Source organism: Xylanibacter caecicola (assembly GCF_013166515.1).
GTDB lineage: Bacteria > Bacteroidota > Bacteroidia > Bacteroidales > Bacteroidaceae > Prevotella > Prevotella caecicola.
Genome location: NZ_JABKKJ010000004.1, coordinates 115,344 through 173,014 on the forward strand (window position 1 = coordinate 115,344; position 57,671 = coordinate 173,014).

Genomic DNA, 57,671 nt, shown 5'->3' on the forward strand with positions numbered 1-57,671 from the left:
CCTGAAACGTCATCTCTTGCAAAGTGGCGGCATTGCAAGCCACTTTTTGTGTGCCTCAGACATGTGTCTTTTTGATTTTTGTCATGTTTTATTTGGCTATCATTTTTAAATATATTAATTTTGGCATTGCTATGAAAAGGTATATAAACAGATTTTTATTGCGTGCCCTGTTGCCGGCGTTTCTTATTGCGGCAACCTCGACCGGTGTTTACGGAAAGGGGCATAAGCGCGAGTTCAGAGGAGCATGGATACAGTGTGTTAATGGACAGTTTCTGGGATTAGGTACAGAAAAAATGCAGAAAACACTGGAATATCAGTTGGACGAACTTCAAAAAGACGGGCTTAATGCCATCATATTTCAGGTGCGTCCGGAGTGCGATGCCCTTTATAAAAGCGACATAGAGCCGTGGAGCCGTTTTCTTACAGGCAAGCAAGGACAGGCGCCGACACCTTATTGGGACCCGCTGCAGTGGATGATAGAACAGTGTCATAAGCGCGGCATGGAGTTGCACGCATGGATAAATCCGTATCGTGCAAAGACCAAAACCACGCATGAACTGGCAGGAAACCATATAGCCATACGTCATCCGGAACTGGCTTTTGCATACGACGGACAACTTATTCTTAATCCCGGAAAGCCCGAAAGCAGAGAGTATATATGCCGTGTCGTTTCGGATATTGTGCGTCGTTATGATATAGACGGATTGCATATCGATGACTATTTCTATCCTTATCCGGCAGCAGGACAGACAATTCCGGACGAGGAGGAGTTTGCAAAATACAGCAACGGCATACGAGACCGTGGCGATTGGAGACGCGACAACGTCAACGTATTCATAAAGCAGTTGTGCGATACGATACACAGCGTCAAGCCTTGGGTGAAGTTCGGCATATCGCCGTTTGGCATCTATCGCAACAAGAAGAGTGCGCTGGAAATAGGCAGTGATACGAACGGACTGCAGAACTACGACGACCTGTATGCCGATGTGCTGATGTGGGTCAACAATGGTTGGGTGGACTACTGTGTTCCGCAGCTGTATTGGGAGATAGGACACAAGGCTGCCGATTATGAGACTTTGATAAAGTGGTGGAACCGATATGCCGGAAACCGACCTCTTTATATAGGTGAGGATGTTGAGCGCACGGTAAAGAAAGCTGATGTGAATAATCCCAAGATAAACCAGATGTCTGCCAAACGGCAACTTCATGACAGGCTGAACAATGTCAATGGCACAGTCCTTTGGTATGCCAAGGCTGTAACGGACAATGTGGGTAACTATGGTTCGGCACTTCGGAATGTTTATTGGCGTACACCGGCGTTGCAGCCCTTGATGCCGTTCATAGACGGCAAGGCTCCCGGCAAAGTGCGCAAGATGAAGATTGTTACCATGCAGAACGGTGACAATGTGCTGTTCTGGACTGCTCCTAAAGGAAAACGTTGGGATGACGTTGCTGCGAAATATGTAGTCTACAGGTTTGCCGGAAATGAAAAAGCGGATATTGAAAATCCTGAAAATATAGTGGCTGTTACGACGGATACGTTTTATAAGCTGCCCCGGACCGATGTTTCCGTGGGTAAAACGGTATATGTGGTGACGGCTCTTGACAGGATGAGTAACGAGAGTAAACCAAAGAAAAAAACATTGAAGAAGTAAATATATGGAAGAGAGAATGTCTATAGCCAGGCAGATCGAACGTTTTGTGAACAAACTGGCACAGAAGTATCCTGCACAGGATGAATGTAGTCTGATGTCCGACATACATTTGTTTGTATCGCCGGAAACAGGCGAACTTGTTGCCTATGATGATGATGACAACGAGATAACGCGTTGTGTGATAGAACAGTGGATAGAAACAAAGAACGAAAACTTCTATGATGCTGCCACCAAAATATTGCGTGAGGAGCTGGAACGTCTTGACGATGTGGTTTCAACTCTTGGCATATTGAAACCTTACAGCTTTGTCCTTGAAGGGGAGGAGCACAGGCATATAGCCGAACTTTATCTCGTCGATGACGAGTTTAACATCATTGGTGGAGATTTGTTGGAAGATTGGGACAAGGATCTGGATGCGTTTTTCGATAAACTTATGAGCGACAAAGCCTGAACGGCTTTGTCGTAAATGTTTGTATGTTGAACGATAGGCAGACGTGTGGTGAATAAAAAGCAGATTTTTATTTGCTGTTTTAAAACAAAGTGTTACTTTTGCATTTGCAAACTCGAGATTGCAAATATGCAATGAAAAACATGAATACAACAATTAAGCATTCAGGTGTGGTAGAGTCGGTTACGGGTGATTGTATTAAGGTGCGTATCGTCCAAACGTCTGCATGTGTGTCGTGCAAGGTTGCCGGACACTGTCATGCTTCGGATAAAAAGGATAAGACAGTGGACGTGTATGGCACCGATACTTCCGGACTGAATATAGGCGACGAGGTAATGGTGGTTGCTTCAGAAAGCATGGGCTGGTTTGCCGTGGTTCTTGGTTTTGTATTGCCTTTTATTATAGTGGTGGCGTTGCTTTTTGCCGTTCTTGGCGTTTCAGGAAACGAACTGACGGCCGCGTTGGCAAGCCTTTTTTCACTTATTCCTTATTTTGTGTTGCTTTATCTGTGCAAAGATAAAATACGCAAGAGAATATCTTTTACCATAGAGAGAAATGTATGACATATAAAAACAATAACTAAAACAAATACAAATTATGGATTTTATTTTAAGTGCAGTAATCGTATTGGGAGGTATAGCGCTGGTGGCAGCAGTGATACTATACGTATGCTCAAAGAAGTTTGCTGTTTATGAAGACCCGCGTCTTGGCACGGTTCTTGAGGCTTTGCCGGGTGCAAATTGTGGTGGTTGTGGCTATCCCGGCTGTTCCGGTATGGCTGATGCTTTGGTAAAAGCTGCCGATAAAGGATCTCTTGAAGGTCTTAATTGTCCGGTTGGTGGTGCGGAGACCATGGGTAAGGTGGCTGATTTGTTGGGCATGGCAATGGCTAACACCGAACCGATGGTTGCTGTCGTGCGTTGTAACGGAACGTGTGAGTTGCGTCCGAAAACCACGGAATATGGCGGACTGCGTACATGTACGGCAATGAATGCTTGTGGTGCAGGTGAGACAGCATGCGGTTTCGGATGTCTTGGATGCGGTGACTGTGTAAGTGCATGTAAGTTTGATGCAATACACATGAACGAGGAGACTGGTCTGCCGGAGGTGGACGAGGAGAAATGTACATCGTGTGGTGCTTGTGTAAGTGCTTGTCCGCGTCATATCATCGAGTTGCGCAAAAAGGGACCTAAAAACCGTCGTGTATATGTAAGATGTGTAAACAAAGACAAGGGTGCCGTTGCCATGAAGGCATGTAAGGCTGCTTGTATAGGCTGTGGCAAGTGTGCCAAGGAATGTCCGTTCGAGGCAATCACGATAGTAAATAATGTATCTTATATAGATTACAATAAATGTAAGCTCTGTCGTAAGTGCGAGGCTGTATGTCCCACCAATGCGATAGTTGCCGTTAATTTCCCGCCACGTAAACCGAAAGTTGAAGCTCCGGCTACAGGTGAGGAGGTAAAGGCTGAGCCTGCAAAGGCAAGTGTTGAATCAAATAAAAAGGAGACAGAAGCATGAAACTAAGAACGTTCAGAATAGGTGGTGTGCATCCGGAAGAGAACAAACTTACCGATGATGCCGTAACGCAAGTGGCTGCTTTGCCCAAGCAGGCTATATTCCCGCTTTCGCAACATATCGGTGCTCCGGCAAAACCTGTTGTCAAGAAGGGTGACAAGGTAAAGGTCGGCACGATGATAGCCGAGGCGGGAGGCTTTGTTTCCGCTCCGGTTTATTCTTCTGTTTCGGGAACGGTATTTAAGATAGATACGGTTTTTGATGCAACTGGTTATCGCCAGCCGGTCATTATAATTAATGTAGAAGGTGATGAATGGGAAGAGACGATAGACCGTTCGGATAAGCTTGAGACACTTTCCGCACATCCCGAACTCACCCCGGAGGAGATAGTAGAGCGTATAAAGGTTGCCGGTGTTACCGGTATGGGAGGTGCGGGATTCCCTACATTCATCAAACTTTGCCCGCCGCCAACGGCAAAGGCAGAGTGTGTCATAATCAACGGTGTTGAATGCGAACCTTATATTACATCCGATTACAGACTGATGCTTGAGCATGCCGATGAAATTCTTGTAGGTCTTGAGCTTCTTATGAAAGCCTCTAAGGTTACAAAGGGTTATATCGGTATAGAAGAGAACAAGCCTGCTGCAATAAAACTGCTTACAGAGAAGACAGCCGGAAATCCCAATATAGAGATTGTTCCGCTGGCACAAAAATATCCGCAAGGAGGTGAAAAGCAACTTGTAGACGCAGTTATCAGACGTCAGGTTCCGGCTCCTCCCGCCATACCTGTAAACGTTGGAGCTATTGTTCAGAACGTTGGTACGGCATATGCTGTTTATCAGGCTGTTATGAAACGCAAGCCTTTGTTCGAACGTTATACAACCGTTACAGGTAAAAAGCTGAAGAATCCGGGCAACTATCTTGTACGTATGGGTACTCCGATGCGCGACCTGATAGATGTATGCGGCGGTATGCCCGAGGGCGACAACAAGGTGCTTGCAGGCGGTCCGATGATGGGTAAGGCGCTCAATAATATAGATGTGCCTGTATGCAAGGGAACCAACAGTATCACCGTTCTTACCGACGACGATGCCAAGCGCAAGACGCCGCAGCCGTGTATACGCTGTGCAAAGTGTGTAAGCGCATGTCCTATGGGACTTGAACCGTACCTTTTGGCTACGGCTTCTTCTCTCCACGATTGGGACAGGGTAGAGAAAGAAGACATCACATCATGTATAGAGTGCGGCTCATGCCAGTTTACATGTCCGGCACATCGTCCTATGCTTGACAATATCCGTCTTGGAAAGAGCACGGTTATGGGTATAATAAGGGCACGCAATGCAAAGAAATAAGTGTGTGGCTTTAAAAGAAAATCAATAGATTAAAAGTAAAAAAATGAATAAGTTAATAGTATCATTATCTCCACATGCACATGGAAATGACAGCGTAGAACGCAATATGTACGGCGTTATAATTGCGCTGATACCGGCATTGCTTGTTTCTTTCTGGTATTTCGGACTTGGCTCAGTAGTTGTTTGTGCCTCGAGCATCGCTGCATGTGTATTCTTTGAGTGGGCAATAACAAAGTATCTTATGGGCAAGGAACCTTCCATCACTGACGGTTCGGCTATTCTTACGGGATTGTTGCTCGGCTTCAATCTCCCGTCAAATCTTCCTGTATGGATTATTCTTATCGGTGCATTGGTGGCAATAGGAGTGGGCAAGATGTCGTTTGGCGGTCTCGGCTGCAATCCTTTCAACCCGGCACTGGTAGGTCGTTGCTTCCTCCTGGTGTCTTTCCCGGTGCAGATGACATCGTGGCCCGTTACAGGACAGTTGACAAAATATCTTGATGCAGAGACTGCAGCGACACCTCTTAGCATTATGAAGCATGCTATAAAGAGCGGCGACGCTTCTGTATTGGACAAATTGCCCGACTCAATGTCATTGCTTCTTGGCAATCCCGGAGTAAACAACGGTGCCGGTACAATCGGCGAAATCTGTGCCCTGGCGTTGCTTCTCGGTCTGGCATATATGTTGTGGAAGAAGATTATCACATGGCATATCCCTGTAAGTATTCTGGCTACCGTATTTGTTTTCAGCGGTCTGTTGAATGTCGCAAATCCGGTTTATTCCAATCCTGTATCAGTATTGTTCAGCGGTGGTCTTATGCTGGGTGCCATATTCATGGCTACAGACTATGTAACGTCGCCCATGACAGGAAAGGGACAGATTATATATGGTGTATCGATAGGCGTATTGACCGTTGTCATACGTAACTGGGGCGCATATCCGGAAGGCATGTCGTTTGCAATACTGATAATGAACGCATTTACACCATTGATTAATACTTATGTTAAGCCAAAGCGTTTTGGTGAAGTTAAGAAGGAGGCAAAGAAATGAAAAAGTTAGAATCTACGATAACCAACATGGTGCTTGTTCTTGTTGGTGTGGCTCTTATAACAGGAGGTATCCTTGCTTATGTAAACCATGTAACGGAAGGTCCCGTCAAGGCACAGGCAGAGAAAGCTCTTGCCGACGGAATAAAGACCGTTATGGGCGGGGGCGAGCTCACGGTGACAAAGACTGATACCGTTAAGCAGAATATCAACGGCAAGGAAGTTGTCTTTGTTCTCCACCAGACGGAAGACAGCCGGCACAACTATCTGGGTGCGGCGGTAGAAAGTACGACCGGCGGTTTCGGAGGAGATGTCAAGGTGCTTGTAGGTTTCAATGCAGAAGGCGCAGTGCTCGGATACACAATATTGCAGCATGCGGAGACTCCGGGACTTGGTGCAAAAGCCGACCAGTGGTTCCAGAAAGGCGGCAAGGGTGATATCATAGGCAAAAATCCGGCTACCGACAATCTCACGGTGAGCAAGGACGGCGGCAGTGTAGATGCGATAACAGCTTCTACCATTACGAGCCGTGCATTCCTTCTTGCCATAAATCAGGCATATAACGCCTATAAGAACATGCCTGCCGATGCCGATAGCGGTGCAACAAAGCATGTTGAGAAATAATATAAGTCTTAAAGTCTGAGATATAACATCTAAGATTTAACATCTAAAAATAAGATATCAAATGAATTATATAAAGATATTATTTAACGGCATTGTAAAGGAGAACCCTACATTTGTTCTTCTTTTGGGTATGTGCCCTACGCTGGCAACGACAACCTCCGGTCTGAACGGTATGTCCATGGGACTTGCCACCATGTTCGTTCTTATATGTTCGAACATTGTAATCTCGCTGATTAAGAGCATTACTCCCGATAAAGTGCGTATTCCCGTGTTTATAGTTGTCATCGCATCGTTTGTTACAATATTGCAGATGGTGATGCAGGCATTTGTCCCGGAAGTGTATGCAACATTGGGATTGTTCATTCCGCTTATCGTCGTAAACTGTATTATTCTTGGTCGTGCGGAGGCTTTTGCATGTAAGAACGGTCCTGTGGCAAGCCTTTTCGACGGTGTCGGCATAGGTCTTGGCTTTACTCTCGGTCTTACATTGCTCGGTTCGGTGCGCGAGCTTCTCGGTGCCGGTTCACTCTTTGGAGCAGTCTTGTTGCCCGAAACATGCAACATGTTGCTTTTCGTACTGCCTCCGGGAGCATTTATAACACTGGGTTATCTCATTGCAATAGTAAACAAATTTAAGAAAGCATAATTATGGAATACATACTTATATTTATATCGGCGATATTTGTGAATAACATCGTGTTATCACAATTCCTTGGCATTTGTCCGTTCCTTGGCGTATCGCAGAAGGTTTCAACATCGTTGGGAATGGGAGCGGCAGTGGCTTTTGTGCTTACGCTTGCCACAATCGTTACCTATCTTGTGCAGACATATGTGCTTAATGCTTTCGGTCTCGGATATTTGCAGACCATAACATTTATCCTTGTCATTGCCGCCCTTGTGCAGATGGTTGAGATTGTGATGAAGAAGACATCGCCCGCGTTGTATCAGGCTCTGGGTATTTTCCTTCCGCTTATAACGACAAACTGTGCCGTTCTGGGTGTTGCAATCCTTGTTATACAGAAAGAGTTCTCTTTGGTACAGAGTGTAGTATATGCTTTCTCTACGGCAATAGGCTTTGCGTTGGCACTTACCGTTTTTGCAGGTTTGCGCGAGCAGCTGGCAATGGTAAAGGTTCCGAAGGGAATGAGCGGAGTGGCAATCGTCATGGTGACTGCCGGTCTCTTGAGCCTTGCCTTCATGGGCTTCTCCGGTGTTGACGGCGGACTGAAACTTCTGTTCGGACTCGATTGAAATTAATCAGATAAAAGGATGTTGCAATGCTCTTGATATTGTGACATCCTTCTTTTTTATCCAATGAAGTCATATAAACTTTATGAAATTCAATATTTGCCTTTATTTTTGAGGGTGTTTTTGCACTTGAAGAGGGAGTGTAGCGGGCTACTCGACCGATGAAAGGGTAAAAACAGACCAAAAAGAAAGGTGAAGATTGGATTTAGAAGATATAAAAGTTTAATATTTTATTCGTCATAAAAGTTGAGATAACTTCAAATATTCATTTACTACTAATTTTTATTATGAAGAAAACAATATTGGTGACGGGCGGAACCGGTTTTATCGGTTCTCATACCACGGTAGAACTACAGCAGGCGGGGTATGATGTAGTTATTGTAGACAATCTGTCAAACTCCAACGTGCAGGTGCTTGACGGCATTGAGCAGATTACGGGGCAGCGTCCGGCGTTTGAACAAGTGGACTGCTGCAATCTTCCGGACATGGAAAAGGTGTTTGAAAAGTATCCGGGTATATGCGGAATCATACATTTTGCCGCAAGCAAGGCTGTGGGGGAGAGCGTGGAGAAACCGTTGCTGTATTATCGCAACAATCTTACAAGCCTTCTCAATCTGCTTGAGCTTATGCCAAAGTATAATGTCAAAGGCATCATCTTCTCTTCAAGCTGCACCGTCTACGGACAGCCCACGGCAGAGAACCTGCCCGTTACCGAGAACTCTCCTATACAGAAGGCGCTAAGCCCTTACGGCAACACAAAGCAGATAAACGAGGAGATAATAAGCGATTATATATATAGCGGTGCACCTGTAAAGTCGATTATTCTCCGTTATTTCAATCCTATCGGTGCACACCCCTCCGCACTTATAGGCGAGCTGCCTAACGGTGTGCCGATGAACCTCATACCGTTTGTAACCCAGACGGCAATGGGAATACGCGAGCAGCTGAAGATATTCGGCGACGACTACGACACTCCGGACGGTACTTGCATGCGCGACTACATATATGTTGTAGATTTGGCAAAGGCACATGTCAAGGCAATGGAGCGCATCCTGAACGACAGCAGCTCGGAGGCGTTGGAATACTTCAATATCGGTACGGGCAACGGAGTGAGCACTCTCGAGGTTGTCGAGAGCTTTGAGCGCGTAACAGGCGTAAAACTCAACTGGACGTATGCTCCGCGCCGCGAAGGCGATATCGAAAAGATATGGGCAAACCCCGACCGTGCCAACAACGTGCTTGGCTGGAAAGCCGAAGCCGGCTTGGACGAAACGTTGCTTACGGCATGGAAGTGGCAGCAGAGACTGCGCGAGAAAGGAATACAGTGATTTAAAGCTGTGTAGAGCAAACGAATATGACATTATCCGGCACTCAATGAGAAGTGTGTGATAATGTCATATTCGTTTTATTTAGTGCTTTGTGTATAAAGAAGAGTTGCATACATTAACCTTATTCAGGCGTTTTTATTACCGACGGACTTATATCCGATATGTAGGGATATTTCATTACATACTTAAACCGGTGTTACATGTTTTCATCGCATATGCGTTACGTTTCTATCTCATATGCGTTACATTTCTATCTCATATGCGTTACATTTCTATCGCATATACGATACGTTTCTATCTCATATGCGTTACGTTTCTATCTCATATGCGTTACGTTTCCATCTCATATGCGATAGATTCTTATCTCATATGCCGGAGAAACCCGTACAGCATGTTTTAAGTTCTCAAACACCTTCCGGGAGCGGGCAGTACTATAGCAAGGAAAATAAATCCGTTGAATTTACGTCACTTTATGACACTTAGAAGTTTTGAAGAAACGTCGTGAGGTTATCGCCTTTTTCCATCTGCAGTTTCTTGCGCAAGCGATAACGGGCTGTCTCCACGCTGCGCTCGCTGCAATTCATAAGTGAGGCTATTTCCTTTGAACTAAGGTCCATACGCAGGTAGGCGCATAGTTTGCGGTCGTTCATCTTCAACTCGGGATAATGTTCCGTCAACCGCTGCATGAAATTGTCATATACCAGGTTGAAGTTCTCTTCAAACTTCTGCCAGTTCTTGTCGTCGCCCATGTTCATCTCTATGCTTCGCCTTATGTTCTTTATGCGTCGCTGCAGTGCTGTGGCGGGCTCGTTGTGCTTTACGTCCTCGGAGAGTTCGAACATGGATTGGTCTATCTCCTGCAGCATCTCGTTCTTACGCACTAGGTTGATTGTAGAGTCTGCCAATTGTCCCGCCTTCTGCTTGAGGTTAAGGTTTAGTTGCTCGTTGCGCAGCTCTGCCAGCTGCTTGTCTTTCTGCGCCTGCTCCATTTGGAACTCGCGTTCTTGCTCTCGCAGTTGTCTTTCCTTTTCCTTCCTCATCCGCAGCAATTCACGGTCGGCACGTTTTTTCAGGTAGAGTATCAGCATACGAACGGTTAGTACACCTATTATAATATATATAAGGTATGCCCACCACGTCTCGTACCATGCAGGCAAGATGATGATGGTCTGTCGGAACTCGTCGTTCTGCCCCGTCAATCGGTTGTGAGCCTTTACGTGAAACACATATTCGCCCTTGGGCAGATGAGTGTAGTCTGTATAGTTGGCTGTTTGCGGTGTGCTCCAATGTTTGTCGTAGCCCTCTAAGCGGCAGGAGTAGGTAACGGCATTGGGGTCGCGATACTCGGGCATAACGTATTCTATGCGCAGCGAGTTGTTGTCGTGGTCCACACGCACCGCATCACCGTTATTAGACGGAAAGAAAGCCATCAGCAGCGAGTCGCGCTTGTTGGTGCTATAAATGCGTCGTACAAATACTTTCGATTTGTAGCCGACGAATTGTTCTTGACGCGAAGCAACGAAAAAGCCGTCCTGACTGTTTAGCAGTGTCTGATGAGCGGTAAAGCCCGGTCTGCCCACCGGTTGCAGGCGATTTACCATGCCTTTATACGATATGCTGTCGACCTTATACCTGCCGTTCTTCTGTCTTTGTGCAAGTGCCAGATACTTTTCTGTATAAGCCCACAGGTCGCCGTCGGGTGTTTCGTATATGTTCAGTGGAACGCCAAACTTGTTAAAGATGCGGCTCATGCCATTATCTAACGTGAGTTTCCGCTTCTTGGAATCATAGCTGTACAGTCCGTCGACCGTAGAGATGTACGTTCGCCCCTGTATCTTGCAGACTATGTTCAGTTCGTCCACCAGCAGACCGTTGCCTTTGTGGAAGTGTTCCGTGTGTTTGACGTTCTTCAGTTCGTTGTCCAAGACCAAATGATAGATGCCCTTCTGCCAATGTGAAACCCATATACTGCCGTCTGCATCTTCGATGAATTCGCCACTCACTATGGTTTCCAGCGCGAGGCAACAATGGAGAACTTTGGTGGACAGACTGTCAGTTTGGAATTGCTTGACGGTCTGCAAAATATCATGCCATGCGGAGTGCCCAGTGCGTTGCAGCAAGCATCCAGCAATCTGGTTAACGCCTATAAGCAGACACAGTTGGAACCACATACGGGTATGGGACTGTTCTGTCTGAGTGCCATCATCATAGACCGTGCAGAACCCAGTGAGGCATTGCGCACGAATGTGGCATGGCAGACGGGACTCGACAATCCTATACACCTATTGTCATCAACACAGATATCGGCTTTCCGCAAGGGACAGCCATTGACGGAAGAAACTCTCGTCAAGGGAGAAAGTGGAGCATATCTGTTGGGTACAAACATGACGCTTGCCGCCGGAGAGGAGAAATCGTGGACAATCGTGGCAGATGTCATGAAAGACCAGACCGATATAGTGGCACTGAGAGAAGAGTTGCTCAAAGAGAAAGACATGAAAGCCATCTTGGGCAAAGACCAGGAGGAAGCTACAGTACGACTGGTGCAGCTTGTGGCAAAAGCCGACGGCATTCAGGTGACTGCCGATGAGGCACGCACGGCGCGCCACTTCAGTAACACCATGTTCAACATCATGCGTGGCGGTATTCCTCTTGCCGAAGCCACAACCGACAATCCGCTACCATTGGGCTTCAGCCGTCGTCACGGCGACCCCACACGCCCTTGGAACAAGTTCAACATCAACACTACCGACCCCGTTACGGGTAAGCCCGTGCTTGACTATGAAGGCAACTGGCGTGACATCTTCCAGAACTGGGAGGCGTTGGCTGTATCATACCCGTCTCTGTTGAGTGCCATGATAGACAAGTTCTTGAGCTGTTCGACAGCCGATGGATACAATCCTTATCGTGTTACCAAGGCAGGATTTGACTGGGAAACAGAGGATCCGTCAGACCCGTGGTCGTATATCGGCTATTGGGGCGACCATCAGATTATCTACCTGCTGCGCCTTATGGAAGCAGAAGAGGCACATACACCCGGTTGTCTGGCAAAGCGTCTTGACAAGGCAGAATATCCGTTTGCCAATGTGCCTTATCGCATCAAATCATATAAAGAGATATTGCAGACCCCCAAAGACACTCTTTGTTTCGATGCACCGCTTAGCGACAAACTTAAGAAGGAAATGGCAGTGAATGGGGTAGAGGCTGCCCTGTTGAAGAGAGCCGACGGTACAACGGTGAGAGTATCGCTGTTGGAGAAGATATTGGTGTCGCTATTGGCAAAACTGGCGAACTACATTCCTGACGGCGGTATATGGATGAACACTCAGCGTCCGGAGTGGAACGATGCCAATAACGCTTTGGTTGGTGGCGGTCTGTCGGTTGTGACACTGTGCTACCTGCACCGTGCGTTGAAGTTCTATAGCGACATAGTGGCAGCTGCACCAATAACAGAGTTCGCCATTTCAAACGAAGTGAGTACATGGCTTGCCGATACGCATGTAGCTCTCGGACTTACCGATACGCAGGCAGTGATGGACGCCCTTGGTAAGACTGCAGCGGCTTACAGGCAGAAAGTATATGAACATTCGTTTAGCGAAGGCACGGTGAACGTGCAACGTGCAGACGTGCTTGCTTTCCTTGCAGTTGCCCTTAAAACAGTGGCAAAGAGTATACGCCGCAATCGTCGTAGCGACGGACTGTACCATGCCTATAACATCATGGAACTCTCGCAGGGACGCTTTGCCGGTATACGCCGTCTGCCGGAGATGTTGGAAGGTCAGGTTGCCGTGCTCAGTTCGGGAGTGCTGACAGATGCTGAGGCTTTGGCAGTGCTCGATGCCCTTCGTGCCAGCAAACTGTGGCGAGAAGACCAGCAGAGCTATATGCTATATCCCAATAAAGTGCTGCCGGGCTTCCTTGAGAAGAATTGCCTGCCTGCCGATGCACTGGAACGTTCGCCCCTATTGCAGACGATGGTGGCGGAAGGCGACAAGCGACTGGTGAGCAAGGATGTGTGTGGAGACCTGCACTTCAATGGCACGTTCCGCAATGCGTTCGACCTCTTAACAGCCATGAATGGCGCAGGCGTGCCGGCAGCAGAGCAGGAGAAACTGTTGCAACTCTTTGAAGAGACATTCAACCATAAGGCATTCACCGGACGCAGCGGCACGTTCTATGCCTATGAGGGACTGGGCAGCATCTATTGGCACATGGTGTCTAAGTTGCTGGTAGCTACACAAGAGTGTTATTTCCAGGCATTGGATGCAAACGCCCCGGAGACAGAGGCTTTTGCTAAGCACTATCATGCTATTCTCGAAGGCACGGGTATCCATAAGACTTCCGGCGAGTACGGGGCTTTCGCTACCGATGCCTATTCACACACTCCATGGGAAAAAGGTGCGCGTCAGCCGGGTATGACAGGGCAGGTGAAGGAAGACATCCTCTGTCGTTTCGGTGAACTGGGCGTTCGAGTACGTGATGGCAAGGTCTCGTTCCACCCGACCCTTTTGAAAGACAATGAGTTTTTACCCAATGGCACGTTATCGTTCACCTACTGTGGCGCAAAGATTACATATCATAAAGGTGAGAGCAATGGTATGATGTTGTCTGAAGCAGATAGTGCGCACCTTTTTGCACGTCAACTGAACGAGTTGGATATTATAGTATAGACATTCCGAAACTAAAAAATTAATAATTATGAATACTAAAACATTATTGACAATGGCACTTGCAGCATCTTTTTGTGTGCAGAACGCTTTTTCGCAGACCGGCAACATGAAGGTATGGGAAACCAACTCAGCCGGTGACAAGCTTGCAGAGAAGACAGTATTTGCTCGTGCCAAAAAGAAAGTACTTATCGAAGTGAACAGTAAGGAACAGCGTCAGACGCTTGTCGGTATCGGCGGTTCGTTTACAGAGGCTACGTCATCGCTGCTTGCTCGACTGAGCAAACAGAAGCGGCAGGAAGTAATCGACGCCTACTTCGGTCCCTATGGTTCCCGCTACTCTTTGACTCGCACGCATATTGGTTCGTGCGACTTCTCCAAAGGTCAGTACAGCTATGCCGAGCAGGAGGGCGATACACTGCTCGAACACTTCTCCATAGCCCATGATGAGGCTACGTTGTTGCCCCTTATAAAGGATGCGCAGGCGGTTTCGGCTGACGGCTTCCGCATAGTGGCATCGCCTTGGACAGCCCCACGCTGGATGAAGGACAACAAGAACTACATAGGTGGAGTGCTGTTGCCCGAATATCAAAAGGTGTATGCCAACTATCTGGTGAAATATCTTGAGGCCTACAAGGCTAAGGGGGTTGACATCTGGGCTATGACTCCAGTCAACGAGCCTTATGGTAACAACAACAACAGGGAGAGCATGTACTTCGACCCGGGGTACGAGGCTGCCTTTGTGCGCGACTACATGGGACCTGCCTTTGAGCGCGCCGGTTTTGACAATGTGAAGATTCTGGGATACGACCAGAACCGTCTGGATATTCCGAAATGGGTGGATGCAATGTATGCCGATGAGGCTACGTCCAAGTATTTCGACGGTATTGCAGTTCACTGGTATGAGAGTACGGTGGAGTGGTTTCCCGAGATGTTTGCCTACGCCCACGAGAAAGCACCCAACAAACTGATTATTGAAACAGAGGGATGCTGCGATGCCGAGGTGCCTCATTGGAAAGACGATGCCTGGTACTGGGCATGCGAAGGTACCGACTGGGGTTGGGACTGGGCTCCTGAAGAGCAGAAACATCTGCATCCCAAATATGTACCCGTGTTTCGTTATGCTCGCGACATCATCGGTTGTCTGAACAGCTGGGTTGATGGTTGGATTGACTGGAACATGGTGCTCGACCGGCAGGGTGGTCCTTGCTGGGTGCAGAACTGGTGTCTGGCACCGGTCCTTGCCGATCCCGATACTGATGAGGTGTACTTCACACCCATGTTATGCTATATCCCACTTCAGTCGCTTCCTGCGCCCCGGTGCAAAGGTACTGGGTGTGCAGTGTCAAAGCAAAGAGGTTATGGCTACTGCCGTGCGCAACCCTGACGGCACTATTGCCGTTGTGGTGATGAACCAAGGTAACTGTCCTGCAGCACTCGACCTTGTCATTGACGGCAAACACCATAAGCTGACAATTGCCAAAGAGGCAATTCAAACTGTAGTATTGTTATGAAACCAGTAGCCGTTACCACTACACGCCGCCTGAGCATGGGGCAGAAAATTGCCTATGGCTCGGGCAGCCTTACCAATAACCTGTTGCCCGCAGCACTGGCAATATTCATGTTTTTCCTCGTTACGGGGTTTGGCATGGATCCGTTCCTTGCGGGCTTGTTGGGAGGTATCCCACGTTTCTTCGATGCACTGACTGACCCGATCATGGGATACATCTCCGACAACACCCGCACAGGTTGGGGACGTCGGCGTCCGTACATCTTCGTGGGAGCCATTGTCACCGGAATACTCTTTATCTTGTTGTGGCAGATGAGTCCGGAGAACGGACAGACGTTCAACTTCTGGTACTTCCTTGTCATGTCGCTGCTTTATATCACGGGCAACACTATCTTCAGTACACCGTTCATTGGACTGGGCTATGAAATGTCTGACGACTATAACGAGCGCACACGGCTGATGGGTATCACCAACACCATTGGACAAATAGCCTGGATGATAGTGCCTTGGTTCTGGGCACTTATCTCCAATCCAGACTATATCTTTGCCACACAGGTAGAGGGTGTGCGCAAGTTGTCGATTGTGGTGGCTGCCTTGTGTATCGTTACCGGTATCATGCCGGCTCTCTTCTGTAAGGAACCGCCATTGCCCGCAGACATAAAAGAACGTCCGGGCATTACAGCTGCCGGTATATGGAATGTGGGAACGGATGTGTTCCGCAATTTGGGACAGGTGTTCGGCAACGGTCCGTTCCTACGGTTGTGTGTGGCTACATTCCTTGTCTATAACGGTTTCCAGATGGTGGCATCGTTCAGCAACTACATTATCGTCTACTATATGTTTGACGGTGATTATTCGCTGGCAAACAACTGGCTTACATGGGAGTGGGTGCCCACGTTGTTCCGTTCGGCTTCGGCATGTTTTGCCACTGTCAATGCGCTTATCACTGCCTTCATGGTTATACCGGTAGTCACTTGGATGGCAGGCAAGTGGGGTAAGAAGCAGGCATTCATTATTTCCACACTAATCTCTATCGTTGGTTATGTACTGAAATGGTGGGGCTTCAGCCCAGAGAACCCGTGGCTCATGTTTTTGCCGCTGCCGCTCATGTCGTTTGGTATGGGTGGACTTTTCACTCTGATGATGAGTATGACAGCCGACGTGTGCGACCTCGACGAGCTGCGCAACGGTCTGCCGCGCAAGGAGAGCCAATTCGGAGCTATCTACTGGTGGATGGTCAAGATGGGGCAGTCGCTCGCCCTTGTCTTAGGCGGTGCAATCCTCAAGTGGGTGGCTTTTGACCAGAACGCTGCCGTCCAGACTACAGAGACCCTCACACAGCTGCGACTGGCAGATATCATCGTACCTGCCAGCTCTGCTTTTGTTGCAATCTTTGTCATGATTGGTTATAATCTCACAGAGGAAAAGATGAAGGAAATAAAGGCTGCGCTGAAAGTAAAGAGGTAAGACTGTTTGCAAGCGGTGTTGTTAAGCAAAACTCGAAATGGTATAACTATATCGAGGGTGTGTCAGAGTTCACTATAAGAGAAAATGTGAATTCGTAGAATTCACGTTATATTATCCTTTGTCGTATATTTTCTGCATAATGATATATCCACAGTTAAAGTATAGGTAACTTTGATAAAAAGCATAAAGCGGTTGTCTTCACAGATAACCGCTTTACTTTTCAATAGGTATTAGTTTTTAAGGTAAAAAGATTGTTTTCAGGATAACGATGCAAAGATAGGAAACTTTATTTAAAGTACCAAAACATTTACTTACAATATTTTAGATATTTTACTGTGTGGGAGCACAGTTTTTTGGCGAGCGAGAGTATATTGGACGGAGCCGATTTTGTGATATCCCTTATCCGTTTTCTGTCATTTCGGATATAGCCTCGACCATCTCGGGAGCATCTTTGCAACCGAGCATATAATTCTTTCCATCTTTAAGGGTGACAAGGAAGCAGTCTGATGCTTTGCCATAGTAGGCAAAATACTTGCCGAGATCTCTCTCATGGAACCATCCATACCAGCCGAACCAACCACCGCTGCCACAGATCCTCTTTGCGCCCATGGTAGGAGCGCAGAGCCTTACCTCTGAAATGTCTGACAACGGAATGGATTTAATTCGCAGCGGTCTGTTAACGCTAAGATATTCCTTGTTTATCGAAATGGATAAGGGCATAAAGAATAGAGTTGAGAGGAAAAGCAGGATGATGACCGCTCCAAACACACAAACAGCCCATTCGTTATCAGGCTGTTTCAGTATGTAAGCAAACACGCCGCACATCACTGCGGTGGAGATAGCCGAAATAATCTGGCAATATGAACTGAGTTCTACACGCTTTTTCATTGGATGTCTTTAATATAATGGTTGCTTGGTGCTGTGCTGAAAGTCAAACAAGACTTCAACAGACATAGCAAAGATACAGATAAAAGTCGAGAAACTTATTCTTTCTGTAGGAATATTCTCAATCATAAAGCAATTTTCCGACCGTTTTGATGGAGCTGTTAAGCCGGATGTGAAACCTTTATGCGTACAAAATATCCTTATCGACTAATGTCGCGGATTATATGAATATACCTATTATATATATGAATATACCTATTATATATATAGGTATGTGTTACGTTTCTATCTCATATGCGATACGTTTCTATCTCATATGCGATACATTTCTATCTCATATGCGATACGTTTCTATCTCATATGCGATACGTTTCTATCTCATATGCGATACATTTTTATCTCATATGCGTTACGTTTCCATCTCATATGCGATACATTTCCATAGTATATTCCGCAGAAACCCGTATAGCATGTTTTAAGCTCTCATACACCTTCCATGGGTTGTTTGTAATATAACAAGGAACATAAATTCGACGAATTCATGTTTGATAAATATGCAGAGAGATGCCGGTTCGTAAACGGTCTTTTTTCAAAAGGTGGCATTTCGTCTTCTAAAAGGCGGCGTTTTGGCTTGCAAAAGGTGCCCTTCCAAAGCCTGAAAAGTCACCTTTTGCAAAGCTATATGTAACATTTTGATAATTAATGCTTTATCAATCTGTAATGAACGGATGCTTTTTCCTTGTGCCATTGCATGCGGAATGTATATATATGCAAAGTCTCTTTGCCTGTCTTTCATACTGCTTAAAAAGCAGAAGACAAAAGATTTTTATGTAAAAAGTTTGGCAATGAGAGAAAAAATAACTAATTTTGCAGGCGATTTGGAGGTTCCGTAGCTCAGTTGGATTAGAGCAACGCCCTTCTAAGGCGTGGGTCTAGGGTTCGAATCCCTACGGAATCACTGAGCGAATGTCGGGAAAGTCTTGTATGTCAAGGCTTTCCCTTTTGTTTAAAGGCTTTCCGAATGTTTGCGGGTTCATTCCGGGTCATGGCATATCATGGCGTTTATGCTTGATTTGTACGAAATATTCTACCATTATTCTACCGGACATTCTACCGTTATTATATCAAACGTTGACAATTCTTCAGTCCGTCATTCTGGTTGTTCCCCTTAAAGTGATGCCTGCCGTTGAAACTCTGCACACGTTATGGCTGTGGCTATTGCAACGTTGAGGCTCTCGGCTGTCGGTCTTCCTTCAGGGTAGTTTGGTATGAAGAGCCGCCTGTTTATCTTTGCCGCCACTTTGTCGGATATTCCCTTTCCCTCGTTGCCCATGACAATAATCCCGTTGCGTGTCAGAGGCTGCTTGTATATATTCTTGCCGTCAAGAAAGGTGCCGTACACCGGTGTGTTGTCGGGTATGCTGTCGATGAATGTACACATGTCGGTATATACCACGTTTACTCTGGCGATGCTTCCCATTGTTGCCTGTACAACCTTGGGATTGTAAATGTCGGCAGTGTCGTTGCTGCAGAATATGTTTGTGATGCCGAACCAGTCGGCTATTCTTATTATTGTGCCGAGATTTCCGGGGTCTTGTACTCCGTCAAGGGCAAGACACAACTGTCGGGAAAAGTCGGTTGTTGCATTGCTGTTGTCTATAAAGGGGAATATTCCAAGAACTTTCTGCGGATTTTGAAGAAAACTTATTTTTTTCAGTTCGCTGTCGCTTACCACTATCTCTTCGGGGCATGCGGCACGGTTGTTGGTAGCGAACCACTCTTCAGTGGCAATGATGCGCTTTGGCTTGCAGATATGTAGGAGGTCGCCTACAACTTTCGGACCCTCTGCCACAAAAGCCTTTTCATTGTATCGGTTTTTCTTCAGTTCGAGCGAATGTATGTATTTAGCCAGATTTTTACTTATCATGTTGTTTTCGGTTCTTTTGTGAGCAAAAGTACAAAAAATATATTATTTTTGCAACACTAAAAATGATGAGATAAGTGACAAGAGTGCTTCTGAACATTATACGCCGAACCGTTGTGGTAGTCGCAGTTGTTGTGATGACATCCTGCTCGGCATCCAGATTTATTCCCGAAGGCATGTATATGCTCGACAAGGTGGAGCTTGAGATCGACAACAAGGCTGTTGACGTGTCGTTGCTTGAGCCATATATACGTCAGAAAGAAAATTCCAAGTGGTTCTCGGCATTGAAAGTTCCGCTTGGTACATACGCCCTTGCCGGTGCCGATACAACCAAATGGATAAACCGTACGTTGCGCAAGATGGGTGAAAGTCCTGTTGTTTATGACACATTGCAGGCACAACTGACCTGTGATGATTTGTCCATTGCAGTGGGGAATATGGGATATCTTAATGCGAAAGTGGATGTAGAGACAAGGTTGAAGGGCAAGAACAAGTTGTCTCTGATATACCATGTTACAACAGGCAAGCCTTTTTTCGTACATTCAATACGCCATGATATTCAGGATGACAGTATCGCGGCATTCTTGAAGAACGTCGGGAATTACGGTAGCAAACTCAGGGACGGAAAGCTTTTTAACGTGAATGAGCTTGATGAAGAACGTAAGCTGATAACATCGTTGCTGATGGATAACGGGTATTATCATTTTAACAAGGACTTCATAACTTTTTCCGTAGACTCGGCAAGAGGATCGCAGCTTCTTGACGTGACAATGCACATTCATAAATACCGTGAAGACAACAATTCTTCCGCGATGTTGCATCCCCGCTATTCTATACGCAGCGTGAACTTTTCCGGAGGTGACGACGGTGGAACTCATTTGAGAAACAGCGTATTGAAAGAGAACACTTGGATAGAGGAGGGGAGGCTCTTCAGTTCGCGCGACTTGCAAAGAACATACAACAGTTTCGGTAAGTTGCCGGCGGTTAAATATACGAGTATAAGATTTCAGGAAGTTCCGGACACGGATATGCTTGACTGCAACATACATGTAAGCACCAACAAGCCTAACAGCATAAGTTTTCAACCGGAAGGAACCAATACCGCCGGTGACTTTGGTGCAGCAGTGTCCGTTATGTATGAGAACAGGAATATGTTCAGAGGCGCCGAGACTTTCAGCGTAAGGCTGCGTGGAGCTTTTGAGGCTATAACTGGGCTTGAGGGGTATCAAAACCAGGATTATGAAGAGTATAGTGTTGAGTCTAAGTTGTCTTTTCCGCGATTTGTAGCTCCTTTTCTTCGTTCGTCTTTCCGCAAGAACTCTTCTGCTTCGTCTGAGTTGGCGGTGAGTTATAATATGCAGAACAGACCAGAGTTTCATCGGCGTGTGTTCTCTTCGGCATGGCGTTATCGTTGGAGCAATCTTAAACGTACAAAAAGTTATAAGTTCGACTTGATTGATCTCAATTACATCTATATGCCATGGATCTCGTCCACGTTCAAGGAAGAGTATCTTGACAATGCCGGTAACCGCAATGCTATATTGAGATATAACTATGAAGACCTGTTTATAATGAAGATAGGTTTCGGATATTCTTATACGGGAGACGGCGAGGCATGCAGGATAAATGTAGAGACAGCAGGCAATGTCTTGAACGGGCTGTCGCGCATTGCAGACTTTTCGCGCAACGGTGACGGACAGTACACCTTATTTAATATAGCGTACGCACAGTATGTAAAGGCAGATTTTGACTATACGAAAGTCATCAAGACAGGGGCGTTGTCCAATATCGCATTTCACATCGGTATTGGTGTGGCTTATCCTTATGGCAACAGTTCCGTGCTGCCTTTTGAGAAAAGATATTTTTCCGGAGGTGCAAACTCGGTGAGAGGCTGGAATGTAAGAGGATTGGGACCGGGTAGATTTCGTGGAGTGGACGGTGCCATTGATTTCATCAATCAGACCGGTGATGTCAAGCTCGATTTGAACATGGAATACCGTGTGCCGCTTTTCTGGAAGATATATGGTGCCGCTTTTGTAGATGCCGGTAACATCTGGACTCTCCGTAAATATGAGGAGCAGCCGGGAGGAGAGTTTGATTTCGGTGAGTTCTACAAGCAGATAGCCGTGGCTTACGGTATCGGATTAAGACTGAACTTCGATTATTTCATATTGCGTTTCGATATGGGTATGAAAGCCATAAACCCTGCTTACGAAACGCGTGATGAGCATTATGCAATAGTGCATCCTAAGTTCAGTCGCGACTCGGCTTTCCATTTCGCAGTGGGATTACCTTTTTAACACGCCATTTGCCGTTGTTCTTTATAAGCATGATACGGCATTCCGACTTGTTTGTTATCTTCCCCGTTTCACCGATGTTTTCCTTTACGTAATAGTCGTTTACTACACATTCGGCTTCGGCACAACTGTCGTTTACGAGTACGATGTCTCCCGCTTCGCATGTTGCTGCCGTCTCTTTGTCGCGCAGTGATGTGATGTCTTCTTCGTTGATGTTGGTGGCAACGTAGCTTATTGTCTTTTTCATGTCTTCCGTACACAATTTTACCGCATCGTTAAAACGGTAGTTGAAATAACTGTACGAGAAGTCACTGACAACGGATTTAATGGTTTCCGTCTCGTCGTTACCATTTGTCCTTAACTTGTTGCATGACAGTACGGCTGTAAGTGATAAAAGGAAAAGTATTAAAAAATGATATTTAAATTTCATATTAAAACATTAAAAAAATCGCACAAAGGTAACAAAAAACTTTGGTGTTGTTTTCTTTTATATTTACTTTTGCATTTAAAATCCGATAAAATGCTTAAATTTATATCTTTCGGAAGTGGAAGTTGCGGTAATTGTTATTACCTGTATACGGAAACAGAAGGACTCTTAATAGACTCAGGAATAGGTATCAGGACATTAAAGAAGTTTTTTCATGATTATGGTTGCAACCTTGGTGATGTTGACAATATACTTGTCACACACGACCATGCCGACCATGTCAAGGCTGTAGGTTGCCTGAGCCAGGATTACAATATACCTGTTTATGCCACAGACGAGGTGCATAAAGGCATAGCGTGTAATTATTGCGTACGTAAGAAAGTAATTCCAGATAATATCAGATATATACTTAAAGGTGAGACGTTCGGTCTCGGCTCATTTTCCGTTACACCGTTTGATGTGCCCCATGACAGTCGTGATAATGTAGGTTATAAGATAACTTACGGCGATACGGTTTTCTGTCTTATAACCGATGTGGGACATGTTACTCCCGAGATAGAGAAACATATAGGCGAGGCAGACTATCTGGTGATTGAAGCAAATCATGATGAGGAAATGTTGCTTAACGGTGCTTATCCAAGGCATCTTAAACTGCGGGTGAGCGGTCCGGACGGACATCTCAGCAATAAATCATGTGCAGAAGCTATTGCCCGCAGTGCCACCGATAGGCTTAAGCACGTGTGGCTCTGTCATTTAAGTCAGGAAAACAATCATCCGGAACTGGCGCGCAAGACAGTGGAAATGGTACTTGGTGCAAACGGAATAGCCGTGGGATGCGATTTCTCACTTGATATATTAAAGAGGAAAACCCCTACAGGGATTTTTGAATTGAAATAATTTTATATTACAACAGGTATGATGAATACAATTACAAGAAAACTTTTCCTGTCGGCTGCATTTATGATGTGTGTAAATGCCAATGCACAGATAAATTTGGGCGATATATTGAATAAAGTGAAAGAAACGGTAGAAGCTAAAGGCAATACCGGTGATAATAAAGACGGAGGTTTGCTTTCTTCCCTTACAGGTGTTTTCTCTAAAAATAAGATAGCGACCAAAGAACTTGTCATAGGTACATGGGTATATGAAGAACCGGCAGTTGTGTTCAAAAGCGACAATCTTCTTAAGAAAGCCGGTGGCAAGTTTGCTTCTTCTCTGATAGAAAAGAAGTTGCAGGAAAGACTTGAGAAGTACGGTTTTAAGAAAGGTGATGTCACCATGAGTTTCGACAAGAACGGAAATTTCGAACAGAAACTTCGTGGAAAGTCATTGAAGGGAACCTATACCATTGAAGACAAGAATATTATATTGAAATATGCAGGCAAGGTTTCACAGTTCGTCGGTACTACGCAGATAGACGGAGATTGCCTTCTTATAGTAATGGATGCGTCTAAACTGCTCAAATATGTCAATGCTTTGGGCAAGTATTCCAATGATTCGAGGTTGAAGGCGGCGACATCTCTGCTTGGAAGCATGGACGGAATGGAATGCGGGCTGTTGCTTAAGAAACAGAAATAGACGTTGTAAAATTATATGCTTTAGATGTTGTTTTATGAAAATAAGTTAAAAAGCATGTCGTTTTCACCTTTTATATGCTCCACTACAGATAAAAATAACTAATTTTGCACCGCTATTATGGATTAGTAGCACAATTCAAACCTAAAAATTAATAATTATTTAAAATGGCAACAAAAATCAGATTACAGCGCGGCGGTCGTAAAGGATATGCTTTTTACAGCATAGTGATCGCTGACGTAAGAGCACCACGTGATGGTAAATTTACTGAAAAGATTGGTACTTACAATCCTAACACCAATCCTGCCACAGTAGATTTGGATTTTGACAGAGCTCTTTATTGGGTGGAAACAGGTGCGCAGCCTACAGACACGGCACGCAACATCCTTAAGAGTGAGGGCGTTTACTTGATGAAGCACTTGCGCGGTGGTGTGAAGAAAGGCGCCTTTGACGAGGCTGCAGCACAGAGCAAGTTCGATGCATGGAAAGCAGACAAGGTAAAAGGCTTGGACACTCTCCGCGAGAACGAGGCTAAAGCAAAGAAGGAAGCTTATGCTAAGAACCTTGAAGCAGAGAAGAAAATGAATGAGGCAATAGCCAAGAAAGTTGCAGAGAAGAAAGCTGCCGAGGCAGCGGCTGCAGCTCCTGCTGAAGAGGGTGTAACGGATGCAGCTGAGGATACAGCAGTAGAGGCTTAATAAATCCTTACTCAAAATTGAGAAAGGACAGTGTCGTAAATGAAACACCCCCCGGAAGTTGGACTGGTTAAACATTATCCGGTTCAACTTCCGGGGGGGTGTTTCATTTACGACATTGTCCTACATTTAATAAGCGTTTGATTAAAAACAGACACAGAATCATATAAACAGGTGTGTTATATATGTATACTGTGCTTTCAATGTGTCTCTTTTTTTTAAAGGGAGGGGCAAGGTGTAATTCATATAATTTACGTTATAATATAACGTATGTTCGATGAATTCACGTTAATTTATAAATTGTCAATTATTCATTATTTTGCGCTTTTTCCTTTCTTTTTGATTTTTCATAACCCCGAAATACTGCGATGTTCAGAAAAAAGAAGCTTGTTGGAGTGAAATAACGCCAAAATTCGTGTGCAGACATAATGCATTTGATATCAATGGGTTAAGTGTAAAAGTGAGAAAATGTGCATCATTCGGGATAATAAAGTTGCCTGATTACTATGCGAAAGTTGCCTAATTACGTTCCAAAAGCAGCCATTTTACCCTGCAAAATGCGGCATTTCAGGCGCTAAAGGCACGTTTTTTACTCTCTTTTGGACGTACTTTTAGCAAAAAACGCACGCCTTTTCATCATTTACGACCGCTCTTAACAACTTTTAAAACGTAGAACGCGACTTTCAGATGACGGTTTTGAAATGACAAAATGACACGAAAATTTAATTTAACGTGAATTCAATGAATTCAAAATAACACTATAAAATACAACAATTTTCGCTAATCACAAAACTATCAGACAATTAAAATTCATCGAATTCACGGTAATGAAGTTATCTAAACTTTTATGAGATTCAATATTTGCCTTTATTTTTTGAGGGTGTTTTTGCACTTGAAGAGGGAGTGTAGCGGGCTGCTCGACCTATGAAAAGGTAAAAACAAATCAAAAAGAAAGGTAAAGATTGGATTTAGAAGATATAAAAGTTTAAGATTTTTATTCGTCATAAAAGTTTAGATGACTTCAATATATAAAACTTGCAAAAGCCAAAAGTTTCTTAAAATATGTATCGGCGGTGCTTTTTTAATATTATTTAGTTGCTAATTTTCGGCTGTCATTTATTATTATTGTATTTTTGCGTCCAAAATTCAGAACTAAAAAAGTATAATTATGGCAGAATCTATAGACATTCGCGAACTGAACATAAGAATAGAGCAGCAAAGCGCCTTTATAACAAGTTTGGTCAATGGCATGAGAAACGTCATTGTTGGGCAGAAACACCTTATAGACTCTTTGCTGATAGGTATGCTTAGCGACGGGCATATTCTGCTTGAAGGTGTGCCGGGACTTGCAAAGACATTGGCAATCAAGACCTTGGCACAACTCATAGACTTGGACTACAGCCGCATACAGTTTACGCCGGATCTTCTTCCTGCCGATGTTATCGGTACGATGGTCTATTCACAGAAGGACGAAAACTTCCAGGTGAAGAAAGGACCGGTATTTGCCAACTTCATTCTGGCAGACGAAATAAACCGTGCACCGGCGAAAGTGCAGAGTGCATTGCTCGAAGCCATGCAGGAACATCAGACCACTATCGGCAACAATACCTTTGAGTTGCCTGTTCCTTTCCTTGTTATGGCTACGCAGAACCCTATTGAGCAGGAAGGCACATATCCGCTTCCGGAAGCGCAGATGGACCGTTTCATGTTGAAAGTCATAATAGACTATCCCACATTGGAAGAGGAAAAACTCATTATACGTCAGAACCTTGGCGGAACTTTCAATATTCCCGCGCCTGTAACCACAGCACAGGAAATCATCAAGGCACGTGAGATTGTGCGTATGGTCTATATCGACGAGAAGATAGAGCAATATATTGCCGACATCGTATTTGCCACCCGCTATCCGGAACGCTATGGACTGGAGGATCTTAAGGATATGATATCTTTCGGCGGAAGTCCGCGTGCCAGCATCAATCTTGCCAAGGCAGCCCGTGCATACGCCTTCATAAAGCATCGCGGATATGTGGTGCCTGAAGACATACGCGCCGTTGCACATGATGTGTTGCGTCATCGTATAGGACTTTCTTACGAGGCAGAGGCAAATAATGTTTCGAGTGAAGAGATAATAAGCCGGATAATAAACAAAGTGGAGGTTCCTTAATGGATACTTCGGATATATTGAAAAAGGTCCGTAAAATCGAGATAAAGACCCGCCGGCTGAGCAACAACATCTTTGCCGGTCAGTATCACTCGGCTTTTAAGGGGCGCGGTATGGCATTCTCGGAAGTGCGCGAATACCAGTATGGCGATGATGTGCGTGACATAGACTGGAATGTCACGGCGCGTTTTCATAAGCCCTACGTAAAGGTGTTCGAAGAGGAGCGCGAGCTGACAGTGATGCTTCTTATTGATGTCAGCGGCTCTCTTGATTTCGGTACATCAGGACGGTTGAAGAAAGATGTTGTGACAGAACTTGCCGCAACGTTGGCTTTCAGTGCCATACAGAATAACGACAAGATTGGAGTTATCTTCTTTTCAGACCGTATAGAGAAATATATCCCGCCCAAGAAAGGCAAAACGCACATTCTATATATCATTCGCGAGATGCTCGATTTCAGTCCGCAGAGCCGGAAAACCGACATCAACAAAGCATTGGAGTTCCTTCTGAGGGTGGCAAAACGCAAGTGTACCACTTTCCTCATCAGCGACTTTTATGCCCGCAACGATTTTAAAGACGCGATAACCATCTGTAACCGCAAGCACGACCTTGTGGCAATACAGGTGTATGACAAAAGTGCGAAAGAGCTTCCTAATATAGGACTGATGAAGGTTGTGGACGCCGAGACAGGTCATGAAATGTTTATAGACACCGGAAGCCGGCGACTGAGACAGGCACATGCACAGTATTGGGCAGACCGTCAGGCAGCCCTGAAAGATATTTTCAACAAAAGTAACACCGACAACATCTCCGTTGCTACAGACGGAGACTTTGTCAAACCGCTGTTACAGTTGTTTGCTATGAGGAGCTGAATATGAAGAAAACAATATTTATATTGTCAATGATATTTGCGGTGCTCACTGCCGCAGCCCGTGTTTCGGTAGTGTCGCAGATAGACCCTATCGAGATATTGGTGGGAGAGCAGGCAACCGTAACGCTCAATGTCACGATAAAGAAAGGTCAGAAACTGATGTTTCCCGACATCCAGCCTTCCCGTTTTATTGTTCCGGGTGTAGAGGTTGTCGAGGTGTCATCGGCGGACACGTCAAGTCTTGACAATGATATGATATCGGTATCGAAAAGATATACCATAACATCGTTTGACGAGAAATTATATTATCTGCCACCAATGCAGGTTGTTGTTGACGGTAAAAAATATGTAAGCCGCAATCTTGCCCTTAAAGTGCTTACGATACCGGTGGATACGCTGCATTCAAATCAGTTCTTTCCGCCCGATGACGTGCAGAACCCGCCTTTTATGCTGAGCGAATGGCGTGGTCCGTTTTGGTTGTCGATAGCATTTGTTATATGTCTGGCAGTTATCGCATATCTTTTTGTTTGTCTCCGCAACCGTAAACCGATAATTCCGGCAGTCCGCTTTACAAAGAGAGTGCTCCCGCATAAGCGTGCTCTTGATGCCATAGACCGCATTAAGGAGAGCAAAATGTCAAATTCGGAAGACCAGAAGACATACTATACGCAGCTTACCGATACGCTCCGCAAATATATAGAAGAGCGCTTCGGCTTCAATGCCATGGAGATGACTACGACCGAGATTATTGAAAACCTGCGCCAAGCGGGCGACAGCAAGATGACAGACGAACTGAAACAACTTTTTACCACTGCCGATCTTGTTAAGTTTGCCAGACATTCGGCGCTTATCAATGAGAACGATGCCAACCTTCTGCATGCGATAGAGTTTATAAACACTACAAAAACAGATGATAACATACAAATGGAAGAACGCGTGAAACCCGCTCTTACACAGCAGCAGGTACAGAGCATGCGTGCCCGTACTGTAATAAAATATGTTCTTGTGTGTGTGTCGGTTATAGCCGTTGCTGTGATTATATATGTCGCATACCATTTATATATGTTATTGATGTAGAGCCTATGGAGTTTGCAAATAAAGAATATCTGTTCCTGCTTCTGCTGTTGATACCGTATATAGTATGGTATCTGCTATACAAGAAGAATGCCGAGCCATCCTTGCGCATGAGTGATACGTTTGCCTATCAGTATGCTCACAAAAGCTGGCGTGTGAGGATGATACACGTTCCGTTTGCATTACGTGTGATAACTTTCGTCATGCTTATACTTGTACTTGCACGTCCGCAGAGGCACAATGCGTGGAACAGCCGCAATGTAGAAGGTATAGATATCATGCTTGTCATGGATGTGTCGACAAGTATGCTTACGGAGGACCTTAAACCCAACAGAATAGAGGCTGCAAAGAATGTTGCGTCGGAATTCATATCAGGGCGTCCGGACGACAACATCGGTCTTACGATATTTGCAGGTGAAGCATTCACACAGTGTCCCATGACCACAGACCACCAGTCTCTGTTAAGTTTATTACACAATGTAAATGCGGATATTGTGCAGCGCGGACTTATAGAAGACGGAACAGCCATAGGCATGGGACTTGTAAATGCCGTGAGCCGTCTTAAAGACCGCAAGACCAAGAGCCGTGTAGTGATACTGCTTACCGACGGAAGCAATAACCGCGGTGACATATCGCCGATGACTGCTGCCGATATAGCAAGAAGTCTCGGTATAAGGGTCTATACCATTGCCGTGGGATCGAACAAGCCTGCACCTTATCCGGTGTATGTTGCCGGAACCAAACAGTATGTTAACATGCGTGTGGACATAGACCCGCAGACACTGGGACAAATAGCTTCGGTTACGGACGGTAATTTCTACCGTGCTACAAACACGGCGGAACTGAAACAGATATATAAGGATATAGATGAGCTGGAGAAAACGAAGATGAGCGTAAAGAAGTACAGAAAAAAGTATGAGGCATATCAGCCGTTTGCCATAATAGCCGTAATATCCTTGCTGCTTGAGGTGTTTATGAGAACTGTGGTTCTTAGACGTATTCCATAATAACGAAAGAAGAGATGTTCAGATTTGAAAGTCCTGCATATTTATTCCTGCTATTGCTGATACCCTTGTTGGCAACGGCATACTTTATTGCCATGCGCAACCGCATGAAAAGACTTCGTAAGTTTGGCGATATACAGCTGCTGAAGATGCTCATGCCGGATTATTCGGCATCGCGTCCCATGCTTAAATTCATACTTATGCTTGTCGCGTTGGCATTGATTGTTGTTGCGTTGGCACGTCCCCAGTTCGGTACAAAGATTACAAATGAGAAACGTAGCGGAATAGAACTTGTAATAGCCCTCGATATAAGCAACTCTATGCTTGCCGAAGACGTTACACCCTCGCGTCTTGACAAGAGTAAATTGCTGGTGGAGAACATTGTAGATAAGTTCCATAATGACAAGATAGCCCTTGTTGTCTTTGCCGGTGACGCATTTGTACAGCTCCCCATTACCAGTGACTATGTGTCTGCAAAGATGTTCATGAACAGCATCACGCCGTCGCTCATAACCACTCAGGGAACAGACATTGCAAGAGCAATAGATGTGTCACGGCACAGTTTTACAAAAGATGAGAATGTAGGGCGTGCCATAATGGTGATAACCGATGGTGAAGACCACGAGGGCGGGGCAGTAGAAGCTGCAAAGGCTGCAGCAAAAGACGGTGTTAACATATTTGTTGTCGGTGTGGGAAGCCCCGGCGGAAGTGTCATTCCCGACGGTTCGGGCGGATATATAAAGGATAATACGGGACAGACGGTGATGTCGCGTATTAATGAAGACATGTGCAAGGAGGTTGCCATGGCAGGAGGAGGCTTGTATATAAACCTTGACAATACAAGTTCTGCACGCGACAGACTCGATGCGGAGCTTGGCAAGTTGCAGAAAGGCGATGTGTCGTCTGTGATTTACAGTGAGTATGACGAACAGTTTCAGGCTTTTATCCTGTTGGCAATTGTTGTCCTTATATTGGAAATATGTTTGCTTGAGACAAAAGGAAGACTGTTTGAGAGACTGAATGTCTTCAGCAGAAAGGGGAATGCTGCAAAGATACTGCTTGCTTTATTCATGATATCCGTATCTTCTGGAGTTTCGGCACAAAGTGACAGATATGACATACGTAAGGGTAACAGACAGTACCGTATGCATGACTATGAGCAGGCGGAAGTGGAATACCGCAAGTCTGTGGCACATAATCCGAGGAATGCACAGGCTGTATATAATCTTGGCTGTGCACTGATGATGCAGCAGAAAGACTCTGCCGCCATAAAGATGTTCCTTCAGTCGGGGCAGATGGAGAAAAACAAGTTGCGCAAATCAATGTCTTTTCATAATATTGGGGCTATATTCCAGAAGAATGGTATTTATTCCAATGCGATAGAAGCTTATAAGGAGGCTTTGAGAAACAATCCGTCAAACGATGAGACGCGGTATAATCTTGTCTTGTGCAAGCGGTTGCAGAAGACAAGACCCCAGAAAAACGGCGGTGGCAACAACAGTCAGAACGACAAGAATAAGGATAATAAAAAGGACAACAAGGACAAGAGCGACGATAAAAATCAAAATAAAGAAGAAAAGCGGCAGGACAACAAGATGAGCAAGGAGAATGCCGAACGGTTGCTCGATGCTGCCATACAGAATGAGAAGAATACGCAGCAGCGTCTGAAAAAGGCGTCTGCACAGCCACGTTCACGCAGATTGCAAAAGAATTGGTAGAGACTATGATGAAAAAGAATATATTATTATATCTGTTATTGATAATATCCGTGACAACCGGTGCACAGACTCTTTCGGTCAGTGTGCCGTCGCATGTGTCGGTGGGAGAAAACTTCAGACTGTCATATACAATAAGTTCACATAATGTCAAGGACTTCCGTGTAGGCAGAATACCGCGACAATTGGAGCTGATAATCGGTCCTAACATGTCGTCACAGTCGAGTATACAGATGGTTAACGGACATGCAAGCAGCAGTTCATCCGTAACATATACATATATATTATGTGCAACGAAGAACGGTTCGTTTGTCATACCGCCGGCCTATGTCAATGTCAATGGAAAAACGGTGGCATCAAATGCTGTGAAGATAAATGTTTCGGGAACTGCGCCGAAGACCAACGGCGCACCGAGAATGCATGATGATTCGCATGGAGATCTACGCGTGGACAATTCAGGAACGGCGATTAAAGGCAGCGACTTGTTCATGAAGGTTACTGCAAACAAGAGGCGTGTGCATGAGCAAGAACCGGTATTGCTTACTTATAAGGTCTATACTTTGGTAGAGTTGACGCAACTCGAAGGAAAGATGCCCGACCTTACGGGTTTTCATACGCAGGAAGTGGAATTGCCGAGACAGAAGTCATATTCGGTGGAGCGTGTTAACGGGCGTCCATACCGCTGTGTCACATGGAGCCAGTATGTTATGTATCCGCAGATGACAGGAAAATTGGAGATACCTTCCATAATCTTTAAGGGTACAGTGATACAGCAGAACAGGAATATAGATCCTTATGAAGCCTTCTTTAACGGCGGTTCCGGATATACCGAAGTTAAACGTGCGATAAGGGCACCCGGACTTTCTGTGCAGGTAGATCCGCTGCCTTCGCGCCCGGCGGGCTTTTCCGGTGGCGTTGGAAAGTTTAACATAAGTGCACAAATAAACAAGGAAGATGTAAAATCGGGCGAAACGGTAAATATACGTGTGGTTATAGGTGGCAATGGTAACCTGAAACTTATTAAACAGCCGGAAATAAATTTCCCGAAAGACTTTGATACTTATGACGCTAAGATTACGGATAAGACGAAACTTACGGGAAATGGTGTGGAAGGTCACATGATATATGATTTTATGGCTGTGCCACGTAATACGGGCGAATATGTAATACCACCCGTTTCGTTTATATATTATGACACGGGCACAAACTCTTATAAGACGATATATACTCAGAAACTTAATCTGAAGGTTACGAAAGGTTTCGGTGCCGTAGGCGGTTCGGTATCCGATTATACAAATAATCTGAAAAACAAGGATATACGTCCGATAAAGCAGGGATATGCCAATAAGCATGCCAATAACGTGAACTTTTATGGAACCTCAACCTACTGGACGGTGCTTGGATGTCTGTTCTTGGGCTTTATTGTACTGCTGGTGGCTTTCCGCAAGCGTGCACTTGACAATGCGGATGTTGTACGTCTTCGTGGAAAACGGGCAAATAAGATTGCCATGAAACGCCTGCGTACAGCACATAGGCTTATGATAAGCGGAAATGATGCCGACTTCTATGATGAAGTGTTGCATGCACTCTGGGGATATATAGGTGACAAACTTAATATTCCGGTGGAAAAACTTTCAAGGGAGAATATAGCGGAAAAGCTGGCAGAGAAACATGTAGATGATAACACAACGGAACAGTTTATCGCAGCATTGGATGAATGTGAGTATGAGAGATATGCTCCAGGCGATGCGGTTGGAAATATGGGAAGGACATACGAGACGGCAAAAACAGCTATTGTAAATATAGAGAGTGTTATGAAATCATCGTTTAAAAGACCGAAGTGGTTTGCCGTAGTCTTACTTATGCTGTTGTTCAGCCCTGTTGCAGGTTATGGCGTTGAGAAGAACAATACTGATATAGAGTATTCAAAGGGAAACTATCAGCGTGCCATAAAGGACTATGAGGCACTGTTGCAGAAAGGACCGAGTTCGGATATATATTATAATCTTGGCAATGCCTATTATCGTACGGACAACATAACGCGTGCTGTCCTGAACTATGAGCGTGCTCTTTTGTTTTCGCCCGGTGATAAGGACATTGCCTTCAATTTGCAAATGGCGCGTTCAAAAACTATTGATAAGATAACACCTAAGTCTGAAATGTTCTTTGTTACTTGGTATCGTGCTCTTGTAAATATGATAACGGCAGACTCATGGGCTGTTGTTGCAGTTGTAAGCATAGCATTGGCACTGCTTTTTGTGCTGCTTTATCTGTTTTCGTCTTCTACACTTTATCGAAAGATAGGCTTTTTCAGCTCGCTGTCTTGTTTTTTACTGTTTGTATTGGCTAATGTCTTTGCATGGCAACAGAAGCAGTTGCTGACAAAACGCAATGGGGCAATCGTCATGTCGCAGTCGGCTGTGATAAAAAGTACGCCGTCAAAGGGAGGAAAAGATCTTTTTATCATACATGAGGGTACACGTGTGGATGTTACGGATTCCACAATGAAAGATTGGAAGAATGTTCGTCTTGCTGATGGGCGTGAAGGTTGGATACTCAGTTCCCAGATAGAGATGATATAAAAACGGGATATGCGGGAACTTTGCAACATAGACAACAGATTGCTTGAGTTTTTCAATGGAAGCGATTTGAGTATAATAGACACATTGGCGGTTACACTTACTTCGGGTGTTTTGTGGATACCGCTTTATATGTCGTTGCTTTATGTTGTCATAAAAAACAATGACACAATGTCGCAGATACTGCTTTCTGTAGGTTGTGCTTTGCTTTGTGTGATGATAACAGCCTGTGTGGGAGAACTGATTGTAAAACCTTTGGTTGGTAGATTGCGTCCATGCAATGACCCGTTGGTGAGGCTTGACATTGATATAGTAAGAGGCGTTTGCCCTAAAAGTTTCAGTTTCTTTTCATCTCATGCAGCCAATACCTTTGGGCTGGCGATATTCTTCTCATGTCTTGTTCGCAGCCGTTTGTTGACATATGCGTTGGTAGCATGGTCGTTTGTCAATTGTTGGACACGCCTTTATCTTGGCGTGCATTATTTTTCAGATGTTATCTGTGGTCTGCTGTTCGGCGGTTTAACCGGCTATTTTATTTATCTTCTTTATCGTAGGGCTTATCTACGGATGTCTGCACGTACATCTTGTGGCTGTGCAGGTGGATATACAAGTAGCGGATATGCCGTTACAGACGTGGACCTTATTATAAACGTTTTGGCTTTCACGCTGTGCTTTAGCGTGATAAGAGCTTTGATGCAATAAATATAAAATGGATACAAAACACATAAAGATCAATGACTATAACTATCTTCTGCCTGACGACAGGATTGCGAAGTTTCCCGTTAGGCAGCGTGACAGGAGTAAACTTCTTGTCTATAGAAAGGGTGATATAACCGAGGATGTTTTCTATAAAATATCAGATTATATTCCATCCGGTGCTCTTATGGTGTTCAATAATACAAAGGTTATACAGGCCCGTATGCACTTTAGGAAAGAAACCGGGGCGCTTATAGAAATATTTCTGCTTGAGCCGGTTGTACCTGCAGACTACGAACTGATGTTCCAGACAACGGGACGCTGTTCATGGCTTTGCATGATCGGCAACCTTAAGAAGTGGAAAACAGGTAATCTGAGCATTGAACTTGATATCAATGGCAAGCCTGTCATGCTTACCGCAACGCGTGGAAATGAGATAGGAACGAGTCATTGGGTTGATTTCGAATGGGACAATTCCGAAATATCTTTCTCAGAAATAATAGACAGCGCCGGCGAACTCCCCATTCCGCCGTATCTTAACCGTGACACGCAGGAGAGTGACAAGACGACTTATCAGACGGTTTATTCGAAGATAAAGGGAAGTGTCGCCGCGCCTACGGCCGGACTTCATTTCACTGACGATGTACTGAGGTCATTGGACGACTGTGGAGTTCAGCGCGATGAGATAACGTTGCATGTGGGTGCCGGAACTTTCAAGCCGGTAAAGAGCGATGAGATAGAAGGTCATGACATGCATACGGAATATATATCGGTACACCGTTCTACTCTTGAAAATCTTCTTTGTCATGGTACCGCAGCCATAGCTGTAGGTACAACGAGTGTCCGCACGCTGGAAAGTCTCTATTATATAGGAGTACATCTTGGCAGTGGTAACGAAATAACGGAAAACAGTTTTCATGTAAAGCAGTGGGAACCATATAACGGTGAATGCGATGTGACGCCGGAGGATGCCATACGTAATATTATAGCGTGGTTGGATGCCAACGGTGTGAATGTTCTCCATGGCAGTACGCAGATAATAATCGCACCCGGATATGAATATAAGATTGTAAAAATGCTGGTAACCAACTTTCATCAGCCGCAAAGTACATTGCTTCTGCTTGTAAGCGCTTTTGTTAATGGCGACTGGAGACGCATATATGACTATGCACTGAGTCACGATTTCCGCTTCTTAAGTTATGGTGACAGTTCATTATTGATACCGTAAAAAATATAAAACAATGAAAATAGGAGATAAAGTAAGGTTTCTTAGCGATACGGGAGGCGGCAAGGTCGCCGGTTTTCAAGGGAAGAATATTGTTCTGGTGGAAGACAGCGATGGCTTTCAGATACCAACGCCTATAAATGAAGTTGTGGTTGTAGAAGAAGATAATTATACAACAGGCTTTTCGGAGATGCCTGTATCTGCTGTTACGAACGATGACGAAGACTACGATCCCGCAGACCGTCCTGTAACGTTCAAGGCAAAGCCCATGGAGTATAAGGGCGGTGACAGACTTTCTGTTTATTTGGCTTTTGTTCCGGTAAACATAAAAGAAATGTCCAAGACATCGTTTGAAGCATATCTCATAAATGACAGCAACTATTATATCAGTTTTGCATATATGTCTCAGACAACCGACGGCTGGACATTGCGTGCTATGGGTGAGATAGAGCCTAATACAAAGGAGTATGTGGAGAAGTTCGGTTTTGACATGCTTGGAGATATGGAGCATGTTGCCGTTCAGTTTGTGGCATATAAACGCGACAAGTCATTTGCGATGAAGCCGGCAGTGGATGCGCGTCTGCGTATAGACGCGGTGAAGTTCTATAAGCGCCATTCTTTCACGGAAAACGATTTTTTTGATGAAGACGCCATGGTATATACGGTGATAGAGAATGATACCGTTGCACATCCGCTTGTAATCGATACAAAAAAGATTGAGGCGGAGATGATGAAAACTGTACATAGGGAAGATGCAACGAAAGGTCATGACATGCCGGCACGTAAAAGAACAAAGGACAATATTATAGTGGTGGATCTTCATGCAACAGAGTTGCTTGAGACCACTGCGGGCATGTCGTCAGGCGATATATTGAACTATCAGTTGGATGTGTTTCGTAAGACTCTTGATGAGCATCGCATGGAAAAAGGAGCAAGAATTGTTTTCATTCATGGCAAGGGAGAAGGTGTTTTGCGTAGTGCTCTCGTAAAGGAACTGCGGTATAAATATAAAAAATATCCTTTTCAGGATGCCTCTTTCCGTGAGTATGGTTACGGTGCTACACAGGTAACGATAAAATAATATCACTCGTTAATCATAAGCTGAGTGGATGTAGTAGGTGAATAATAAAGCCAACTCTGTGTCTACTGCTTGATATCTAACATATAACATTAAAAAATATAACATATACTTGTATGCAGTATGGATATATAAAAGTGGCGGCGGCTGTTCCGTCTGTAAAGGTGGCGGACTGTCTTTACAATGTCAGACAGACGGAAACACTTATAGCCCAGGCAGAGGGTAGGGGAGTGGAGATCATCGTTTTTCCTGAATTAGGCTTGACCGGATATACATGTCAGGATCTTTTCCGTCAAAATCTTTTGCTTGAACAGGCCGAGGCAGCAGTGATTATGCTGCTTGATTTTACACGCAATCTGGATATCATAAGCATTGTGGGTGTGCCGGTGTCTGTAAACAACCGTCTGCTCAACTGTGCCGTGGTAATACAAAAGGGTGATATTCTTGGTATCGTACCTAAGACATGGTTGCCCAATTACAATGAGTTTTATGAAAAGAGGTGGTTCGTATCTTCACTTGATATAAATGATACGGATATACGTTTTGCCGGCAATAAGGTTCATGTATATGCCGGTCCGGCTATATTCCGTACATGTGACGGTGTTCAGTTCGGCATAGAAATATGCGAGGACTTGTGGGCTCCTGTTCCGCCAAGCAGCCGGCTTGCCACTGCCGGTGCCGATATTATATTCAACCTTTCGGCAAGTGATGAGCTTGTAGGCAAGCATGATTATCTTAAATCATTGCTTGCCCAGCAGAGCGCCCGTACTATATCGGGCTATGTTTATAGCAGTTGCGGATTTGGAGAAAGTACGCAAGATGTTGTCTATGGCGGCAATGCTATGATATACGAGAACGGATGTATTGTGGAAGAAGGAAACCGTTTCAGTATCAAGCCGCAACTGGTGGTTTCACAGATAGATGTGGAAAAACTGCGTGGAGAGCGACGTATGAATACAACGTTTACCGGATTGCCCGATGCTGTATCTCCTGTTTTCATTGATGCACATTCTGTGGCACAGTGTGATTTCGAGTTGTTGCGCAGCGTCTCACCGCATCCTTTTATTCCTTCATCAGGAGATATGGCACACAATTGTGAGGATATATTGTCTGTACAGGCAGCAGGACTTGGCAAGAGACTTGTACATACAAAATGCCGTACAGTGGTAGTAGGCATAAGCGGTGGATTGGACAGCACGCTTGCATTGTTGATATGTGTCAGAACGTTTGACATGTTGGACATACCGCGTAAAAATATTATTGGAGTTACCATGCCCGGTTTCGGAACAACAGACAGGACATACAACAATGCTTTGAGCCTTATGGAAAGTCTGGGTGTTACAATACATGAGATAAATATTGCTGCCTCGGTTCGACAGCATTTTAGCGATATCGGTCATGATGAGGCTGTACACGATGTGACATACGAAAACAGTCAGGCACGCGAGCGTACACAGATATTGATGGATCTTGGCAATAAACTTGGCGGCATTGTGATAGGTACGGGCGACCTTTCGGAACTTGCACTTGGCTGGGCTACATACAACGGTGATCACATGAGCATGTATGGTGTCAATGCAGGTGTGCCTAAGACGCTTGTGAAATATCTTGTACGTTACATAGCAGAGCATGATGTCGACGATAAGTCAAAGGCAACGCTTATTGACATTATCGATACGCCGATAAGTCCGGAACTCATTCCGGCTGCCGATAATGGAGAGATAAAGCAGAAAACGGAAGACCTGGTGGGACCTTACGAACTGCATGACTTTTTCCTGTACCATCTTTTACGTTTCGGTTTCCGTCCTGCCAAACTGTTCATGTTGGCATGTCACGCTTTCAACGGCTCTGTCTCGGGTGCTCAGGTATACGATGATGAAACAATAAAGAAATGGCTTACAACGTTCGTGCGCCGTTTCTTCAACCAGCAGTTCAAGCGTTCGTGCCTTCCGGATGGTCCTAAGGTGGGCAGTGTTAGCCTTAGTCCGCGCGGTGACTGGCGTATGCCGAGCGATGCAGACAGCAGCATGTGGCTGAGCGAGTGTGAAAAGCTTTGATTGCCATGCAGTGTGTTTATGACATGCGCATTAATATCCACAGTGCAATATAAATAGCAAAACAGCGTTATATCATTGATGAAACTTATTGTAAAAATCGCTTTTTTTATACTGTCGGTGTCAATACTGACAGCTTGTATCGATGATGACTCATTCAGTATGTCGCCATCAAATATCCTTACATTCTCGACAGATACCGTCAGTATGGATACTGTTTTCTCACGTGTTCCGTCTTCCACCAAGAAGTTTTGGGTATACAATCGGTCGGGTGATGGTATACGCTGTGTCAATGTAAGGCAGGCAAATGGCAATCAAACCGGTTTCAGGGTTAATGTGGATGGTGTATACCTTAGTCCATCTGCCGGTTTTCAGACATCAGACGTGGAGATACGCAAGAATGACAGTATATGTGTTTTCGTTGAACTGACATCTCCTGAGAACGGACGTGAGGGACCGCAGTGGCATGAAGATGAATTGGTATTCATGTTGGAAAGCGGTGTGGAGCAGAGAGTAAATCTTTGCGCCTATACATGGGACGCCGAAATGTGGCGGGATGTAAAGATAAGTGAGGATACGCGGATAGAAAATGTAGGTAAACCTATAATTGTTTATGGAGGGCTTACTGTTGACAGTCTTGTAACGCTCGAGATAGATGCGGGAACTGTGATGTATTTTCATAATGATGCCGGTATAGATGTTTACGGTACGTTGAAGATTTCCGGTGAACCCGGTAATAATGTGGTCTTACGTTGTGATAGAACGGACAAGATGTTTGATTATCTGCCTTATGATATGGTGAGTGGAATGTGGCAAGGGATAAAATTACATTCCTCATCGTATGGCAATGAGTTTGATTATGCTGACATACATGGCACATTCGATGGCATTGTATGTGAATCTTCAGATATAGAGCGCACCAAGTTGCGACTTAATAACAGTACTGTACACAATTGTCAGGGATATGGATTGAGAACGGTTAATTGTAAGGTTGATGTGAATAACTGTCAGATAACCAATACACTTGGTGACTGTGTGTCGGTTTGTGGAGGAAGCGTGTCTCTGGTAAACTGTACAGTTGCACAGTTCTATCCTTTTGATGCAAGACGTGGTGCAGCACTCAGTTTTACCAATAGTGACGGGGATAATGATTATCCGCTTCTTCGTATGGACTGTATCAACACAATTGTAACTGGATATGCCGATGATGTTGTATTCGGATCTAATGTAGAAGACGAAACGGTTCCATATAATTACAGTTTCATAAACTGTGTGTTGAGGACAGAAAAACCGACCGAAGATAATGGGCATATTATTAATGTAATATGGGAAGGAGCCGGTAGGGATGGCAATAAAGACGACAATGCCGATGACACCATCGAAGGTGAGAAACATTTCCGCCTTGTAGACGGGGACAGACAGCGTTATGACTTTCATCTTGCAGAAGGTTCGACGGCAATAGGAAATGCCAATGCAGACTATCTTTCTCCTGTCGACCGTGACGGTATTCCGCGTGATGGACGGAACGATATAGGATGCTATGTTTTCATCAATGAAGAAGAATGATTTAGAATTTAATACCGAATTCACTGTTAATGTCATGATTTGAAGATAACATTATAAGTAGTAAACTCAATTCCGCATTTACAGATAATATATATAAGTTCAATTTAGAATATCTGCTTATTATGAAAGAGATAGTATTGAAGTCAACCTTGAGACAATATCGCCTTGATGAACTCTCTGACGGCGAACAGATATTGATACGTAAGGCTATTGAAGCTACAGACAATGCCTATGTGCCATATTCACATTTTCATGTCGGAGCAGCCTTGATGCTGGCAGACGGCACAGTCTTTATCGGTGCCAATCAGGAGAATGCAGCGTTCCCCGTTACGTTGTGTGCCGAGCGTTCCGCCATTTTTGCAGCCCAATCACAGTGCCCATCGCAACCAATAACGGCTTTAGCCATTGCTGCCCGTAACAAGGACGGGTTGTTGCATGACCCCATAACACCATGCGGATCGTGCCGTCAGGTAATACTTGAGATGGAACAACGTTACGGTCAGCCGGTCAAAATATATCTTTACGGCACGTCCGGCATATATGTGATAAACAGTGTAAAGGATATTCTTCCGTTATCATTTGTGGATGATGGAAAATTGTAGAGTCCAACTTCCGGGGCAGTTCAGTTTTAACACAGTTCCTTTTTGGTTTTGTAAAATTCCTCGTATTGCCGTGCCACCTTTATATAGTCGTGGTGTTTCCTGATGTATTCCACACTCTGTTTCTTCAGCAAAGGAATTGTTTCAGGATGTGTCACGAGTTGTTCAAGACATTTGAATACACTGTCTTGGTCGGGTGTTGCATTTACAATAGGGCGCAGTTCCTTTTCATTTATGATGTCATAGTTTTCCTTTTCACCTCCTCCTACAACTATAATTCCCTTTGACATGGCAAGCAGGGCATTCATTGCCGGAGTGTAGCTGTACAGTTGGTCAAGGATAATGTCGCTGCTGTTCATCAGTTTTTTGTATTCGTTAAACGGAACGGACTCGGTCCTTATGATTTCCACTTTGTCCGGATACTTGTCCTTAATGTCCATTGCGGCACGCAGCATGATGTCCGTTCCTTTATATTCATTGCGTGCTTTGTTTATTCCGATGAATATTCTGACGGGATATGTAAAACTGTCGGTTATGGACGGGAATTCTTGTTTTATCGGAAACGGGATGAATGTTGTCTTTTTGGGAAATGCCTGATTGTAACATACCCAGTATTCGTATAGCCCTGTTATTATTCCGTCGCAGTCTTTTGCAATATATCTGTTCAGTTTCTCCTTTGCCGTGCCCATCCAGTCCGCACGTTCCTTCATGGCATTGACATCGTTGCGCAACTCGTTTCCAAAGTTAAAGTCACTGTATCTTAAAGGTTTGTCGTTAACACATGTGTTGACCCAATACCAATCCATGCCATATCCTCCGAGAAACACTCTTCTGTTGTGTTTGCGCAGATATTTGTATATGCCGAATATCCTTTCTGCCTTTATTTCAAGAAACATGGGATTTATCAGCTGTACCACGTCATATCCTCTCAGACGGGGCAGGATGGAATATAGTTTTGCCATGTATCTCACTCCGCCAAATATGGAATAGTTTCTGACAAGTGATATGTCGCGCGGATAGTTCTTCCAGAAATCACCGTTTGAAACCACGGTGACATGATGTCCCTGTGTTCTCAGCCCTTCGGCAAGTGTTGCGTGCACATTGCTGTATTCGCCTAAAAGCAGTATATTCATCTTTCTTTCTTCATGAGTGGCAGGGCGTGCATGAGCAAGGTGATACCTAATTTGCTGTTGGTCATGCGACGAAACCATTTGTATTTCTTGGTGTAATCCTTGTCGGGCAGTGGAAACAGCCCCTTTGAATGCAGCTCATCGAGTTGCTTGTCCAGATATTGTCGGCTGTGTGTCTGCGTTATGACATTGTATATGTAGTCCATTGTGAGCTGTGCCACGCGTCGTTGCATGGCTATACGGTCGTTGTGTGGTAAACGGTCTGCCATGTCGTTCAGTCGTATTATCACCGCCTTACTGTCGTTCAGCCGTTTCAGTATGCTTCGTTTTGCCTTGTCCGATATTATCGATCCCGAACGTTTACGGTACATATATGCAATAGTGTCGGTAGGGTATACCGTTTCGGCTCTCAGCAACAGCTGTGGTGTGAACTCCTCGTCCTCATGGTATATCCCCGGTGTAAAGCGCAGTTTGCCCAGTGTGGTACGCTTCACGATATAGCTGCAAGCTGATGGGCGTATGTTGTTGTGCTGCATATATTCTGTTCCGCATACCGGTTGCACCTCGGCAAATTTTATATGTTCGGGTGTTTTGTCCGTGAATCTGAACAGTACCATGTCGGGCATGTTGTTGTATCTCACCAAGTCCAAACAGTGCTCGTAACCGGTTTGAATCAGTTTGTCATCGCCGTCAACGAACTGTAGGTACTGTCCGCTCGCCATTATTATGCCGGTGTTGCGTGCCTCACTTAAGCCCCTGTTCTTCTGACGTACATAAATGATGTCATCCCGGTAGTCGTCGAGGTCGTTTATCGCGCAAATATCCGAACCGTCGTCCACTACTATAATCTCCCTTTCCTGTTCTGACAACGACAGTGCCATGATGCTGCCGATACATTCCACTATCATCTCCGTAGGCAGGTTGTAGCATGTAATGATGAAACTTACAAGAGGTTTCTTATTGTTTTGTGTATTCTGCATAATGTTCTGACATCTGATACCTTTATTATTAATCCTTTGAGGAACATGGCGGGTTTCAGTCCTGCAAGCTCTTTAATGCCCATGTCACGGCGAGACAGCAGTATATTTCCCGTAAGATTGTATACATCCAGCTGTATGTTTACCACGTGCATGTAATATTTTACAGAGAACAGCCGTCTGTTTTCCAAAATCTTTGTATGTGCCTCAAGCAACATTCCGAGTTCTCTGCCGCCGGCATTCGAGGTGATACCTCCAGCATTGGCGTAATAAAAGTACATTCCCCTGTTTGTGGTTGCGATGGTTGTCGCCCTGTCCAGCAGCATTGGAAAAGTCCATACATCCTCGAACACCTTGCCCTCGGGGAACCTTACATCCACAAACAGACGCCTGCGGTATATCTTGTTCCATGCGTATGTGTGTGTATATGCCTCGTTTTCATGCCAATAGCGCGACATGTCGTTCGTGTACACCCTTTCCTTCGGCATTAAAACCCTTTCTTCCGGCGAACCGTAGAATATCACGGCAGGATATTCTATTATGTCATATTCAGGATGCTTCCCAAGTATTTCCATAAGATCCTTCAGTGTTTCCGGCGCCATGGTGTCGTCGCTGTCGGCAAAAGTGATATATTTTCCACGGGCAATGTCTATTCCAGTGTTCCTTGCCGCACTAAGTCCGCCGTTTGCACGGTGTATTACCTTTATGCGCCTGTCTTCTTTTGACAACTCGTCGCATATCTTTCCGCAACTGTCGGGCGAACCGTCGTCTACCAATATAATCTCATAGTCGGTGTAAGATTGTGAGGTGATGCTGTCGACGCAGCGTCTCAGTGTCTTTTCCACTCGGAATACAGGGATTATTATAGATAGTTCCATTATGCAAAAATAATAAAAACTTTTAAAATACGTTACTTCTAATAGTGGAAAAGAAAGAAAAGAGCAGCAGTTATTCGCACATACTGAAATATATGGGTGTGTTTGGAGGTGTGCAGGGACTTGGCATATTGATAGGTCTTGTGCGCAACAAACTCATAGCCCTTATACTCGGACCGGACGGTGTGGGGCTTATCTCGCTGTTCAATTCAATAATAAAGCTTGTTTCAGACTTTACTAACTTGGGCATTTCTACAAGTGCCGTGCGCACTATTTCCGAACATTTCGACACGGGCGATGAACGAAAGATATCCCGTTCCATTGTGGTTATACGTTCGTGGAGCCTGCTTACCGCCGTTCTCGGCATGCTTGTCTGTGTGGTGTTCAGTCAGCTTCTGGATAGTTGGACGTTCAGCTGGGGCGACCATACACTGCACATTATTCTTCTTTCTCCTACAGTCGCACTTATGGCTGTGACCGGAGGAGAAATTGCCATATTGAAGAGTACAAGGCAGTTACGAAGTCTTGCTGTTGTTTCCGTTTATCATTTTGCAGGTGCATTGGTGCTTTCCGTGCCGGTGATATGCTATTGGGGCGAAGCCGGTATCGTGCCCTCAATGTTCATAACGGCGCTTTGGCAGATGTTTGTGGCAATACGTTTTTCGTGTCGGAGATATCCTTTTGCCGTTTCTTTCGGCAAACCGGTGTTGAGAGAGGGAGGCGGTATGATAAGGCTTGGTGTGGCATTTGTTCTTGCCGCTGTTGTGGGTAGCGCGTCCGACTTTGCCATACGTTCTTATCTTAACAATACCGGTTCTCTTGGTGTTGTGGGACTTTACAATGCCGGCTACATGATGAGCATAGTTTACGGAGGCATGATTTTTTCTGCCATGGAAACCGACTATTTTCCCCGTCTTGCGGCAATAAACAGTGTAGGCAAGGTCCTTAACGACACAGTGAACAGGCAGATAGAGGCCTCGCTCCTTATAATAGCCCCGTTGCTTGTGGTCTTTATGGTGGGACTTCCTGTCATAATCCCTCTGCTCTACAGCAATGCTTTCATGCCGGTTGCAGGCATGATGCACGCTATGATACTGGCTCTTTACATGCGGGCAATAAAGCTGCCGCTGGCATATATGCCCCTTGCACGTGGTGACTCGCTGCTCTATCTTGTCTTGGAGAGTGCATACGCGGTGGTGGTTGTGGCGCTTGTTGTGCTTTTTTATGATTTGTGGGGGCTGACGGGTACCGGCTATGCCATGCTTCTTACTGCGGTTCTTGACTTTGTCATGCTGTCTTTTGCCATGTATCGCAAGTATGGCTTTGTTTTTTCCCGCAACGTCGCGCGCTATGCACTGTTGCAGGTTTCGGCGGGATTGTTGTCGTTTGCCGTCACGTTTATTGATACTCCGTGGCTCTATTGGCTGTCCGGAGTGGCGGTGGTAGCCCTAAGTTTTTCCCTGTCGGCGTGGGTTCTGCGTTCAAAGGCAAACCTTGTGGAACAGATAAGAAGACGGTTCTTTTCGCATTGATTTTACTCTTATTTTTTTTAAGCATATCTTTGGGCTTCTAAAAGCTATGCTTTAGCCTTCAAAAAGCATAGCTTTAGCACTCTTAAAGATGCCCTTTTGAGGGTAAAAGGTATCATCTTGATTTTCAGTATGTTACAAAGACTCTTGAAAATACTCGTTTTTACCTCCGAAGACCGCTTTTTCATGTGTCCCGAAGCAATGCCGAAAAGGTCCGTATGTCATATTTTTATTTCTTGTTTTACTTGTCTTTTAAATTATATTTTGTAACTTTGCGCTTAATATATACTTTAATTATGGCACTTGTAATCGTTGCGATATTGTTTATTGGCTATGTATTGATAGCAACAGGAAACATAACCAAGGTGAACAAAGCCGCTGTGGCAATGTTTGCAGGAACAGTTGGGTGGGTGCTGTATATAAGTTATGGAACCGACTTTGTAATGGGTCAGCATCCGCGTGAGTATGTAGATTTTCTTGTAGGTGCAACACCTACGAGCACAGCCGTGAAGCATTTCGTTGCACAGAATATATTTCTTAAATATGTGGGAAAAGGTGCAGAGATTGTCTTTTTCCTGCTTTCTACCATGACGATAGTCGAAATTCTTGTAAACAACGGGTGCTTTGATTTCATCACAGAGTGTCTGCGTACGCGCAACAGCCGCAAGTTGTTGTGGATAATGGCGGTGATAACATTCCTCATATCGGCTAATCTCGACAATCTTACAACCACAACGATGATGCTGGTAATCATGCACGGTATACTTCCCAACCGCCGTCAGCGTATGATTTACGGATGTGCGATAGTGCTGGCTGCCAACTGCGGCGGAGCCCTTACGGTGATAGGTGATCCGATAGGATTGGTGTTGTGGAATGCGGGCGCTGTTACTGCAACTGATTTTTCGGCATCGCTTGCCGTGCCGTGCCTCATAGGGTGGATCGTTCCTACGTTCATGCTTTCGCGCATGTTGCCACGGTGTGTAGACAGACAGTATATGTCTTTGCCTTATCGCGGCGATGACACCCGTCTTAACCGTTGGCAGCGTATGCTGATGCTTTTTGTCGGTATCGGAGGTTTGTGGTTCATACCTACATTCCATAATATAACAAAGCTGAGTCCTTTTCTCGGAGCAATGTGTGTGCTGTCCATATTGTGGATAGTCAATGAGGTGGTAAACCGCAAGCTGATGAATGTCGACGTTATGATACAGCGCCGCACGCCACGTGTGTTGCAGTATGGTGTCATACAGTTGCTGTTGTTCGTCATGGGGATAATACTTGCAATCGGTGTGATGACGGAGACGGGTGTGGTATACACCATAGCGCAATGGTGTGACGATAATATCCATAATATCTGGATAATGGGTGTGGCGGCAGGGCTGATGAGTACGGTGGTTGATACCTTTGCTTCATCGTCTTTGTTCGCAGCCTTGCACGGTGTGGTAGAGCCGTTCCGTCTCGGGCTTTGGGTTGACACGGATTATATGTCCATGTATCTTCAGAACGGACTTTATTGGAAAGTCATAGCCTATAGTGCCGCCATGGGTGGAAATATCCTCCTTCTCGGGTCGACAAGCGGGCTCGCACTTATGAAAATGGAACGGGTTCATGTGGGCTGGTACTTTCGGAACGTAGGTTCTGCGGTGGCTGTCAGTTGGCTGTTGGGACTGGCGGTAATGTGGCTTATGAGTGTTTGTTAATAAAAATAGGTATAAATTAAAGGTAGAGACTTATGGCAAGAATTAAGACAATCGGCGTGATGACATCGGGTGGAGACGCTCCCGGAATGAACGCCGCCATACGTGCCGTGACACGTGCCGGCATCTGTAAGGGATTTAACATAAAGGGTATATATCGTGGTTACGACGGTCTCATAAACGATGAGATACGCGATTTCACCACAGAAAACGTCAGTGGCATAATAATGTTGGGCGGTACGATTTTGAAAACAGCCCGAAGCAAGGAGTTTCAGACACCGGAAGGAAGGCAGAAAGCATACGACAACATGATGAAGCATGGCATCGATGCCCTTGTTGTCATCGGCGGTAACGGATCGCTTACCGGTGCTAAAATATTTGCGGAAGAGTTTGATGTATGTTGCATCGGATTGCCCGGAACGGTAGATAACGACCTTTACGGCACCGATTCTACCATAGGCTACAACACTACTCTTAACACCATAATGGAGTGTGTAGACCGTATACGCGACACCGCCCAAAGCCATGAACGGATTTTCTTTGTAGAGGTAATGGGGCGCGATGCCGGTTTTCTTGCCCAAAACAGTGCCATTGCTTGTGGTGCCGAGGCTGCTATCATACCCGAGGACTCTACAGACGTGGATCAGCTTGCACGTTTCATGGAGCGCGGTATACGAAAAAGCAAGAAGAGCTGTATCGTAATCGTTTCGGAAAGTCCCAAGTGCGGTGCGCTTTACTATGCAGAGCGTGTGCGCAAGGAGTTTCCCGACTATGACGTGCGTGTGTCTATCCTCGGACACTTGCAGCGTGGAGGACGTCCTACGGCTCACGACCGCATATTGGCAAGCCGTACCGGCGTTGGCGCGATAGACGCCATAATGCAGGGACAGCGTAATGTGATGATAGGAGTGCGCAACAACGAGATTGTGTATGTGCCGTTCAGCGATGCCATACGTTCGGACAAACCGTTTGACAAGAAACTCATAACAGTTCTTGACGAGTTGAGTATATAAAAATGTTGCGGATGTGCTTCTTTTACAGAGACACATCCGCGATTTTGTAACGGTCGCATATTGTCCGTGACATGATTTGTCATTATGATAAAATATGCGGCTACAGACATATTTCTTTATTAAAGTTTGCTCCTGATAAAATAAATCGTTAATTTTGCGAACAATTGGAATAACATTAAAAAATAATAACTATGACACAAACAACAGGCCATATTTCTCAGATAATCGGTCCGGTTATAGACGTTTACTTTGAAACGCAGGGACAGAAAGCAGAGGAAGTGCTGCCTAAAATACACGATGCTTTGAAGATAGTACGTCCTGACGGTCGCGAGCTTATTATCGAGGTTCAGCAGCATATAGGCGAGGACACTGTACGTTGTGTGGCTATGGACAACACTGACGGACTGCAGCGCGGTCTTGAGGTGACGGCAACAGGAAGCCCTATAGTCATGCCAGCCGGCGAACAGATTAAGGGACGCATGATGAATGTGATAGGACAGCCTATCGACGGTATGGCAAAACTCGACATGAAGGGTGCATATCCCATTCACCGCGAGCCTCCTAAGTTTGAGGATCTGTCCACACACAAGGAGATGCTTGCCACAGGTATCAAGGTCATAGACCTGCTCGAGCCTTATATGAAGGGCGGTAAGATTGGTTTGTTCGGTGGAGCCGGTGTGGGAAAAACCGTGCTTATCATGGAACTTATCAATAATATAGCCAAGGGACACAACGGATATTCGGTATTTGCCGGTGTGGGTGAGCGTACCCGTGAGGGCAACGACCTTATAAGGGACATGATCGAGTCGGGCGTAATACGCTATGGCGACAAGTTCAAGAAGGCAATGGAAGAGGGCAAATGGGACCTCTCGCTGGTTGACCCCGAAGAATTGCGCAAGTCGCAGGCAACACTTGTTTACGGACAGATGAACGAACCGCCGGGAGCACGTGCATCGGTGGCACTGTCGGGACTTACCGTTGCCGAGGAGTTCCGCGACCATGGCGGAAAGGACGGCGAGGCTGCCGACATCATGTTCTTTATAGATAACATTTTCCGTTTCACACAGGCGGGATCCGAAGTGTCAGCCCTTTTGGGACGTATGCCTTCGGCCGTAGGATATCAGCCTACACTTGCCAGCGAAATGGGTACGATGCAGGAGCGTATTACATCTACCAAGAAAGGATCCATCACATCTGTACAGGCTGTTTATGTGCCTGCCGACGACTTGACAGACCCTGCTCCGGCAACTACATTTACGCATCTTGATGCCACAACTGAGCTTAGCCGTAAGATAACCGAGCTTGGTATCTATCCTGCCGTTGACCCTCTGGGGTCTACATCGCGCATTCTCGACCCGCTTATCGTGGGTAAGGAGCACTATGATTGTGCACAGCGCGTTAAACAGATACTGCAGCGTTACAAGGAACTTCAGGATATTATTGCAATTCTTGGTATGGATGAGTTGTCTGATGAGGACAAACTGACTGTGAACCGTGCACGCCGTGTGCAGCGTTTCTTGTCACAGCCGTTCACTGTGGCAGAGCAGTTTACCGGTATTCCCGGTGTTATGGTTTCTATAGAAGACTGTATCAAGGGCTTCAATATGATTCTTGACGGTGAGGTGGACGACCTGCCCGAGCAGGCTTTCCTTAACGTGGGTACCATAGAGGATGCCATTGCCAAAGGCAAGCGACTCATAGAGGAGGCAAAAGGATAATCTTTAAAATCGTTTACAGTTATGAGTTTAAGGCTGAGAATAGTTTCCCCTGAAAAGGTTGTCTTTGACGGTGATGTGGAGAGCGTTACCGTTCCGGGCACTTTGGGCGAATTTCAGATATTGCACGACCATGCTCCGCTGATATCATCGCTTGGCGACGGCAGAATGGTGTATGTCGACGGCAGCGGAGAGCATGCTCTTACCATATCGGGTGGCTTCGTTGAAGTGCAGAAGAACACGGTAAGTGCTTGTGTGGAGTTTTGAACAGTGTATTATATATAATAATAGGTGCAAAGTTATAGTATGACCGGTGCAGGCAAATATAGCAGGCGATATATCATACAGACGGTGGGGCTTATTATAGCCTTGTCTGTGACGGCGTGGGCTGTAGGGCTTGTGCTCGGAACGGACGGAATGATGATACCGATCATTGTGAGTGCCGTCTTTTCGTTTGTGATAGAATGTGCCGATGCTCTTGTATGGCGTCGTGTGGCAGAAAGGTCATTGGATAGTCTGCCCACATTCTATACGGCAGTATCCGGATTTCGCATGCTTCTGGCATTGGCTGTGATGCTTGTCTACTGGCTTGTGGCGGGACAGGAGAGCATAAGGATGTTTTTCTTTGTCTTTGCAGCCTATTATATAATGCTTCTGGCACATCATTCCATATTCTTTGCCGGAGTTTCCGGCTCCATTGATAAACTCAATGATGTAAAGTAACGTTATCTAATAAGAAATGAAACAATTACGAACAATAATCCTCATGTTGCTGGCAGTTTTGCTTCCGGTAAATATTTATGCTGCTGAAGGTGTAAGCGGAGAGAAGGAACTTGACATTCCGGAGATTGTCATGGAACACCTTGCCGACTCTTACGAGTGGCATATTGCAACATACGAGGGCAGACACCTGAGCATTCCGCTGCCGGTGATACTGCGTAGCGAGGCTACGGGAGAGTGGCATGTATGCACTGCCCACAGCCTTCCGAAAGGATTTTTCTTTGACGAGACCCATCACGGAAAGATTTATGAGAGGCTTGCCGACGGTACGGCGGTGCGTCCGATAGACTTGAGCATTACTAAATCCGTTGCACAGATATGGATAGTAGTGGCAGTGCTGGTATGTATATTCCTGTCATGTGCAAGGTGGTACCGTAAGCGTACTGAGAAAAGCGATGCCCCGGGAGGATTTGTCGGAATGATGGAGATGCTTGTGATGACAATACACGATGATCTCATAAAGCCGGCAGTGGGAGAGAAGCATTATAAGTCGTATGCACCGTATCTGCTCACCGTCTTCTTCTTTATCTTCACCACCAACCTTATAGGACTTATACCTATATTCCCCGGTGGGGCAAACGTTACGGGAAACATAAATATAACTCTGTTCCTTGCCGTATGCACGATGCTGGCAATAAATCTGTTTGGAAACAAGGAGTATTGGAAGGAAATATTCTGGCCCGAGGTTCCGCTGTTTCTTAAGGCTTATCCCGTTCCGGTGATGCCGGTTATAGAATTGTTCGGAGTCTTTACCAAGCCTTTTGCACTCATGATACGTCTTTTTGCCAACATGATGGCGGGGCATGCGGTGATACTGAGTTTTACTTGTGTGATATTCCTTGGCTGGTCCATGGGTACGGGCTTCGGTCTCGGACTGAATATCTTCAGTGTCATAATGCTTCTTTTCATGAACTGTCTTGAAGTGCTTGTGGCTTTTGTGCAGGCTTATGTCTTTACTATGCTGAGTGCGGTGTTCATCGGATTGGCACATAAAGAGCACGAGGCATGATATTTAAGAGTATAAAAACAAATAGAGAAATACAATAAAAAATTAATAACAATTTAAATTTATAGAACTATGATTATTTCAACACTTTTGGCTGCTGAAGGTCTGGCACAGCTGGGCTGCGGTCTTGGAGCAGGTATTGCAACTATTGGAGCAGGTTTGGGTATTGGTAAGATTGGTGGCAGTGCAATGGATGCCATTGCGCGTCAGCCTGAAGCAACCGGTAAGATACAGACAAACATGATTTTGACATCTGCCTTTGTCGAGGGTTGTGCACTTTTTGCCATTGCTGCTTGCGCGTTCCTTATCAAATAATGAATATAGTTAGAACAAACTAATTATACAATGGAAAATTTGCCATCAATACTAACTCCTGATCTCGGACTCTTGTTCTGGATGCTGCTTGCATTTTTGGTGGTATTCTTCGTTCTTGCAAAATACGGTTTTCCTGCCATTATCGGAATGGTAGAGGAACGTAAGAACTACATAGACGAAAGCCTAAGAAAAGCGCACGAAGCGTCGGAACGCCTCGGCAATATACAACTGGAGGGTGAAAGCATTCTGCAAGAAGCCCGCCGGAAGCAGGCACAGGTGCTCAAGGAGGCAGCTGATACCCGCGATGCCATTATTGCAAAGGCACAGGAGAAAGCCCGTGAAGAGGGCAACCGCCTGATTGCAGAGGCCAAGGCTGAGATAGAGAACGAGAAACAGGCTGCCATCAGTGACATACGTGCGCAGGTGGCTGAGCTGTCTGTAAAGGTGGCTGAGAAGATTCTCCGTAAGGAACTCGCTTCAGATGCCGTACAGATGGAGACCATAGACAGGCTGTTGGATGAAGTTGTTGTAAAAGAAAAATAATTATGGACATAGGAGTAATATCGGTTCGGTATGCCCGTGCCTTGCTTAAGGCTGCTGTCGGAGCAGGGCAGGAGGACAAGGTATATCATGAGATGCAGACTTTGGCAAAGAGTTTTATCGATGTGGCAGGTCTGAGATCCGCGATAGATAATCCCATGCTCTCTAAAGACAAGAAGAAGGAGTTGGTCATCACGGCATGTGGTGGCAGTGTTTCGGAAATTGTGGCTGCCTTCATTGATATTGTATTGAAGGGAGGCCGTGAGAACGTCTTGCTGTTTATTGCAAACTCGTATATCACTCTTTACAGACAACATAAGAATATCATCCGTGGTAAACTTACTACTGCCGTGCCCGTGTCTGATGCTATTGAGCGGAAGATGCGTTCTATGGTGGAACGTAGAGCTAAAGGGACTGTGGAGTTTGAAACAGAGGTCAATCCGGATATAATCGGTGGCTTTGTGCTTGAATATGATACGTATAGGCTGGATGCCAGTGTGTACAGCCGGTTGCGTGGAATACTTTCACAGTTGGGAAGGTAGGGTGTCGCCGTCGGTGCAGGCATTCTGCTAAATGTAACTAAAAATAAATTTAATCATGTCAGATAAAATAAAACCAAGCGAAGTGTCTCAAGTGCTTCTTGAACAACTTCAGGGCTTGAACAACAGTCAGCAGTTTGATGAGGTGGGTACCGTGCTCGAAGTGAGCGACGGTGTTGCACGTATCTACGGACTGCGTAATGCTGAGGCAAACGAGCTTCTGGAATTTGAGAACGGCACAATGGCAATCGTCATGAACCTTGAGGAAGACAACGTGGGTTGTGTGCTTCTTGGTTCTACCGAAGGTATCAAGGAGGGCATGGTGGTTAAGCGTACAAAGCGTATTGCATCTATATTGGTGAACGACAATATGCTTGGACGTGTCATCAACCCACTGGGACAGGCGATTGACGGTAAGGGAGACATCGATCTTACCGGCGCATTTGAAATGCCGCTTGACCGTAAAGCTCCGGGAGTTATATACCGTCAGCCGGTGAAGGAGCCGTTGCAGACCGGTATCAAGTCGGTAGACTCAATGATTCCTATCGGACGAGGACAGCGTGAGCTTATCATCGGCGACCGCCAGACCGGTAAGACGGCAATCGCTGTAGATACAATTATAAATCAGAAGAGTTTCTATGAGGCTGGAAAGCCTGTATATTGCATTTACGTTGCGATAGGACAGAAGGCTTCAACAGTGGCAGCTCTTGTGGAAAACCTTAAGCAACACGGGGCAATGCCGTATACGGTTGTTGTTGCTGCAACTGCTGCCGATCCTGCTGCCATGCAGTATTATGCACCGTTTGCGGGAGCAGCCATCGGCGAATATTTCCGTGACCGCGGATATTCTGCAATGGTTGTATATGACGACTTGTCGAAACAGGCTGTTGCATATCGCGAAGTTTCTTTGATTTTGCGCCGTCCTTCAGGTCGTGAGGCTTATCCGGGTGATGTGTTCTACCTGCATAGCCGTCTGCTTGAGCGTGCTGCGCGTATCAACGACCAGCAGGAAGTGGCGGAGCAGATGAACGATCTTCCCGAATGTATGAAAGGTCATGTTAAAGGCGGTGGCTCGCTTACGGCTCTTCCGATTATCGAGACACAGGCAGGCGACGTTTCCGCTTACATTCCTACAAACGTGATTTCTATTACCGACGGACAGATATATCTTGAGAGCGACTTGTTCAATCAGGGCTTCCGTCCGGCTGTAAATGTCGGTATATCAGTAAGTCGTGTGGGCGGTTCGGCACAAATCAAGAGTATGAAGAAGGTTGCCGGAACTTTGAAGATAGATATGGCTCAGTATCGTGAGCTTGAAGCTTTCTCCAAGTTCTCAAGCGACATGGATGCCGTTACGGCAATGACCCTTGACCGTGGACGTAAGAACAATCAGTTGCTGATACAGCCGCAGTATAGTCCTATGGCTGTTGGAGAGCAGATTGCGATATTGTATTGCGGAACTCACGGCTTGATGTCAAATGTGCCTGTTGAGAATATACGTGAGTGTCAGGATGCGTTCCTCGAAAAGCTGCGTTCCGCTCATCAGGATGTCATAGACACACTCTCTTCGGGTAAGATAGACGATGACGTAACGGCTGTGATAGAGTCTGTAATGGCTGATATTGCAGGGCAGTACAAAAATAATTAATAGCTTATGCCGTCGCTTAAAGAGATAAAGAACCGTATAGCTTCCGTCAACAGCACCCGTAAGATTACGAGTGCCATGAAAATGGTTGCGTCGTCAAAGCTTCATCATGCTCAGGTGATGATAGAGAATATGCTTCCGTACGAAAATATGCTGGAGCATATTCTTAAGACATTCCTTGCATCAGAGGCGGACGCGCAGACTGTTTTCGATAAAGAACGGACGGTAAGAAGGGTTGCTTTGATTGTATATTCAAGCAACAGCAGTCTTTGTGGAGGATTTAATGCCAATGTTATCAAGATGATGCAGCATGCCATTGATGAGTATGCTTATTTGGGAAAGGATAATATTGTTATATATCCGATAGGAAGAAAGGTTGCGGAGAAAGTTGTAAAACTTGGGCTGACGGTTGCCGGAGACTTTATGGAACTTGCAGACAAGCCTAATGCAAAGGAGTGTAAGGAGATTGCCTGTGAGCTTGGACGTAAGTTTGCGGATGGAGAGATAGACCGTGTGGAGATGATTTATCATCACTTCAAGAGTGCCGGTTCACAGATATTGACGCGTAAGACATTCTTGCCCATTGATGTGGAAACGGAACTTAACGAGGATAAGGAACGCGACTTGAAGACAAGAGTTGTTACGCGTGAGGTGCAGGATTATCTTCAAAACAAACAGAAAGAGAAAGAACATGAAGTGGAGGAAGCCAAACCTCTCAATGACAACTTCATTGTAGAGCCTGATATGAACAGCGTTTTGGGTAGTCTTATACCAAAACTTCTTCATCTCATGGTTTATACAGCTCTTCTTGACAGTAATGCAAGTGAGCATGCCGCGCGAATGGTTGCCATGCAGACAGCTACGGACAATGCCGATGAGTTGTTGCGTGAACTTAATCTTCAGTATAACAAGAGCAGGCAGCAGGCTATTACCAATGAACTGCTTGACATTGTTGGCGGTACAGTCAATAATTGATGCAGGCTTCTGGTTTTTGATAAAGCAGAACCCCGATTGTGATAAAGCAATCGGGGTTCTTTGTTTATTTCAATGTTATATTATATGGGTTCGGAATAACAATAACTTCAGACATTATTTACGATATGGACATATCCTTGTAATATATTCAGATATCCTTGTCACGAACTCATGTAATGTTATATATCCTGATGTACGGTCAGTGTTTAGATTGAACCGGCCAAAGGAGACGGCTGTGTGTATGTCCTTGCACCGAGTTCCTTGTCAAGCATGTATATGCCGTAACCGTTGTCTTTTATCATCTTTATGTTGTCGATGATTGTCTGTGCATTCTCTTCTTCCTCAACCTGCTCGTCGATAAACCATTTGAGCATGCTTTGTGTGGCATAGTCGTTTTCCTGTGTGGTGAGGGCAAACAGGTTGTTTATCATTGCCGTAACTTTCTGCTCATGAGCCAGTGTGCTTTCAAACACGTCCAGTATCGAGTTCCATTCTGTCGGCACTGCATCTATTGGCTTCAATGTAACATTACCGTTTCTTGATATCACGTAGTTGAAAAGAATTTTTGCGTGGTCCTGTTCCTCCTTAAACTGTACTTCAAACCATTTTGCCATACCGGGCTGTCCTATTGCATGGCAGTGAGCAGCCATTGACAGATACAAATAAGCAGACCACATCTCTGCATTAATCTGGGCATTTATAGCCTCTTCAATCTTTTTGTTTAGCATTTTATTATTTTGTTTTTGATGTTAATAATCATAATCATATCAGCAAAGTTAGTTATTATTTTTTAATAATCAATAGCTTTTAACCTAATATAACGTGAGACCGGTGAAATATAAATATCGTTTATCTTTCACTTATAGTTAATAAGTTCCAATAAAAAAGCCTAATACAATAGATATTCAATTTTTAATTCATTGAATTCATGTAAAATTTTGTCTGTGATAGTTTGGTGCTTTCAAATAAACAAGATATCTTTGCAATAGAAAAGTGGTCATTTAGCCAAAAATATTTTATAAAATATGGTAATCAAACGTGACATACATCTGAAAAGGCTTATTGCCAGTATGCATAATGGATTAATAAAGGTGGTGACGGGAATCCGTCGCTCCGGCAAGTCTTATTTGTTGAGGGAACTATTCAAGAATTATCTTATTGAATATGGTGTTAAAGACAATCATATCATTGAATTGGATCTTGAAAATCGTAGGAATAATAAATATCGTGATCCAGATGCGTTGATTGAGTATATTGACAGCAAGATAGTAGATGACGATATGTATTACATCTTGCTTGACGAGATTCAGTTAGTAAGTGAGTTCGAAGATGTTCTGAATTCGTATCTAAGTATCAAGAATGCAGATGTATATGTTACAGGATCGAACTCTCGTTTCCTGTCAAAAGACGTAATTACAGAGTTTCGAGGGCGAGGTGAAGAAATTCATATCACTCCATTGTCATTTGCTGAATATAGTTCTGCTCATCCTGAAATGGAATCATATAAAGTACTGCAGGAATATCTTACTTATGGTGGTCTGCCTTATGTGTGTACAGAGCCTGATGAACAGAAGAAAATAAATTACCTTCAAGGACTATTTGAGAAGACATATATAACGGATATCAAAGAGCGATACCATATCCGTGGA

52 protein-coding genes and 1 tRNA gene (1 of these 53 only partly in view) are annotated in these 57,671 nt (G+C 45.1%); 44 read left to right on the forward strand and 9 right to left on the reverse strand.

From position 1 onward, the window contains the following. Positions 1-131 precede the first annotated feature (131 nt). The 10 genes from HPS54_RS04155 (at position 132) to galE (ending at position 9,220) form a co-directional block, all read left to right on the forward strand. Positions 132-1,655 carry a glycoside hydrolase family 10-like protein gene (locus HPS54_RS04155; RefSeq protein WP_172344213.1) on the forward strand — a complete coding sequence of 508 codons (1,524 nt, stop codon included), beginning with the start codon at positions 132-134 and terminating at the stop codon, positions 1,653-1,655. A 4-nt stretch (positions 1,656-1,659) separates the two neighbouring features. Then, positions 1,660-2,106, forward strand: a complete 447-nt coding sequence (locus HPS54_RS04160) for a hypothetical protein (protein ID WP_172344214.1) — start codon at positions 1,660-1,662, stop codon at positions 2,104-2,106. Positions 2,107-2,246: 140 nt separating this feature from the next. After that, a complete protein-coding gene (locus tag HPS54_RS04165) occupies positions 2,247-2,666 on the forward strand; it encodes a SoxR reducing system RseC family protein (RefSeq protein ID WP_172344215.1) in 420 nt (139 codons plus the stop codon). 34 nt (positions 2,667-2,700) lie between these two features. Then, the gene (locus tag HPS54_RS04170; protein WP_172344216.1) at positions 2,701-3,624 is read left to right on the forward strand and encodes a Fe-S cluster domain-containing protein; all 924 of its coding nucleotides are present in this window, start codon (positions 2,701-2,703) and stop codon (positions 3,622-3,624) included. Beyond that, positions 3,621-4,973, forward strand: a complete 1,353-nt coding sequence (rsxC, locus tag HPS54_RS04175) for an electron transport complex subunit RsxC (protein ID WP_172344217.1) — start codon at positions 3,621-3,623, stop codon at positions 4,971-4,973. Before HPS54_RS04170 ends, rsxC begins: the two co-directional genes overlap by 4 nt. A 43-nt stretch (positions 4,974-5,016) precedes the next feature. After that, positions 5,017-6,024 carry an RnfABCDGE type electron transport complex subunit D gene (locus tag HPS54_RS04180; protein ID WP_172344218.1) on the forward strand — a complete coding sequence of 336 codons (1,008 nt, stop codon included), beginning with the start codon at positions 5,017-5,019 and terminating at the stop codon, positions 6,022-6,024. Next, on the forward strand, positions 6,021-6,644 hold the full coding sequence (locus tag HPS54_RS04185) for an RnfABCDGE type electron transport complex subunit G (protein WP_172344219.1): 624 nt from the start codon (positions 6,021-6,023) through the stop codon (positions 6,642-6,644). The genes HPS54_RS04180 and HPS54_RS04185 overlap by 4 nt, the downstream gene beginning before the upstream one ends. Before the next feature lie 61 nt (positions 6,645-6,705). Further along, positions 6,706-7,290 carry an electron transport complex subunit RsxE gene (rsxE, locus tag HPS54_RS04190; RefSeq protein WP_172344220.1) on the forward strand — a complete coding sequence of 195 codons (585 nt, stop codon included), beginning with the start codon at positions 6,706-6,708 and terminating at the stop codon, positions 7,288-7,290. Between the two features lie 2 nt (positions 7,291-7,292). Next, positions 7,293-7,895, forward strand: coding sequence for an electron transport complex subunit RsxA (gene rsxA / locus HPS54_RS04195; RefSeq protein ID WP_172344221.1), 603 nt, complete (start codon positions 7,293-7,295; stop codon positions 7,893-7,895). 284 nt (positions 7,896-8,179) lie between these two features. Beyond that, positions 8,180-9,220: a UDP-glucose 4-epimerase GalE gene (galE, locus tag HPS54_RS04200; protein ID WP_172344222.1), complete on the forward strand. Its 1,041-nt coding sequence runs from the start codon at positions 8,180-8,182 to the stop codon at positions 9,218-9,220. Positions 9,221-9,699: 479 nt separating this feature from the next. Here the strand turns inward: galE and HPS54_RS13025 are convergent, their stop codons facing one another. Then, positions 9,700-11,223: a triple tyrosine motif-containing protein gene (locus HPS54_RS13025; RefSeq protein ID WP_172344223.1), complete on the reverse strand. Its 1,524-nt coding sequence runs from the start codon at positions 11,221-11,223 to the stop codon at positions 9,700-9,702. 24 nt (positions 11,224-11,247) lie between these two features. Between HPS54_RS13025 and HPS54_RS04210 the strand changes: the two genes are divergently transcribed. The 4 genes from HPS54_RS04210 to HPS54_RS04220 are packed head-to-tail and all read left to right on the forward strand — an operon-like array spanning position 11,248 to position 16,861. Further along, entirely contained in the window at positions 11,248-13,887 is a 2,640-nt protein-coding gene (locus HPS54_RS04210) for a hypothetical protein (RefSeq protein ID WP_172344224.1), read from the forward strand. Positions 13,888-13,915: 28 nt separating this feature from the next. Then, the gene (locus tag HPS54_RS04215) at positions 13,916-15,271 is read left to right on the forward strand and encodes a glycoside hydrolase family 30 protein (RefSeq protein ID WP_216653028.1); all 1,356 of its coding nucleotides are present in this window, start codon (positions 13,916-13,918) and stop codon (positions 15,269-15,271) included. Further along, on the forward strand, positions 15,246-15,398 hold the full coding sequence (locus HPS54_RS12825; RefSeq protein WP_253951928.1) for a glycoside hydrolase family 30 beta sandwich domain-containing protein: 153 nt from the start codon (positions 15,246-15,248) through the stop codon (positions 15,396-15,398). The genes HPS54_RS04215 and HPS54_RS12825 overlap by 26 nt, the downstream gene beginning before the upstream one ends. Continuing rightward, the gene (locus HPS54_RS04220) at positions 15,395-16,861 is read left to right on the forward strand and encodes an MFS transporter (protein ID WP_172344225.1); all 1,467 of its coding nucleotides are present in this window, start codon (positions 15,395-15,397) and stop codon (positions 16,859-16,861) included. Before HPS54_RS12825 ends, HPS54_RS04220 begins: the two co-directional genes overlap by 4 nt. A 399-nt stretch (positions 16,862-17,260) precedes the next feature. Here HPS54_RS04220 and HPS54_RS04225 read toward each other — a convergent pair whose 3' ends face one another. Then, positions 17,261-17,749, reverse strand: a complete 489-nt coding sequence (locus HPS54_RS04225) for a PH domain-containing protein (protein WP_172344226.1) — start codon at positions 17,747-17,749, stop codon at positions 17,261-17,263. Between the two features lie 586 nt (positions 17,750-18,335). After that, a complete protein-coding gene (locus tag HPS54_RS04230) occupies positions 18,336-18,542 on the reverse strand; it encodes a hypothetical protein (RefSeq protein ID WP_172344227.1) in 207 nt (68 codons plus the stop codon). An 87-nt stretch (positions 18,543-18,629) separates the two neighbouring features. Here HPS54_RS04230 and HPS54_RS04235 point away from each other — a divergent pair. Continuing rightward, a tRNA-Arg gene (locus HPS54_RS04235) sits at positions 18,630-18,704 on the forward strand. 210 nt (positions 18,705-18,914) lie between these two features. On the opposite strand, the gene HPS54_RS04240 is transcribed toward HPS54_RS04235, so the two are convergent. Next, positions 18,915-19,673: an RNA methyltransferase gene (locus tag HPS54_RS04240; RefSeq protein WP_172344228.1), complete on the reverse strand. Its 759-nt coding sequence runs from the start codon at positions 19,671-19,673 to the stop codon at positions 18,915-18,917. A 134-nt stretch (positions 19,674-19,807) separates the two neighbouring features. On the opposite strand from HPS54_RS04240, the gene tamL reads away from it, so the two are divergent. After that, the gene (gene tamL / locus HPS54_RS04245) at positions 19,808-21,970 is read left to right on the forward strand and encodes a translocation and assembly module lipoprotein TamL (protein ID WP_172344274.1); all 2,163 of its coding nucleotides are present in this window, start codon (positions 19,808-19,810) and stop codon (positions 21,968-21,970) included. Here the strand turns inward: tamL and HPS54_RS04250 are convergent. Continuing rightward, the gene (locus HPS54_RS04250; protein WP_172344229.1) at positions 21,924-22,397 is read right to left on the reverse strand and encodes a hypothetical protein; all 474 of its coding nucleotides are present in this window, start codon (positions 22,395-22,397) and stop codon (positions 21,924-21,926) included. The genes tamL and HPS54_RS04250 overlap by 47 nt on opposite strands. Before the next feature lie 90 nt (positions 22,398-22,487). Here HPS54_RS04250 and HPS54_RS04255 point away from each other — a divergent pair, with 90 nt between their 5' ends. The 15 genes from HPS54_RS04255 (at position 22,488) to cdd (ending at position 41,289) form a co-directional block, all read left to right on the forward strand. After that, positions 22,488-23,291, forward strand: a complete 804-nt coding sequence (locus HPS54_RS04255) for an MBL fold metallo-hydrolase (protein WP_172344230.1) — start codon at positions 22,488-22,490, stop codon at positions 23,289-23,291. A gap of 18 nt (positions 23,292-23,309) precedes the next feature. Continuing rightward, positions 23,310-23,972 (forward strand): lipocalin-like domain-containing protein, encoded by a 663-nt coding sequence (locus tag HPS54_RS04260; RefSeq protein ID WP_172344231.1) that lies wholly within the window; start codon positions 23,310-23,312, stop codon positions 23,970-23,972. Between the two features lie 164 nt (positions 23,973-24,136). After that, on the forward strand, positions 24,137-24,667 hold the full coding sequence (locus tag HPS54_RS04265) for a 30S ribosomal protein S16 (protein WP_172344232.1): 531 nt from the start codon (positions 24,137-24,139) through the stop codon (positions 24,665-24,667). A 1,165-nt stretch (positions 24,668-25,832) separates the two neighbouring features. Next, a complete protein-coding gene (locus HPS54_RS04270) occupies positions 25,833-26,828 on the forward strand; it encodes an AAA family ATPase (protein WP_172344233.1) in 996 nt (331 codons plus the stop codon). Then, positions 26,828-27,697 (forward strand): DUF58 domain-containing protein, encoded by an 870-nt coding sequence (locus HPS54_RS04275; RefSeq protein WP_172344234.1) that lies wholly within the window; start codon positions 26,828-26,830, stop codon positions 27,695-27,697. The genes HPS54_RS04270 and HPS54_RS04275 overlap by 1 nt, the downstream gene beginning before the upstream one ends. A gap of 2 nt (positions 27,698-27,699) precedes the next feature. Continuing rightward, the gene (locus HPS54_RS04280; RefSeq protein ID WP_172344235.1) at positions 27,700-28,773 is read left to right on the forward strand and encodes a BatD family protein; all 1,074 of its coding nucleotides are present in this window, start codon (positions 27,700-27,702) and stop codon (positions 28,771-28,773) included. Between the two features lie 5 nt (positions 28,774-28,778). Then, a complete protein-coding gene (locus HPS54_RS04285) occupies positions 28,779-29,777 on the forward strand; it encodes a vWA domain-containing protein (RefSeq protein WP_172344236.1) in 999 nt (332 codons plus the stop codon). Positions 29,778-29,791: 14 nt separating this feature from the next. Then, a complete protein-coding gene (locus HPS54_RS04290; protein WP_172344237.1) occupies positions 29,792-31,492 on the forward strand; it encodes a VWA domain-containing protein in 1,701 nt (566 codons plus the stop codon). Between the two features lie 8 nt (positions 31,493-31,500). After that, positions 31,501-34,071 (forward strand): BatD family protein, encoded by a 2,571-nt coding sequence (locus HPS54_RS04295; RefSeq protein WP_420907311.1) that lies wholly within the window; start codon positions 31,501-31,503, stop codon positions 34,069-34,071. A 9-nt stretch (positions 34,072-34,080) separates the two neighbouring features. Further along, entirely contained in the window at positions 34,081-34,770 is a 690-nt protein-coding gene (locus HPS54_RS04300; RefSeq protein WP_172344239.1) for a phosphatase PAP2 family protein, read from the forward strand. A 7-nt stretch (positions 34,771-34,777) separates the two neighbouring features. Beyond that, positions 34,778-35,992 carry an S-adenosylmethionine:tRNA ribosyltransferase-isomerase gene (locus HPS54_RS04305; protein WP_172344240.1) on the forward strand — a complete coding sequence of 405 codons (1,215 nt, stop codon included), beginning with the start codon at positions 34,778-34,780 and terminating at the stop codon, positions 35,990-35,992. 13 nt (positions 35,993-36,005) lie between these two features. Next, positions 36,006-37,070, forward strand: coding sequence for a DUF2027 domain-containing protein (locus HPS54_RS04310; protein ID WP_172344241.1), 1,065 nt, complete (start codon positions 36,006-36,008; stop codon positions 37,068-37,070). 113 nt (positions 37,071-37,183) lie between these two features. After that, on the forward strand, positions 37,184-39,124 hold the full coding sequence (locus tag HPS54_RS04315; RefSeq protein WP_172344242.1) for an NAD(+) synthase: 1,941 nt from the start codon (positions 37,184-37,186) through the stop codon (positions 39,122-39,124). Positions 39,125-39,202: 78 nt separating this feature from the next. Further along, on the forward strand, positions 39,203-40,687 hold the full coding sequence (locus tag HPS54_RS04320) for a right-handed parallel beta-helix repeat-containing protein (protein ID WP_172344243.1): 1,485 nt from the start codon (positions 39,203-39,205) through the stop codon (positions 40,685-40,687). A gap of 122 nt (positions 40,688-40,809) precedes the next feature. Then, positions 40,810-41,289: a cytidine deaminase gene (cdd, locus tag HPS54_RS04325; RefSeq protein ID WP_172344244.1), complete on the forward strand. Its 480-nt coding sequence runs from the start codon at positions 40,810-40,812 to the stop codon at positions 41,287-41,289. A gap of 26 nt (positions 41,290-41,315) precedes the next feature. Here the strand turns inward: cdd and HPS54_RS04330 are convergent, their stop codons facing one another. From HPS54_RS04330 to HPS54_RS04340, 3 genes are read right to left on the reverse strand one after another with little or no spacing between them, the layout of a single operon-like run. Next, entirely contained in the window at positions 41,316-42,419 is a 1,104-nt protein-coding gene (locus HPS54_RS04330) for a glycosyltransferase family protein (protein ID WP_172344245.1), read from the reverse strand. Next, a complete protein-coding gene (locus HPS54_RS04335) occupies positions 42,416-43,396 on the reverse strand; it encodes a glycosyltransferase family 2 protein (protein ID WP_172344246.1) in 981 nt (326 codons plus the stop codon). Before HPS54_RS04335 ends, HPS54_RS04330 begins: the two co-directional genes overlap by 4 nt. Continuing rightward, the gene (locus HPS54_RS04340; RefSeq protein ID WP_172344247.1) at positions 43,360-44,271 is read right to left on the reverse strand and encodes a glycosyltransferase family 2 protein; all 912 of its coding nucleotides are present in this window, start codon (positions 44,269-44,271) and stop codon (positions 43,360-43,362) included. Before HPS54_RS04340 ends, HPS54_RS04335 begins: the two co-directional genes overlap by 37 nt. 44 nt (positions 44,272-44,315) lie before the next feature. On the opposite strand from HPS54_RS04340, the gene HPS54_RS04345 reads away from it, so the two are divergent. The 12 genes from HPS54_RS04345 to HPS54_RS04400 all read left to right on the forward strand — a co-directional run bounded on the left by HPS54_RS04345 (position 44,316) and on the right by HPS54_RS04400 (position 56,022). Then, positions 44,316-45,800 carry an oligosaccharide flippase family protein gene (locus tag HPS54_RS04345; protein ID WP_172344248.1) on the forward strand — a complete coding sequence of 495 codons (1,485 nt, stop codon included), beginning with the start codon at positions 44,316-44,318 and terminating at the stop codon, positions 45,798-45,800. A 293-nt stretch (positions 45,801-46,093) separates the two neighbouring features. After that, positions 46,094-47,497 carry an SLC13 family permease gene (locus HPS54_RS04350; RefSeq protein ID WP_172344249.1) on the forward strand — a complete coding sequence of 468 codons (1,404 nt, stop codon included), beginning with the start codon at positions 46,094-46,096 and terminating at the stop codon, positions 47,495-47,497. 32 nt (positions 47,498-47,529) lie between these two features. Beyond that, the gene (gene pfkA / locus HPS54_RS04355) at positions 47,530-48,507 is read left to right on the forward strand and encodes a 6-phosphofructokinase (RefSeq protein ID WP_172344250.1); all 978 of its coding nucleotides are present in this window, start codon (positions 47,530-47,532) and stop codon (positions 48,505-48,507) included. 191 nt (positions 48,508-48,698) lie between these two features. Continuing rightward, complete coding sequence (gene atpD / locus HPS54_RS04360; protein ID WP_172344251.1) at positions 48,699-50,225, forward strand: F0F1 ATP synthase subunit beta; 1,527 nt, start codon at positions 48,699-48,701, stop codon at positions 50,223-50,225. A gap of 21 nt (positions 50,226-50,246) precedes the next feature. Beyond that, entirely contained in the window at positions 50,247-50,489 is a 243-nt protein-coding gene (gene atpC / locus HPS54_RS04365; RefSeq protein ID WP_172344252.1) for an ATP synthase F1 subunit epsilon, read from the forward strand. Positions 50,490-50,528: 39 nt separating this feature from the next. Beyond that, the gene (locus HPS54_RS04370; RefSeq protein WP_172344253.1) at positions 50,529-50,945 is read left to right on the forward strand and encodes a hypothetical protein; all 417 of its coding nucleotides are present in this window, start codon (positions 50,529-50,531) and stop codon (positions 50,943-50,945) included. Between the two features lie 16 nt (positions 50,946-50,961). Next, positions 50,962-52,011, forward strand: coding sequence for a F0F1 ATP synthase subunit A (gene atpB / locus HPS54_RS04375; protein WP_172344254.1), 1,050 nt, complete (start codon positions 50,962-50,964; stop codon positions 52,009-52,011). A 69-nt stretch (positions 52,012-52,080) separates the two neighbouring features. Further along, positions 52,081-52,323, forward strand: coding sequence for an ATP synthase F0 subunit C (gene atpE, locus HPS54_RS04380; protein ID WP_094380635.1), 243 nt, complete (start codon positions 52,081-52,083; stop codon positions 52,321-52,323). A gap of 30 nt (positions 52,324-52,353) precedes the next feature. Then, a complete protein-coding gene (gene atpF / locus HPS54_RS04385; RefSeq protein WP_172344255.1) occupies positions 52,354-52,866 on the forward strand; it encodes a F0F1 ATP synthase subunit B in 513 nt (170 codons plus the stop codon). 2 nt (positions 52,867-52,868) lie between these two features. Beyond that, entirely contained in the window at positions 52,869-53,405 is a 537-nt protein-coding gene (locus HPS54_RS04390) for a F0F1 ATP synthase subunit delta (RefSeq protein ID WP_172344256.1), read from the forward strand. 55 nt (positions 53,406-53,460) lie between these two features. Further along, positions 53,461-55,050, forward strand: a complete 1,590-nt coding sequence (gene atpA / locus HPS54_RS04395; protein ID WP_172344257.1) for a F0F1 ATP synthase subunit alpha — start codon at positions 53,461-53,463, stop codon at positions 55,048-55,050. A gap of 6 nt (positions 55,051-55,056) precedes the next feature. Next, positions 55,057-56,022 carry a F0F1 ATP synthase subunit gamma gene (locus HPS54_RS04400; protein WP_172344258.1) on the forward strand — a complete coding sequence of 322 codons (966 nt, stop codon included), beginning with the start codon at positions 55,057-55,059 and terminating at the stop codon, positions 56,020-56,022. A gap of 206 nt (positions 56,023-56,228) precedes the next feature. Here the strand turns inward: HPS54_RS04400 and HPS54_RS04405 are convergent, their stop codons facing one another. After that, the gene (locus tag HPS54_RS04405; RefSeq protein ID WP_172344259.1) at positions 56,229-56,750 is read right to left on the reverse strand and encodes a ferritin; all 522 of its coding nucleotides are present in this window, start codon (positions 56,748-56,750) and stop codon (positions 56,229-56,231) included. Positions 56,751-57,047: 297 nt separating this feature from the next. Between HPS54_RS04405 and HPS54_RS04410 the strand changes: the two genes are divergently transcribed. Next, positions 57,048-57,671 carry the 5' end (the start) of an ATP-binding protein gene (locus HPS54_RS04410; RefSeq protein WP_172344260.1) on the forward strand. 624 nt of this gene lie beyond the right edge of the window, so 624 of the gene's 1,248 nt are visible here — the first part of the coding sequence; it begins with the start codon at positions 57,048-57,050; its stop codon lies off the right edge, out of view.

Excerpts from the sequence above, each read along its gene's own strand:
- HPS54_RS04155 (WP_172344213.1), top strand. The coding sequence starts at position 132 with ATGAAAAGGTATATAAACAGATTTTTATTGCGTGCCCTGTTGCCGGCG.
- HPS54_RS04160 (WP_172344214.1), top strand. The coding sequence starts at position 1,660 with ATGGAAGAGAGAATGTCTATAGCCAGGCAGATCGAACGTTTTGTGAAC.
- HPS54_RS04165 (WP_172344215.1), top strand. The coding sequence starts at position 2,247 with ATGAATACAACAATTAAGCATTCAGGTGTGGTAGAGTCGGTTACGGGT.
- HPS54_RS04170 (WP_172344216.1), top strand. The coding sequence starts at position 2,701 with ATGGATTTTATTTTAAGTGCAGTAATCGTATTGGGAGGTATAGCGCTG.
- rsxC (WP_172344217.1), top strand. The coding sequence starts at position 3,621 with ATGAAACTAAGAACGTTCAGAATAGGTGGTGTGCATCCGGAAGAGAAC.
- HPS54_RS04180 (WP_172344218.1), top strand. The coding sequence starts at position 5,017 with ATGAATAAGTTAATAGTATCATTATCTCCACATGCACATGGAAATGAC.
- HPS54_RS04185 (WP_172344219.1), top strand. The coding sequence starts at position 6,021 with ATGAAAAAGTTAGAATCTACGATAACCAACATGGTGCTTGTTCTTGTT.
- rsxE (WP_172344220.1), top strand. The coding sequence starts at position 6,706 with ATGAATTATATAAAGATATTATTTAACGGCATTGTAAAGGAGAACCCT.
- rsxA (WP_172344221.1), top strand. The coding sequence starts at position 7,293 with ATGGAATACATACTTATATTTATATCGGCGATATTTGTGAATAACATC.
- galE (WP_172344222.1), top strand. The coding sequence starts at position 8,180 with ATGAAGAAAACAATATTGGTGACGGGCGGAACCGGTTTTATCGGTTCT.
- HPS54_RS04210 (WP_172344224.1), top strand. The coding sequence starts at position 11,248 with ATGGAGAACTTTGGTGGACAGACTGTCAGTTTGGAATTGCTTGACGGT.
- HPS54_RS04215 (WP_216653028.1), top strand. The coding sequence starts at position 13,916 with ATGAATACTAAAACATTATTGACAATGGCACTTGCAGCATCTTTTTGT.
- HPS54_RS12825 (WP_253951928.1), top strand. The coding sequence starts at position 15,246 with ATGGCTACTGCCGTGCGCAACCCTGACGGCACTATTGCCGTTGTGGTG.
- HPS54_RS04220 (WP_172344225.1), top strand. The coding sequence starts at position 15,395 with ATGAAACCAGTAGCCGTTACCACTACACGCCGCCTGAGCATGGGGCAG.
- HPS54_RS04225 (WP_172344226.1), bottom strand. The coding sequence starts at position 17,749 with ATGAAAAAGCGTGTAGAACTCAGTTCATATTGCCAGATTATTTCGGCT.
- HPS54_RS04230 (WP_172344227.1), bottom strand. The coding sequence starts at position 18,542 with ATGAAAGACAGGCAAAGAGACTTTGCATATATATACATTCCGCATGCA.
- HPS54_RS04240 (WP_172344228.1), bottom strand. The coding sequence starts at position 19,673 with ATGATAAGTAAAAATCTGGCTAAATACATACATTCGCTCGAACTGAAG.
- tamL (WP_172344274.1), top strand. The coding sequence starts at position 19,808 with ATGACATCCTGCTCGGCATCCAGATTTATTCCCGAAGGCATGTATATG.
- HPS54_RS04250 (WP_172344229.1), bottom strand. The coding sequence starts at position 22,397 with ATGAAATTTAAATATCATTTTTTAATACTTTTCCTTTTATCACTTACA.
- HPS54_RS04255 (WP_172344230.1), top strand. The coding sequence starts at position 22,488 with ATGCTTAAATTTATATCTTTCGGAAGTGGAAGTTGCGGTAATTGTTAT.
- HPS54_RS04260 (WP_172344231.1), top strand. The coding sequence starts at position 23,310 with ATGATGAATACAATTACAAGAAAACTTTTCCTGTCGGCTGCATTTATG.
- HPS54_RS04265 (WP_172344232.1), top strand. The coding sequence starts at position 24,137 with ATGGCAACAAAAATCAGATTACAGCGCGGCGGTCGTAAAGGATATGCT.
- HPS54_RS04270 (WP_172344233.1), top strand. The coding sequence starts at position 25,833 with ATGGCAGAATCTATAGACATTCGCGAACTGAACATAAGAATAGAGCAG.
- HPS54_RS04275 (WP_172344234.1), top strand. The coding sequence starts at position 26,828 with ATGGATACTTCGGATATATTGAAAAAGGTCCGTAAAATCGAGATAAAG.
- HPS54_RS04280 (WP_172344235.1), top strand. The coding sequence starts at position 27,700 with ATGAAGAAAACAATATTTATATTGTCAATGATATTTGCGGTGCTCACT.
- HPS54_RS04285 (WP_172344236.1), top strand. The coding sequence starts at position 28,779 with ATGGAGTTTGCAAATAAAGAATATCTGTTCCTGCTTCTGCTGTTGATA.
- HPS54_RS04290 (WP_172344237.1), top strand. The coding sequence starts at position 29,792 with ATGTTCAGATTTGAAAGTCCTGCATATTTATTCCTGCTATTGCTGATA.
- HPS54_RS04295 (WP_420907311.1), top strand. The coding sequence starts at position 31,501 with ATGAAAAAGAATATATTATTATATCTGTTATTGATAATATCCGTGACA.
- HPS54_RS04300 (WP_172344239.1), top strand. The coding sequence starts at position 34,081 with ATGCGGGAACTTTGCAACATAGACAACAGATTGCTTGAGTTTTTCAAT.
- HPS54_RS04305 (WP_172344240.1), top strand. The coding sequence starts at position 34,778 with ATGGATACAAAACACATAAAGATCAATGACTATAACTATCTTCTGCCT.
- HPS54_RS04310 (WP_172344241.1), top strand. The coding sequence starts at position 36,006 with ATGAAAATAGGAGATAAAGTAAGGTTTCTTAGCGATACGGGAGGCGGC.
- HPS54_RS04315 (WP_172344242.1), top strand. The coding sequence starts at position 37,184 with ATGCAGTATGGATATATAAAAGTGGCGGCGGCTGTTCCGTCTGTAAAG.
- HPS54_RS04320 (WP_172344243.1), top strand. The coding sequence starts at position 39,203 with ATGAAACTTATTGTAAAAATCGCTTTTTTTATACTGTCGGTGTCAATA.
- cdd (WP_172344244.1), top strand. The coding sequence starts at position 40,810 with ATGAAAGAGATAGTATTGAAGTCAACCTTGAGACAATATCGCCTTGAT.
- HPS54_RS04330 (WP_172344245.1), bottom strand. The coding sequence starts at position 42,419 with ATGAATATACTGCTTTTAGGCGAATACAGCAATGTGCACGCAACACTT.
- HPS54_RS04335 (WP_172344246.1), bottom strand. The coding sequence starts at position 43,396 with ATGCAGAATACACAAAACAATAAGAAACCTCTTGTAAGTTTCATCATT.
- HPS54_RS04340 (WP_172344247.1), bottom strand. The coding sequence starts at position 44,271 with ATGGAACTATCTATAATAATCCCTGTATTCCGAGTGGAAAAGACACTG.
- HPS54_RS04350 (WP_172344249.1), top strand. The coding sequence starts at position 46,094 with ATGGCACTTGTAATCGTTGCGATATTGTTTATTGGCTATGTATTGATA.
- pfkA (WP_172344250.1), top strand. The coding sequence starts at position 47,530 with ATGGCAAGAATTAAGACAATCGGCGTGATGACATCGGGTGGAGACGCT.
- atpD (WP_172344251.1), top strand. The coding sequence starts at position 48,699 with ATGACACAAACAACAGGCCATATTTCTCAGATAATCGGTCCGGTTATA.
- atpC (WP_172344252.1), top strand. The coding sequence starts at position 50,247 with ATGAGTTTAAGGCTGAGAATAGTTTCCCCTGAAAAGGTTGTCTTTGAC.
- HPS54_RS04370 (WP_172344253.1), top strand. The coding sequence starts at position 50,529 with ATGACCGGTGCAGGCAAATATAGCAGGCGATATATCATACAGACGGTG.
- atpB (WP_172344254.1), top strand. The coding sequence starts at position 50,962 with ATGAAACAATTACGAACAATAATCCTCATGTTGCTGGCAGTTTTGCTT.
- atpE (WP_094380635.1), top strand. The coding sequence starts at position 52,081 with ATGATTATTTCAACACTTTTGGCTGCTGAAGGTCTGGCACAGCTGGGC.
- atpF (WP_172344255.1), top strand. The coding sequence starts at position 52,354 with ATGGAAAATTTGCCATCAATACTAACTCCTGATCTCGGACTCTTGTTC.
- HPS54_RS04390 (WP_172344256.1), top strand. The coding sequence starts at position 52,869 with ATGGACATAGGAGTAATATCGGTTCGGTATGCCCGTGCCTTGCTTAAG.
- atpA (WP_172344257.1), top strand. The coding sequence starts at position 53,461 with ATGTCAGATAAAATAAAACCAAGCGAAGTGTCTCAAGTGCTTCTTGAA.
- HPS54_RS04400 (WP_172344258.1), top strand. The coding sequence starts at position 55,057 with ATGCCGTCGCTTAAAGAGATAAAGAACCGTATAGCTTCCGTCAACAGC.
- HPS54_RS04405 (WP_172344259.1), bottom strand. The coding sequence starts at position 56,750 with ATGCTAAACAAAAAGATTGAAGAGGCTATAAATGCCCAGATTAATGCA.